At 50.8% G+C, this 57,671-nt stretch carries 41 protein-coding genes and 1 pseudogene (2 of these 42 running past the window's edge); 27 read left to right on the plus strand and 15 right to left on the minus strand.

Going from position 1 to position 57,671, the window contains the following annotated elements:
• From hda to upp, 3 genes are all read right to left on the minus strand, one after another.
• Nucleotides 1-25: the 5' portion of a DnaA inactivator Hda gene (gene hda / locus DSM2777_RS19090; RefSeq protein ID WP_046457172.1), read on the minus strand. The gene continues 683 nt to the left of window position 1, outside the view; 25 of the gene's 708 nt are visible here — the first part of the coding sequence; the start codon lies at nucleotides 23-25; the stop codon falls past the left edge of the window.
• An 81-nt stretch (nucleotides 26-106) separates the two neighbouring features.
• The gene (gene uraA, locus DSM2777_RS19095; RefSeq protein WP_040045458.1) at nucleotides 107-1,399 is read right to left on the minus strand and encodes a uracil permease; all 1,293 of its coding nucleotides are present in this window, start codon (nucleotides 1,397-1,399) and stop codon (nucleotides 107-109) included.
• 122 nt (nucleotides 1,400-1,521) lie between these two features.
• Complete coding sequence (gene upp, locus DSM2777_RS19100) at nucleotides 1,522-2,148, minus strand: uracil phosphoribosyltransferase (protein ID WP_035503097.1); 627 nt, start codon at nucleotides 2,146-2,148, stop codon at nucleotides 1,522-1,524.
• 315 nt (nucleotides 2,149-2,463) lie between these two features.
• Here upp and purM point away from each other — a divergent pair, with 315 nt between their 5' ends.
• The 3 genes from purM (at nucleotide 2,464) to speG (ending at nucleotide 5,003) form a co-directional block, all read left to right on the plus strand.
• Nucleotides 2,464-3,504, plus strand: a complete 1,041-nt coding sequence (gene purM, locus DSM2777_RS19105; RefSeq protein WP_061554878.1) for a phosphoribosylformylglycinamidine cyclo-ligase — start codon at nucleotides 2,464-2,466, stop codon at nucleotides 3,502-3,504.
• A 12-nt stretch (nucleotides 3,505-3,516) separates the two neighbouring features.
• Nucleotides 3,517-4,155 carry a phosphoribosylglycinamide formyltransferase gene (gene purN, locus DSM2777_RS19110; protein WP_061554879.1) on the plus strand — a complete coding sequence of 213 codons (639 nt, stop codon included), beginning with the start codon at nucleotides 3,517-3,519 and terminating at the stop codon, nucleotides 4,153-4,155.
• A gap of 290 nt (nucleotides 4,156-4,445) precedes the next feature.
• On the plus strand, nucleotides 4,446-5,003 hold the full coding sequence (speG, locus tag DSM2777_RS19115; RefSeq protein WP_025797434.1) for a spermidine N1-acetyltransferase: 558 nt from the start codon (nucleotides 4,446-4,448) through the stop codon (nucleotides 5,001-5,003).
• An 834-nt stretch (nucleotides 5,004-5,837) separates the two neighbouring features.
• Here the strand turns inward: speG and pstB are convergent.
• From pstB to DSM2777_RS19130, 3 genes are read right to left on the minus strand one after another with little or no spacing between them, the layout of a single operon-like run.
• Complete coding sequence (pstB, locus tag DSM2777_RS19120) at nucleotides 5,838-6,650, minus strand: phosphate ABC transporter ATP-binding protein PstB (protein ID WP_061554880.1); 813 nt, start codon at nucleotides 6,648-6,650, stop codon at nucleotides 5,838-5,840.
• A gap of 25 nt (nucleotides 6,651-6,675) precedes the next feature.
• Nucleotides 6,676-8,316: a phosphate ABC transporter permease PstA gene (gene pstA, locus DSM2777_RS19125; protein ID WP_061555440.1), complete on the minus strand. Its 1,641-nt coding sequence runs from the start codon at nucleotides 8,314-8,316 to the stop codon at nucleotides 6,676-6,678.
• A 41-nt stretch (nucleotides 8,317-8,357) separates the two neighbouring features.
• Nucleotides 8,358-10,547, minus strand: coding sequence for an ABC transporter permease subunit (locus DSM2777_RS19130; RefSeq protein WP_061554881.1), 2,190 nt, complete (start codon nucleotides 10,545-10,547; stop codon nucleotides 8,358-8,360).
• Nucleotides 10,548-10,764: 217 nt separating this feature from the next.
• Between DSM2777_RS19130 and ppk1 the strand changes: the two genes are divergently transcribed.
• Complete coding sequence (gene ppk1, locus DSM2777_RS19135; RefSeq protein WP_061554882.1) at nucleotides 10,765-12,831, plus strand: polyphosphate kinase 1; 2,067 nt, start codon at nucleotides 10,765-10,767, stop codon at nucleotides 12,829-12,831.
• 24 nt (nucleotides 12,832-12,855) lie between these two features.
• Nucleotides 12,856-14,379: an exopolyphosphatase gene (gene ppx / locus DSM2777_RS19140; protein ID WP_061554883.1), complete on the plus strand. Its 1,524-nt coding sequence runs from the start codon at nucleotides 12,856-12,858 to the stop codon at nucleotides 14,377-14,379.
• A gap of 40 nt (nucleotides 14,380-14,419) precedes the next feature.
• Here the strand turns inward: ppx and DSM2777_RS19145 are convergent, their stop codons facing one another.
• From DSM2777_RS19145 to phoB, 3 genes are all read right to left on the minus strand, one after another.
• On the minus strand, nucleotides 14,420-15,370 hold the full coding sequence (locus tag DSM2777_RS19145) for a PstS family phosphate ABC transporter substrate-binding protein (RefSeq protein WP_061554884.1): 951 nt from the start codon (nucleotides 15,368-15,370) through the stop codon (nucleotides 14,420-14,422).
• Nucleotides 15,370-16,719: a phosphate regulon sensor histidine kinase PhoR gene (gene phoR / locus DSM2777_RS19150; RefSeq protein ID WP_025799781.1), complete on the minus strand. Its 1,350-nt coding sequence runs from the start codon at nucleotides 16,717-16,719 to the stop codon at nucleotides 15,370-15,372. Before phoR ends, DSM2777_RS19145 begins: the two co-directional genes overlap by 1 nt.
• 232 nt (nucleotides 16,720-16,951) lie before the next feature.
• On the minus strand, nucleotides 16,952-17,641 hold the full coding sequence (gene phoB / locus DSM2777_RS19155; RefSeq protein ID WP_004091956.1) for a phosphate response regulator transcription factor PhoB: 690 nt from the start codon (nucleotides 17,639-17,641) through the stop codon (nucleotides 16,952-16,954).
• A 229-nt stretch (nucleotides 17,642-17,870) separates the two neighbouring features.
• On the opposite strand from phoB, the gene sbcD reads away from it, so the two are divergent.
• The 3 genes from sbcD to DSM2777_RS23920 all read left to right on the plus strand — a co-directional run bounded on the left by sbcD (nucleotide 17,871) and on the right by DSM2777_RS23920 (nucleotide 23,422).
• Nucleotides 17,871-19,139 carry an exonuclease subunit SbcD gene (sbcD, locus tag DSM2777_RS19160; RefSeq protein ID WP_061554885.1) on the plus strand — a complete coding sequence of 423 codons (1,269 nt, stop codon included), beginning with the start codon at nucleotides 17,871-17,873 and terminating at the stop codon, nucleotides 19,137-19,139.
• On the plus strand, nucleotides 19,136-22,828 hold the full coding sequence (locus tag DSM2777_RS19165) for an SbcC/MukB-like Walker B domain-containing protein (protein ID WP_061554886.1): 3,693 nt from the start codon (nucleotides 19,136-19,138) through the stop codon (nucleotides 22,826-22,828). The genes sbcD and DSM2777_RS19165 overlap by 4 nt, the downstream gene beginning before the upstream one ends.
• Before the next feature lie 240 nt (nucleotides 22,829-23,068).
• The gene (locus DSM2777_RS23920) at nucleotides 23,069-23,422 is read left to right on the plus strand and encodes a helix-turn-helix transcriptional regulator (protein WP_071889943.1); all 354 of its coding nucleotides are present in this window, start codon (nucleotides 23,069-23,071) and stop codon (nucleotides 23,420-23,422) included.
• 181 nt (nucleotides 23,423-23,603) lie between these two features.
• Here the strand turns inward: DSM2777_RS23920 and DSM2777_RS19170 are convergent, their stop codons facing one another.
• The gene (locus tag DSM2777_RS19170) at nucleotides 23,604-23,960 is read right to left on the minus strand and encodes a DUF1294 domain-containing protein (RefSeq protein ID WP_046457181.1); all 357 of its coding nucleotides are present in this window, start codon (nucleotides 23,958-23,960) and stop codon (nucleotides 23,604-23,606) included.
• Between the two features lie 269 nt (nucleotides 23,961-24,229).
• Between DSM2777_RS19170 and DSM2777_RS19175 the strand changes: the two genes are divergently transcribed.
• The 5 genes from DSM2777_RS19175 to ptsP all read left to right on the plus strand — a co-directional run bounded on the left by DSM2777_RS19175 (nucleotide 24,230) and on the right by ptsP (nucleotide 30,612).
• Nucleotides 24,230-24,556 carry a PTS fructose transporter subunit IIB gene (locus DSM2777_RS19175; RefSeq protein ID WP_061554887.1) on the plus strand — a complete coding sequence of 109 codons (327 nt, stop codon included), beginning with the start codon at nucleotides 24,230-24,232 and terminating at the stop codon, nucleotides 24,554-24,556.
• A gap of 44 nt (nucleotides 24,557-24,600) precedes the next feature.
• Complete coding sequence (locus DSM2777_RS19180) at nucleotides 24,601-25,857, plus strand: PTS fructose transporter subunit IIC (RefSeq protein ID WP_061554888.1); 1,257 nt, start codon at nucleotides 24,601-24,603, stop codon at nucleotides 25,855-25,857.
• Between the two features lie 83 nt (nucleotides 25,858-25,940).
• Nucleotides 25,941-27,050 (plus strand): aminopeptidase, encoded by a 1,110-nt coding sequence (ypdF, locus tag DSM2777_RS19185; RefSeq protein WP_061554889.1) that lies wholly within the window; start codon nucleotides 25,941-25,943, stop codon nucleotides 27,048-27,050.
• Nucleotides 27,047-28,090, plus strand: coding sequence for an aminopeptidase (gene ypdE / locus DSM2777_RS19190; RefSeq protein ID WP_061554890.1), 1,044 nt, complete (start codon nucleotides 27,047-27,049; stop codon nucleotides 28,088-28,090). The genes ypdF and ypdE overlap by 4 nt, the downstream gene beginning before the upstream one ends.
• Before the next feature lie 26 nt (nucleotides 28,091-28,116).
• On the plus strand, nucleotides 28,117-30,612 hold the full coding sequence (gene ptsP, locus DSM2777_RS19195; protein ID WP_061554891.1) for a phosphoenolpyruvate--protein phosphotransferase: 2,496 nt from the start codon (nucleotides 28,117-28,119) through the stop codon (nucleotides 30,610-30,612).
• Here the strand turns inward: ptsP and DSM2777_RS19200 are convergent.
• On the minus strand, nucleotides 30,609-31,475 hold the full coding sequence (locus tag DSM2777_RS19200; RefSeq protein ID WP_061554892.1) for a helix-turn-helix transcriptional regulator: 867 nt from the start codon (nucleotides 31,473-31,475) through the stop codon (nucleotides 30,609-30,611). The genes ptsP and DSM2777_RS19200 overlap by 4 nt on opposite strands.
• Nucleotides 31,476-31,571: 96 nt before the next feature.
• A complete protein-coding gene (gene sbmC, locus DSM2777_RS19205) occupies nucleotides 31,572-32,042 on the minus strand; it encodes a DNA gyrase inhibitor SbmC (protein ID WP_025799801.1) in 471 nt (156 codons plus the stop codon).
• A gap of 256 nt (nucleotides 32,043-32,298) precedes the next feature.
• Here sbmC and tcuC point away from each other — a divergent pair, with 256 nt between their 5' ends.
• Nucleotides 32,299-33,624 (plus strand): MFS transporter, encoded by a 1,326-nt coding sequence (gene tcuC / locus DSM2777_RS19210; protein WP_061554893.1) that lies wholly within the window; start codon nucleotides 32,299-32,301, stop codon nucleotides 33,622-33,624.
• A gap of 65 nt (nucleotides 33,625-33,689) precedes the next feature.
• Here tcuC and mak read toward each other — a convergent pair whose 3' ends face one another.
• The gene (mak, locus tag DSM2777_RS19215; protein ID WP_061554894.1) at nucleotides 33,690-34,595 is read right to left on the minus strand and encodes a fructokinase; all 906 of its coding nucleotides are present in this window, start codon (nucleotides 34,593-34,595) and stop codon (nucleotides 33,690-33,692) included.
• 237 nt (nucleotides 34,596-34,832) lie between these two features.
• On the opposite strand from mak, the gene rdgC reads away from it, so the two are divergent.
• Entirely contained in the window at nucleotides 34,833-35,744 is a 912-nt protein-coding gene (gene rdgC, locus DSM2777_RS19220) for a recombination-associated protein RdgC (protein ID WP_025799807.1), read from the plus strand.
• Nucleotides 35,745-35,832: 88 nt separating this feature from the next.
• Here the strand turns inward: rdgC and ppnP are convergent, their stop codons facing one another.
• Nucleotides 35,833-36,120, minus strand: a complete 288-nt coding sequence (ppnP, locus tag DSM2777_RS19225; protein WP_004091927.1) for a pyrimidine/purine nucleoside phosphorylase — start codon at nucleotides 36,118-36,120, stop codon at nucleotides 35,833-35,835.
• Nucleotides 36,121-36,251: 131 nt separating this feature from the next.
• Nucleotides 36,252-37,205, minus strand: a pseudogene (locus DSM2777_RS19230) (aldo/keto reductase).
• Between the two features lie 274 nt (nucleotides 37,206-37,479).
• On the opposite strand from DSM2777_RS19230, the gene DSM2777_RS19235 reads away from it, so the two are divergent.
• From DSM2777_RS19235 to DSM2777_RS19295, 12 genes are all read left to right on the plus strand, one after another.
• On the plus strand, nucleotides 37,480-38,775 hold the full coding sequence (locus DSM2777_RS19235; RefSeq protein ID WP_061554895.1) for an MdtA/MuxA family multidrug efflux RND transporter periplasmic adaptor subunit: 1,296 nt from the start codon (nucleotides 37,480-37,482) through the stop codon (nucleotides 38,773-38,775).
• Nucleotides 38,775-41,924 carry an MdtB/MuxB family multidrug efflux RND transporter permease subunit gene (locus DSM2777_RS19240; RefSeq protein WP_061554896.1) on the plus strand — a complete coding sequence of 1,050 codons (3,150 nt, stop codon included), beginning with the start codon at nucleotides 38,775-38,777 and terminating at the stop codon, nucleotides 41,922-41,924. Before DSM2777_RS19235 ends, DSM2777_RS19240 begins: the two co-directional genes overlap by 1 nt.
• A complete protein-coding gene (mdtC, locus tag DSM2777_RS19245; protein ID WP_025799815.1) occupies nucleotides 41,921-45,019 on the plus strand; it encodes a multidrug efflux RND transporter permease subunit MdtC in 3,099 nt (1,032 codons plus the stop codon). The genes DSM2777_RS19240 and mdtC overlap by 4 nt, the downstream gene beginning before the upstream one ends.
• A gap of 308 nt (nucleotides 45,020-45,327) precedes the next feature.
• Nucleotides 45,328-46,752, plus strand: coding sequence for an MFS transporter (gene mdtD / locus DSM2777_RS19250; RefSeq protein ID WP_061554897.1), 1,425 nt, complete (start codon nucleotides 45,328-45,330; stop codon nucleotides 46,750-46,752).
• Nucleotides 46,749-48,122 (plus strand): envelope stress sensor histidine kinase BaeS, encoded by a 1,374-nt coding sequence (gene baeS / locus DSM2777_RS19255; RefSeq protein ID WP_061554898.1) that lies wholly within the window; start codon nucleotides 46,749-46,751, stop codon nucleotides 48,120-48,122. The genes mdtD and baeS overlap by 4 nt, the downstream gene beginning before the upstream one ends.
• 37 nt (nucleotides 48,123-48,159) lie before the next feature.
• Nucleotides 48,160-48,864 carry an envelope stress response regulator BaeR gene (baeR, locus tag DSM2777_RS19260; protein ID WP_174521886.1) on the plus strand — a complete coding sequence of 235 codons (705 nt, stop codon included), beginning with the start codon at nucleotides 48,160-48,162 and terminating at the stop codon, nucleotides 48,862-48,864.
• Nucleotides 48,865-49,113: 249 nt separating this feature from the next.
• Complete coding sequence (locus DSM2777_RS19265) at nucleotides 49,114-49,455, plus strand: YegP family protein (RefSeq protein WP_040047225.1); 342 nt, start codon at nucleotides 49,114-49,116, stop codon at nucleotides 49,453-49,455.
• 381 nt (nucleotides 49,456-49,836) lie between these two features.
• The gene (locus tag DSM2777_RS19270; protein WP_061554899.1) at nucleotides 49,837-51,267 is read left to right on the plus strand and encodes a PAAR domain-containing protein; all 1,431 of its coding nucleotides are present in this window, start codon (nucleotides 49,837-49,839) and stop codon (nucleotides 51,265-51,267) included.
• Between the two features lie 1,162 nt (nucleotides 51,268-52,429).
• Entirely contained in the window at nucleotides 52,430-53,800 is a 1,371-nt protein-coding gene (trhP, locus tag DSM2777_RS19280; protein WP_025799825.1) for a prephenate-dependent tRNA uridine(34) hydroxylase TrhP, read from the plus strand.
• A 656-nt stretch (nucleotides 53,801-54,456) separates the two neighbouring features.
• Nucleotides 54,457-55,356 carry a lipid kinase YegS gene (gene yegS / locus DSM2777_RS19285; RefSeq protein ID WP_046457200.1) on the plus strand — a complete coding sequence of 300 codons (900 nt, stop codon included), beginning with the start codon at nucleotides 54,457-54,459 and terminating at the stop codon, nucleotides 55,354-55,356.
• A gap of 238 nt (nucleotides 55,357-55,594) precedes the next feature.
• Nucleotides 55,595-56,809 carry a starvation-sensing protein RspA gene (gene rspA / locus DSM2777_RS19290; RefSeq protein WP_061554901.1) on the plus strand — a complete coding sequence of 405 codons (1,215 nt, stop codon included), beginning with the start codon at nucleotides 55,595-55,597 and terminating at the stop codon, nucleotides 56,807-56,809.
• Between the two features lie 16 nt (nucleotides 56,810-56,825).
• Nucleotides 56,826-57,671, plus strand: the 5' portion of a protein-coding gene (locus tag DSM2777_RS19295; RefSeq protein WP_061554902.1) for a Zn-dependent oxidoreductase. Its footprint extends 174 nt past the window's final position; the window shows 846 of its 1,020 coding nt (coding positions 1-846); it begins with the start codon at nucleotides 56,826-56,828; its stop codon lies beyond the right edge, outside the window.

Raw genomic sequence — 57,671 nt, forward strand, 5'->3', positions numbered from 1 at the left:
GCTGTGCCGGCGTGTTCAGAAGCACCTCAAACCAAAACAGGCAAAAAAACGCCGCCAGTTTAACACAGAAACTGGCGGCTGTTGAGCGAGGATCTTCAGGATCAGATTAACGCGCAGGCGTTTGCTCTTCGTCCGCTTCGTCGAGGATCACTTCTTCACCGCGAACCATGCTGATCACTTTGAATAACAGACTCATGGCAATACCGACAATCGTCGCCAGCGCCATACCTTTCAATTCAGCAGCACCAATGTGGATGGTCGCGCCGCTCACGCCAATAATCAAAATAATTGACGTCAAAATCAGGTTCTGCGCTTTGTTGTAGTCCACTTTTGATTCGATCAGCACGCGAATACCCGATGCACCGATTACGCCGTACAACAGCAGAGAAACCCCGCCCATCACCGGCACGGGCACCATCTGAATCGCCGCCGCCAGCTTGCCAATACAAGAAAGCAGAATGGCCAGAACCGCCGCGCCGCCGATCACCCAGGTGCTATAAACTTTGGTAATCGCCATCACGCCGATATTTTCGCCGTAGGTGGTATTTGGCGTTGAACCGAAGAAACCCGAGAACATGGTTGATAGACCATTGGCAAACATCGAACGATGCAAACCCGGATCACGCAGCAAATCTTTCTTCACGATATTCGCCGTCACCACCAAATGGCCCACGTGCTCGGCAATGACCACCAGCGCAGCTGGCAGAATAGTCAAAATCGCAAACCACTCAAATTTTGGCGTATAGAACGTCGGTAACGCGAACCAATGTGCTTCACGGATAGGTGTTAAATCCACCACGCCCATGGCAAATGAAAGCGCATACCCTGCCAACACACCGATTAAGATAGGGATAATCGCTAAAAAGCCGCGGAACAGCACCGAGCCCAACACGGTCACCCCTAAAGTCACCATAGAAATGGTGATCGTGGTGGTGTCTACCGACGCTCCGCTGGCTGGCAATAAGCCCGCCATATTCGCGGCAACGCCCGCAAGCTCAAGTCCGATAACCGCAACAATCGCCCCCATCGCCGCCGGCGGGAACATCACATCCAGCCAGCCGGTACCGGCTTTCTTCACAATCAGCGCCACCAAACAAAACAGCGCGCCGCACACAATAAAGCCACCGAGCGCCAGCTCATAGCCCAAAGGCAACAGCAGCATAACCGGTGAAATAAAGGCAAAACTCGAACCCAAATAAGCCGGAATTTTTCCCTTACAGATAAATAAATACAGCAGCGTACCGACGCCGTTAAACAGCAAAACCGTCGCAGGGTTTATCTTGAATAGAATAGGCACCAGAACCGTTGCGCCAAACATGGCGAACAAATGCTGGAAGCTCAACGGAATCGTTTGCAAAAGCGGTGGGCGTTCGCTTACTCCGATGACGCGACGAGTCATGTTTTTTATCCTCTAAGTGATTTTATTGAATAGTCAGGTGTTGTGTTTTTAGCTTGGTCTACCCGCTTTAAGAAGGCAGGATATAGACCAAAAAAAAGCCGACTCTCAAGTCGGCTCAATCATTATTTCGTACCAAATATCTTATCGCCCGCATCGCCCAAGCCAGGAATGATGTATCCCTTCTCATTCAAGCCCTGATCGATAGACGCAGTGTACAGCTCAACGTCTGGATGCGCTTTTTCTAACGCCGCAATACCTTCTGGCGCAGCAACCAGTACTAATACCTTAATGCTGTGACAGCCTGCTTTTTTCAGCAGGTCGATAGTTGCAATCATAGAACCACCGGTTGCCAGCATTGGGTCAACCACCAGCGCCATACGCTCATCGATGTTTGAAACCAATTTCTGGAAGTAAGGCACTGGCTCCAGAGTTTCTTCGTCGCGGTAAACACCAACAACGCTGATACGTGCGCTTGGAACATGTTCCAACACACCTTCCATCATGCCCAAGCCTGCGCGCAGGATTGGAACCACGGTGATTTTTTTACCTTTGATTTGATCGACTTCGACAGGACCACACCAACCATCAATTGTTACTTTTTCTGTTTCAAGGTCTGCGGTCGCTTCATAGGTCAGTAAACTCCCGACCTCTGATGCCAGTTCACGAAAACGTTTGGTGCTAATATCGTTCTCGCGCATCAAGCCCAGTTTATGTCTTACGAGCGGGTGTTTTACTTCGACGATCTTCATCATTTCATCTCCCAGGTTGCGGTCAGCGCAAAAAAAAATCGCGAGATTATAACGCCTTTTAAATTCCACGCCACCGTTAAAATCATGATCCAGATCAGCTTAGATGAGATCTCCACTGTTTACAGGAAAAAATCAGATCCCCTTCACAAGCCGCTCGCAAACGTTTGCCTAGACTGTTAGAATTGCCGCGCTTTTGAATATTTCAGTGTGAGTTCTGTTATCCGATGCAAGTGCAAGCCGCACCGTTACTGAGTTAGCGGTTCCTCTTCACTCCTGATATCAGAACTCATCCTAACCGCCATGGGGATTTTCGCAGTGACCGACAAAACCGCTCTCAGTTACAAAGACGCAGGCGTAGACATTGATGCTGGCAATGCCTTAGTTGATCGCATTAAAGGTGTGGTAAAAGAAACTCGTCGCCCGGAAGTTATGGGTGGTTTGGGTGGATTTGGTGCACTTTGTGCCCTGCCGCAAAAGTATCGCGAGCCTATTCTGGTTTCGGGCACCGACGGTGTCGGCACCAAATTACGTCTGGCGATGGATTTAAAACGTCACGACACTATCGGTATTGATTTGGTTGCGATGTGCGTTAATGACTTGGTCGTTCAAGGCGCTGAACCACTGTTCTTCCTCGATTATTATGCGACCGGAAAATTAGACGTCGACACCGCTGCTAGCGTCATCACCGGCATTGCCGAAGGCTGTAAGCAGTCAGGCTGCGCACTGGTTGGTGGCGAAACCGCTGAAATGCCGGGTATGTATCACGGTGAAGATTACGACGTTGCAGGCTTCTGCGTTGGCGTAGTTGAAAAGTCCGAAATTATTGACGGCAGCAAGGTTCAAGCGGGCGACGTACTCATCGCGCTGGGCGCAAGCGGTCCACATTCCAACGGCTATTCACTGGTACGCAAGATTTTGGAAGTCAGCCATACCGATCCGCTCCAAGAAGAGCTGGACGGCAAACCGCTGGCAGACCATTTACTGGCACCAACCAAGATCTACGTAAAATCTATTCTTAAGCTGATTGAAGAGCACGATATTCACGCCATTGCCCACCTCACCGGCGGCGGCTTCTGGGAGAACATTCCACGCGTACTGCCAGAAGGCACGCAGGCCGTTATCGATGAATCCAGCTGGCAGTGGCCGTCAGTCTTTAACTGGCTGCAACAGGCAGGTAACGTTAGCCGACACGAAATGTATCGTACCTTCAACTGTGGCGTAGGCATGATCATCGCACTGCCTGCTTCAGAAGTGGATGCAGCGATTGCGCTAATGAATGCCCACGGCGAAAAAGCATGGAAAATTGGTGCAATCGCGGCGTCAAATACTGACGAACGCGTAGTGATCAACGCATAAGCGACTGAGCCAATGAAAAACATCGTCGTTTTAATTTCCGGCAACGGTAGCAATCTACAGGCGCTAATTAACGCCTGTAACGATGGACGCATCCGTGGACGCATCAGCGCCGTATTCAGCAATAAGGCAAACGCCTATGGCCTTGAACGTGCGGCTCAGGATGGAATTCCCGCGCACGGTCTAGATCCCAAATCCTATGCTGACCGCGATGCTTTTGATCTAGCGTTAATGCAAGAGATCGACGCCTACCAGCCAGACTTGTTGGTTCTAGCGGGCTACATGCGTATTTTATCTTCGCGTTTTGTTCAGCATTACCAAGGGCGGATGCTCAATATCCACCCATCTCTGTTGCCCAAATATCCGGGATTACATACGCACCAACAGGCGCTAAACAACGGCGATGAAGAGCATGGCACCTCGGTGCATTTTGTTACCGATGAGCTGGACGGCGGACCGGTTGTTTTACAGGCCAAAGTTCCAATTTTCGAGCATGACAGCGAAGATGAAATTATCGAGCGCGTTCAGGTGCAAGAGCATTCCATCTACCCGCTGGTGGTAAGCTGGTTCATTGATGGACGCCTAAAGGCTAAAGACGATGCTGCGTGGTTAGACGGCGTTCGTTTACCCCCGCAGGGATACGCGCCAGATTAAACGGCGCTTCACCGTCTAAATAAACAAAATCCCTAGCCTTGGCTGGGGATTTTTGTATTTGTCGCAGATCGGTTTTCTCAAGTATTAACTATCGCTATATACCCGTCATACTTCAAGCTGCTTACGCGTTGGCTGCACCCGCTCACCCCAGTCACTTACTCAAGTAAGCTCCTAGGGACTCACGGCTTTGCCGCCTTCAAGCAACTTGAATTATTTTGGGTATAATACAGTCTGTAGTATTCACTACATCGGCTATTTAGCTGAAACTTATGACAGTGAGAGGAATCAACATGTCCAGCGACAACAACGTCAGATTGCGCCCCCTGGAACGGGAAGACTTGACGTTCGTTCATCAACTCGACAATAACGCCAGCATCATGCGCTATTGGTTTGAAGAACCTTATATTGCCTTTGTAGAACTCTCTGAGCTGTATGACAAACACATTCACGATCAGAGCGAACGCCGCTTCGTGGTTGAACACGACGGGGTGAAAATTGGCCTAGTCGAATTGGTTGAGATTGACCATATTCACCGCCGCGCCGAATTCCAGATCATCATCGATCCGGCCCATCAAGGCCACGGTTACGCCAGCAAAGCGGCACAGCTGGCTTTGGATCATGGTTTTTCGGTGCTCAATCTCTACAAGCTATATTTAATCGTCGATAAAGAAAACCAAAAGGCGATTCATATTTATAGCAAGCTAGGATTCAAAATCGAAGGTGAACTAATCCACGAATTCTTCATCAACGGCGAATACCGCAACGCGATCCGTATGTGTATATTCCAGCCGGATTATTTGGCGAAATATAAATCCCCTACGCCGCCGGTGAATCCAAATTCAATGTAAGGTTGGGGCGCGGAGCCGTAGTGAAAGGTTTCGTACACCAAGCATTTATGCAGCCATAGCGTAAGGTTTCGTTCGCCAAGCATTTATGCAGCCATCGCGTAAGATTTCGTCCGCCTATCAATAACAGCTATCACATATAGCTCAATCGAAGGCGACCGATGAGGGGCGCCAGCGCGCGCCCCTTCAATCCTCGCGCTTTTATCCGAGACGCCATCTCCGCACCGGGTCGGCATGCGCCATCCCTGGCGCCTCCTCCCCTAACGCTAACATCCTGTTAGCGTTACTCTTTCTCCCAAAACTTAAACTAAATAACAGATGTTTTTTTGTCTTTTGGGTTTGATCTTTTCCGGCACGTTACCGTACAGCCGAGTGAATCATGCAGGTTAGGATTCGCCGACAGGGACGTCGGCGAAAGAACGGAGGAGCCAGGATGGCGATTGCCGTTCGTTCCGTTAAAACCGGAATGATGAAATGAGGGCACCCGCGTAGCGGGCTGGAAGGGGGTGCCAAGCCGGGTTGTTAGGGGGCGGCGATTGGCCCCCTAACACGGACGCCTGCACGATGCACAGGCAGAGTTCGGGATTTTAGGCGGACGTAACCCTTCACCTTACTTAAGCTATAACGGCGATTGAGCCGCTTGCTCGGACGTCTGCACGATGCACAGGTAGAATTCAGGATTTTAGACGGACGTAACCTTTCACCACGCTTAAACTATAACGGCGATTGAGCCGCCTTACTCAGACGACTGCACCATGCACAGGTAGAATCCGGAATTTTAGGCGGACGTAACCTTTCACCATGCCCTCATAGCCATAGCCATGGGCATACAAAAACTCACCCATATCTCCCCGTAATATAATCTTCCGTCTTCTTCTGCCTTGGCGACGTAAACAACGTATCAGTATCGGCGTACTCCACCACTTCCCCCTGATGGATAAACGCGGTGTAATCAGACACGCGAGCCGCCTGCTGCATATTATGGGTGACCAGCACCACGCTGTAATTTTCTTTAAGCCCAACGATCAGCTCTTCAATGGTCAACGTGGAAATAGGATCCAATGCAGACGTCGGCTCGTCGAGCAACAATACCTCTGGCTCAATCGCAATCGCGCGCGCGATCACCAAACGCTGTTGTTGGCCGCTGGATAATTTGAAGGCGTTATCGCTCAAGCGCCCTTTCACCTCATGCCAAAGCGCAGCCTGACGCAGCGCCCGCTCTACGGTTTCATCCAGTATCCGCCGATCGCGTATGCCGTTTAAACGCAGGCCATACACCACGTTTTCATAGATCGATTTCGGAAACGGATTGGGCCGTTGGAATACCATTCCCACGCGGCGGCGAAGGGAGGCAACATCAATATCGTCACCGCTCACACGGCTGCCATTGACGCTCACTTCCCCCTCCACGCGGCACTGTTCGACCAAATCGTTCATACGGTTAAAACAGCGCAACAGCGTTGATTTACCACAGCCGGAAGGCCCAATAAGCGCCGTAACACGATTCTTCGGCAACGACAGATTCACGTCAAACAGCACCTGCTTTGTGCCGTAATACAGATTTAAATTTTTGGTCGCTAATGCCGTTTGCTCTGGTGGCAAATGATGCACATCCAGCAGGGGCAATATTTCCGGTGCGGTTAAACCCACGGGCAGGACTCCTCAGAAAAAATAACTAGAGCGACAGCGCGCGATATTTCTCACGCAGGTAATGACGAATCGACATCGCGGCCAAATTTAGCCCCACCACCAGCGTCACCAGCAAAAATGCGGTCGCAAAGACCAACGGACGGGCGGCTTCCACGTTAGGGCTTTGCAACGCCCCGTCATAAACCTGAAAACCCAGATGCATGAATTTTCTATCCAGATGCAAATAAGGGAACACGGCATCAATCGGTAATTCAGGCACCGATTTCACCACGCCAACCAGCATCAACGGTGCAGTTTCACCCGCCGCACGCGCAATGGCCAAGATCAATCCGGTCAGCATGGCGGGTACCGCTAGCGGTAAAACCACACGCCGCAAAGTTTCCGCCTTGGTTGCGCCGAGTGCCAGCGAACCCTGCCGTAACGATGCCGGGATACGTGCTAACCCCTCTTCGGTGGAAACAATCACCACCGGCAACGTCAGCAGCGCGAGCGTTAGCGATGCCCAAAGCAGCCCCGGGGTTCCGAACGTTGGGTTAGGCAATGCTTCGCTGAAAAACAGCTGATCGATAGAGCCGCCCAGCACATAGACGAAGAAACCCAAACCGAAGATGCCATATACAATCGACGGCACGCCAGCCAAGTTCACCACGGCAATACGAATCAAGCGGGTAAACCAGTTTTTACGTGCGTATTCATGCAGATACACCGCTGCAATCACGCCTAATGGCATCACGATCACCGACATCAGTATCACCATCAGCATGGTGCCAAAAAGCGCCGGAAAAACACCGCCTTCCGTGTTGGATTCACGTGGGTTATCCACCATGAATTTTTTAATCTGTTTCGCCCAGTGTCGAACCTTATCACCGGTGCTCATCGCGTTAGGCATCCATGCGTCATGAATTTCATAAACGGGAATTTCTCGCTGAATGCCGTTCATATCACGCAGCAGCAAGCTATCGCTTTTTTGATCATGCTCAAGCGCATCCAAGCGAGTCATTAATTGCTGATGCTTGCGCTCCAACTCCAGCCGTTCGGCACGAACCTGAGCCTGTAAACGATCGTTCCACGTTCCATTCATCTCGGCCTGACGCTGACTTAAACGCATTTTTTCAAACTGGGCGCTGATCGCCGAAAGCTGATGCTGACGCAAATGCGCAATCTTCTGAGTTAACGCGCGCGTGCGCTCAATGCTGCTCTGAAGATCGCGTACCACTTGCCGTCCCACCAACGGCTGGCCGTTTTCCAGCAGACCGACCAAATAGCCATAGGCGTTTCCGTTATGCTCACGTTCAAGCACCAACAGATCTTTAGGTTTCTGCGTATGGCGAATATCCTGCGCCAATAGGGTAACAAAATCTTGGTTTTGCCATTCACGGTTACCCGTTTTGATGAGATAGCGCGACAGCGTTGTTGGTGCATCCGGCGCAAGCTTGATGCCAGCGTCCAGCAGTTGCTGGCGTGGGATCTGGTTTATCGCATAGCGCTCGCCAATAATTCGCTGGCCGTTGTTCAGGTCAAATTCATAAACCGAATGCGGCCAGAAATAACGCATTCCCTGCCCGGCCAGCAGCATAATCAGCCCCAATAACGCCAATAGGCTGATCGTGACCGCGCCCGCGCTGAGCCAAATCCAAGGCCGCCCGCTCTGGAACCATCGGCGCATACCTTGCTGCTGATTCGGCACTTGAGCAGTTTGCTGATGACTCATAATCCCTCTCGCTCAGCGCTATAGCGAGTACGCAGTTTTAAGCGCACCGTTTCAGCTAAGGTATTCACCACAAAGGTAAACATAAACAGCACCAGCGCCGTTAAAAACAGCACGCGATAGTGTGCGCTGCCCACCACCGCTTCCGGCATTTCAATCGCAATATTAGCGGCTAGCGCCCGCAATCCTTGGAACGGCGTGTTATCCAACAGCGGCGTATTCCCTGTCGCCATCAAGACAATCATGGTTTCACCCACGGCGCGCCCCAGCCCGATCATCAGCGCCGAGAAAATCCCCGCGCTGGCGCTCGGCAAAAGCACCCTCATCATGGTTTGCCACTGGGTCGCGCCGAGGGCCAGTGAGCCTTGCGCCAACGAAGCTGGCACGCTAAACAGCGCATCTTCTGCCAGCGAGAAAATGACCGGAACCAACGCAAAACCCAGCGCAATCGCCACCACTAGCGTATTCCGCTGATCGTAACCATCGCCTAAACGCTCATGCAGCGGCATTCCCCACAGCACAATCTCAAGATGCGGCGCCAGCATAAACCACAGCGTCAGCAGACCAGCGAGCACCGGCAACAAAAGACAAACATCGAGGCGATAGCCTGAACGCCGAGCCCACGTAGGAAAAACTCGCGTCCACAGCGCGGCGCTGGCCACAATAATCAGAGGAACCAGAATCGGTAACGCGAGCAATGCTAAAAGATGGTTTTCGATAATAGGCGCTAACCAAATCGCGGCGACTAAACCAATCACCACGGTGGGAAATGCGCCGATCATTTCAATCGCGGGTTTCACCACGCTTCGCTGGCGGGGTGACATAAAGCATGCGGTATACATAGCTCCGGCAACGGCCAACGGCGTCGCAAACAACAACGCATAAAATGCGGCTTTCAAGGTGCCAAAAATCACTGGCCACAGGCTATATTTGGCCTGATAGTTATCGCTGCCGGAAGTGCTTTGCCATACATAGTCTGGGGCTGGATGATTCTCAAACCACGTGGGCTTCAACAAGGTTTGCCAACTGATTTCAGGGTAGTCATTACTCAGAGGATACCAAAACGTTCCCTGAGCGGTTTCAGCCAAAAGCCCTTTCCCCTGCGGGTCAAACCATGCGGTTTTCACGCCAGGCTTGATCGATGCCCGCAATACCGCGTTCTCTCGCAGTGAAGAATAAATGGCAAGCTCCCCTGTGGGGGCGATCGCAGCAAACACGCGACGGTACGGTTCGTTAACCATCAGGCTATCGGCTAACGCAGGCTGATAACGACGGATTTGCGTCAGCTCACGCTCGCCATTGCGTTGCACATCAAACCACTGACTGATCTGCCCTTGGTCGTTTTGTAACAGCAGCGAACTTGCGCCGGGTAAAAGCCTCATCGCCACCATTTTTTGCTGATCAAACGTCAGCGTTTTCCCTACGCCTTCCAGCGCCGCATTCAGCGTGAACACGGTGAGGCTGGTTGGGCTCAACACAAACAGACGATGAGCGTCGGGAGAAAGCAGAACCTGAGTGACCGGCGTATTTACCACTACCGGATGCGCCTGCCAGCCCGTTGGCGTGGATTGCCCGAGCAGCAGTCGTCCATCCTGAACAATGGCGGCAATAACCGGCCGCTTTTGCATCATGCCAAGGCTGATTTGACGTAACGGTTGGCGTTGAGTATCGAAAACTTCTGCCGTCGCACCGCGCAGATAGAGCCAGTCAGGGGCAAAATGCCCGGTATCGCCCGTTTTTCCCACCGGATGAAACTGTGGGCTGACCAATAGGATTTTACCATCAGCGGTGGCGAGCGCCGTCGTAGGAAGATCGCCGCTCACCGATGCGGCCGCGCTCGGGGCTGACGAGGTGAATTGACGCGACTGTAACGGCTGAGGATCTTTTTCCTGCGGCTGCAAGGCAATAAACATGCCCTTGCCATCCGCATCAATACGCCATGCCAGTTGATGGGTGGCATCAACGCCAACGGCAAGCGCCGTCGTATTTTTGGGCCAAAGAAGCGCCTGAGGCTTACCGATGCTCGCAGGTTTAAACAACGGCCAGACCGCAACCAGCAAATACACAAAAATCAGCATCAGCATGGCTAAAACCACCATTCCACCCGCACTCACGACGTAGCGAGTCAGACGATCTCGCCAAGCTCGACGCTTATCACGCATTATTAACGCTGGAGTGGTGTGCTTCATGCATATTCCATTCAGAGGCCATCAAAAAGCAGGTAGCATAATATGGCAACATTGTTAACGCCACATTACTGTTTGGTCATTGGACTTTCTCGTCAACTTCTCGCCATAATAAAGGCAGACACTGGGTACTCCCACTTCTATACCCAAAATCATTGAATCGAGCGATACAGATTCAAGCGTGGCGGGTATATCGTCGCCGTTTAGTATTGGAGTCACAATGGGTCAGGAAAAGCTCTATATCGATAAAGAACTGAGTTGGTTGTCATTTAACGAACGTGTTCTACAGGAAGCCGCGGACAAGAGCAATCCGCTCATTGAGCGTATGCGTTTTCTCGGGATTTATTCCAGCAATCTGGATGAATTCTACAAGGTCCGCTTTGCCGATCTGAAACGCCGCATTCTGATCAGTGAAGAGCAAGGCTCGACGGGCGCCTCACGACACCTCCTCAAAAAGATTCAGGCCAAGGTGCTGAAAACCGATCAGGAGTTCGACTCTTTATATAACGAACTGCTGCTGGAGATGGCGCGTAATCAGATTTTCTTGATCAACGAACGCCAGCTTTCAGAAAACCAGCAAGTGTGGCTGCGCCAATATTTTAAAAATCACCTGCGCCAGCACATCACGCCGATCCTGATAAATAATGAAACCGACTTAGTTTCATTCTTAAAAGATGACTACACCTATTTAGCCGTCGAGATTATTCGTGGCCATCAGACAAGCTACGCGCTGTTGGAAATTCCATCGGATAAAGTCGAACGTTTCATCATTCTGCCGCCGGAAACTCCTCGCCGCCGCAAGCCAATGATTCTGGTTGATAACATTCTGCGATACTGTCTGGATGATATCTTCAAAGGCTTCTTTGATTACGATGCCTTGAATGCCTACTCCATGAAAATGACCCGCGATGCTGAATACGATCTGGTCACGGAGATGGAATCCAGCCTGATGGAACTCATGTCATCAAGCCTGAAACAGCGTCTGACCGCTGAGCCAGTGCGCTTCGTCTATCAGCGTGATATGCCTGATGAATTGGTCGAGCTGCTGCGTCAGAAACTCGGGATCTCCTCCTACGATTCCGTCATCGCGGGCGGTCGTTACCACAATTTCAAAGACTTCATCAAATTCCCTAACGTGGGCAACGCCAACTTAGTGAATAAGCCGCTACCGCGCCTGCGCCATATCTGGTTTGATAAATTCCGCAACGGTTTCGACGCCATCCGCGATCACGACGTGCTGCTCTATTATCCATACCATACGTTTGAGCACGTGCTGGAGCTGCTGCGTCAGGCGTCCTTCGACCCGAGCGTGCTGGCGATAAAAATTAATATCTACCGCGTAGCTAAAGATTCTCGCATCATCGAATCGATGATCCACACGGCGCACAACGGCAAAAAAGTCACCGTGGTGGTTGAGCTACAGGCGCGTTTCGACGAAGAAGCCAACATCCACTGGGCGAAGCGTTTAACCGAAGCCGGTGTGCACGTAATCTTCTCGGCTCCAGGTCTGAAAATTCACGCCAAACTGTTCCTGATTTCGCGTAAAGAAGGCGACAACATCGTGCGCTATGCGCATATCGGCACCGGCAACTTCAACGAAAAAACCGCGCGCGTCTATACCGACTACTCGCTGCTCACCGCCGATGCGCGTATCACCAACGAAGTGCGTCGGGTGTTCAACTTCATTGAAAACCCATACCGTCCGGTCAGCTTTGAACACCTGATGGTATCGCCGCAAAACTCACGCCGGATGTTGTATCAGCTTATCGATCAGGAAATTACCAGCGCACAGGCCGGACTCAGCGCAGGGATCACCCTGAAGCTGAATAACCTGGTAGATAAAGGCTTGGTTGATCGCTTATATACCGCGTCTTCGGCCGGAGTCAAAATCCGCCTGTTGGTGCGTGGCATGTGCTCGCTGGTGCCTAACATCCCGGGCGTTAGCGATAACATTCAGATCACCAGCATCGTCGATCGGTTCTTAGAGCATGCGCGCGTCTATGTATTTGAGAATCATGGCGATCCGCTGGTTTATCTCTCCTCCGCCGACTGGATGACCCGCAACATTGACTACCGTATCGAGGTTGCCGTTTCACTGCTCGATCCTACGCTGCGCCAGCGCGTGTTAGATCTGCTCGAACTGCAATTCTGCGACACCGTAAAGGCGCGTTATCTTGATAAAGATCTCAGCAACCGTTATGTTCCGCGCGGAAATCGCCGCAAGGTGCGATCTCAGTTAGCGATTTATGATTACCTCAAGGCCCTTGAACAGCCTGATAACCAATAACAATTACAGACTTATAGGCCGCTTATGCCGCTAAATCATTCCAATAACAAACCGCAGGAAATTGCTGCAATCGATCTGGGCTCTAACAGTTTCCATATGGTTATTGCCCGCATCGTTAACGGCGCGCTTCAGGTTCTGGGACGCCTGAAGCAACGAGTCCATCTGGCCGATGGCCTTGATAGCAACAATATGCTCAGCGAAGAAGCCATGGAACGCGGCATTGCCTGCCTCGCTCTGTTTGCTGAGCGTTTACAAGGGTTTCCTGAAGAAAACGTCTGTATTGTCGGCACGCATTCGCTGCGCCAAGCCGCCAACGCCGAAGAGTTTCTCAAACGGGCTGCGAAAGTAATTCCGTATCCGATTGAGATCATCTCAGGTCACGAAGAAGCGCGACTCATTTTTATGGGCGTGGCGCACACGCAGCCAGAAAAAGGCCGCAAGCTAGTGATCGACATCGGCGGCGGCTCCACTGAAATGGTTATCGGTGAAGACTTCGATCCGCTGCTGGTCGAAAGCCGCCGGATGGGCTGCGTGAGTTTCGCGCGCCAATTCTTCCCTAACGGTGAAATCAGCAAAGATAACTTCCAGCGTGCTCGTTTAGCGGCGGCGCAAAAACTGGAAAATATGGCGTGGCAGTATCGCATTCAAGGCTGGCAGGCCGCGCTCGGCGCGTCTGGCTCGATCAAAGCTGCCCATGAAGTGTTAATTGCATTGGGTGAAAAAGATGGCCTCATCACGGCGGAACGCCTTGAACTGCTGCGTAATGAAGTGCTTAAGTATAAGCGTTTCAGCGAATTAGCCCTACCGGGGCTTTCAGAAGATCGTCAGGCGGTGTTTGTACCAGGGCTATCGATTCTTTGCGGCGTATTTGATGCGCTGGCGATCAAACAGCTGCGGCTGTCGGATGGTGCGCTGCGTGAAGGCGTGCTTTACGAGATGGAAGGACGTTTCCGCCATCAGGATATTCGCAGCCGAACCGCACGTAGCCTTGCGGAACACTACAATATCGATCATGAACAAGCCTATCGCGTGCTCAGTACGGTACAACAGCTTTACGCACAGTGGATGGCCCAGAACAGTAAACTGGTTCACCCACAGCTAGAAGCACTGCTCAACTGGGCCGCTATGCTGCATGAGGTGGGTCTGAGCATCAACCACAGCGGCATGCACCGCCATTCAGCCTATATCCTGCAAAACACCAACCTACCGGGGTTTAATCAGGAGCAACAATTGTTGCTGGCAACGCTGGTACGCTTCCATCGTAAAGGTGTTAAGCTGGATGAACTGCCGCGTCTGACGTTGTTCAAGAAAAAGCAGTATATCCCGCTGATCCAAATCCTGCGCTTGGCGGCGTTGCTGAATAATCAACGCCAGTCCACCACTACGCCAGAATCGCTGGAGCTTGAAACCAACGGTTTTCATTGGATCCTGCGTTTCCCACAGGGTTATCTGCAACAAAATAACCTCGTGCAGCTCGACGTAGAAAAAGAGCAGTCATACTGGAAGGACGTTGAAGGCTGGAGTTTGCTGGTGGAAGAACAGCTTTAATCGTTACCAATGCCCCTCCTTCTATTGGGAGGGGCTATTATCAAATCCCCAACTCCGCCCTCGCCTGTGCAATATCTGCCGCAGATAACGGCATATAGCCGTCTTGTGACACCAGTTTTTGGCCCTGTGCCGATAGCACGCTGTCCATAAAGGCGGCGGTTAGCGGCGATAAAGGTTTCCCCGGCGCTTTGTTCACATAGATATACAGATGGCGCACTAGCGGGTAGCGGCCTTGCACAATGTTTTCCGCCGTCGGTTCAATCGCGGGGCCACCAAACTGGCTAACCGCCAGCATATGCACGCCGCTAGCACGAAAGCCAATGCTGGCATAGCCAATGCTATTAAGAGAACCCGCAACCGCCTGCACGACCGATGCCGAGCCTGGCAGCTCGTTGACTCGTGGGCTGAAATCACCGTTACACAACACCTGCTGTTTGAAATAACCATAGGTGCCCGACGCCGAGTTGCGTCCATAGAGAGAAATGGCTCGCGACTTCCACTCTCCGCCCAACCCCAGCGTTTTCCATTGGGTAATCGGCGTTGTATCACCACAGCGCAGCGTGCTGGAATAGATGCTGTCTAATTGATTAAAACTGGTTTCACGCAGCGGATTATCTTGATGAACCAACACAACCAAGGCATCTAAAGCCACCGGCACCGCTAGCGGAGGATAACCATAGTGCTGTTCGAAAGCCGCGATTTCCGCCGCTTTCATCGGGCGACTCATCGGGCCTAGCTGAGCAGCGCCCGCAGCCAACGCCGTGGGCGCGCTGGTCGAGCCCGCCGCCTGAAGTTGCACATTCACATTAGGGTTACTCTGCGAAAAGTTATTTGCCCATAGCGCCATCAGGTTCACCATCGTATCCGAACCCGCACTAGACAAATTCCCCGACAGCATCGATTGTCCGATGGCCAGCGCGGGTAACGAGATAAAACCACAAACGACGCCAATCAGCGCCGCTTTCCATTGTTTGATTTGACGTCCCTGCATCAGATTTCCTTGCTCGGTAGCCCTTTCTGGCCTTTGTTTTTCTGCGTCATGCTCTCACCTGCCAGTGGCACAATGAGATGCGGTGGCAGTGTAAACACAAAGCGCGTCCCCAAGCCAATTTCACTCATGATATTGAGCGTAGCTTCATGATGATTCAACGCATGTTTAACTATCGCCAGCCCTAAGCCGCTGCCGCCGGTTTGGCGCGAACGCGCTTTATCAACCCGATAAAAACGCTCAGTCAAACGCCCCAAATGCTCCGCCGCAATGCCGGGGCCATTATCGCTAACTTCGAACTGCGCGCCTTGAGTGGTTTGTTGCCAGCAGACTTCAATTTTGGTGCCGTCCGGCGTGTGGTTAACCGCGTTATATACCAGATTAGAAACCGCGCTACGCAGCTGATCGTCGTTGCCGAATACTTTGAGTTTATCGTTGATGCGGAAGGTGATTTCATGGCGACCGTTACTCAACGACAGCGCCTCACGTTCCAGCATATGCAGCATCACGGGGACATCAACAATTTCATTCAAGGCAATCGGCGGAGCCGCTTCGATTTTAGAGAGGGTCAATAGCTGCTTCACCAAGCTGTCCATACGCTTGGTCTGCTCTTGCATGGTCGCCAGCGCCTTCTGCCGCACCGGAGCCGCCATATCGTCATCGTTCATCATCTCGAGATAGCCCTGTAACACGGTCAGCGGCGTGCGCAGTTCGTGGCTAACGTTGGCAAAGAAGTTACGTCGCGTGCCCTCTAACTGCCGCGTTTGAGTCACATCACGAGCCACCATCAGCAGTTGGCCTTCGGCATACGGCATCACACGAAATTCAACGAAACGGCCATTATTGAGATGCAGCGTGAGCGGACGGGAAAAATCTTGCGATTGCAGATAATGCGTGAATTCGGGGTAGCGCAGAAGGTTAAGAATATGCTGGCCATTATCCTCTGGCCAACGAAAACCGAGCAGGTGTTGCGCCAAGCCATTACACCAGAAAATATTGCCTTCTTCGGTCGTCATAATCACCGCATCGGGCAATGACTCAGCACCGCTGCGAAAACGTTTAATCAGCAGTGCCAGCTCGCGACGACGGCGTCGATTACGCTGCTGCATCTGATATAAACCATAGAACAACGGCTCCCAGCTTCCTCGCCCAGCGGGTGGGGTCATACTACGGTCGACCCATAGCCAGTGCGAGAGGCGCAACTGGTTATAGAAATGCCAGCCCAATAGCGCAGACACCGCAGCCAGCAGAAACCACGGCAAATAGCCGATCAGCAGCCCAAGGATCACCGCCGGAATGCAGCAAAACAACAGCTCCAGCAGCAGTCTTTTCCACGATAGGCGTTCAAGCACGATGTTGGCTCTTTGTTCTTAACAACATAGAAATAATAGACATAGTGATACCCAAAATCAGTGAGGCCCGATTAAGGGTCCCAATGCATAATCATACCGTTTACTTAAGCTCGATTTTAGGGGGAGTACACCGATGGGGTCGTAGCGGCGCAAGCCGCCGGAGCGCCCCGCGGTGTGCTAGACCCGTGTATCTCGATCTTTCAAACAAGCGTCACGGAATATGCATAGCGGGTTAGAAACGCGCCGAAAAACGATAACCCGTCCCACGAACGGTTTGCACCATTTTATCATGCCCGCTCAGCTCCAGCGCTTTGCGCAGTCGGCGAATATGAACATCCACGGTGCGGTCTTCTACATAAACGTTAGTGCCCCAGACATGATTTAGCAACTGCTCGCGGCTATAAACGCGCTCGGGATGAGTCATGAAAAAATGCAGCAACTTAAACTCAGTCGGTCCCATATCCAGCGGGGCTTCGTTGGCCATCACACGATGTGACGTCGGATCGAGACTCAGCCCCTGCACTTCAATCACCTCTTCCACCGCCATCGGCGAAATACGGCGCATCACGGCTTTAATTCTGGCCACCAGCTCTTTGGGCGAAAAAGGCTTGGTGATGTAATCGTCTGCGCCCACTTCCAAACCGCGCACGCGATCTTCTTCTTCACCGCGAGCGGTCAGCATCATCACAGGAATTTCACGCGTTAACGCTTCGCGCTTCATATGCTTGATGAACTGGATCCCAGAACCGCCCGGCAGCATCCAATCCAGCAGCACTAAATCAGGATAAGGCTCAGAAAGCGAGTTCACCGCGCTGTCATAATCTTCGGCTTCAACCGGTTGGTAGCCGTTTTGCTCTAAAACAAAACACACCATTTCACGAATTGGCGCTTCATCTTCTACTACCAATATGCGTCTGGCCATTGTTAATCCTGCTTAAGTTTGGTTGCGGGCGCCATTATGCGTCAGATTTATGACAGATTTATGAAAAAAAACAATATGCCAAGCATCACTGTAATAAATGGTTTTGTAAACCCAGATTGATTATGGCCTCAGTGCCGGACATGGGTTCACCTCCCTCATAGATTGCGTATAATCGATTTCATTCTCCGTCGTGGCTCACGCTACGCTCAGCAAGGACAGCAGGACTCGCATGCGTCTTATCCATACTTCAGACTGGCACCTTGGTCAGCATTTTTATACCAAAAGCCGTAGCGCTGAACATCAGGCCTTTCTGCGCTGGCTCATTGAACAAGCATCGGCGCATCAGGTCGATGCCATTATTGTGGCGGGTGACGTCTTTGATACCGGTTCGCCGCCGAGCTACGCGCGCGAACTGTATAACCGCTTCGTCGTGGAGTTGCAGGCAACGGGCTGCCAGTTAGTGGTGTTAGGTGGCAACCATGACTCCGTCGCCACGCTGAATGAATCTCGCGCTTTACTCGCCTGCTTGAACACGCAGGTTATCGCCAGCAGCGCAGGCGATTTACAGCATCAGGTATTGCAGCTCAAACAGCGCGACGGTTCCGTCGGCGCGATTCTGTGCGCGGTGCCTTATCTGCGCCCACGAGATATCCAAACCAGCTTAGCGGGGCAATCTGCCGCAGAAAAACAAAACGCCCTACAGCAGGCTATCGCCGCACATTACCAGTCGTTGTACGATCTGGCCGTTGCCGAACGAGATGCCTTAGGCGGAAACCTGCCGATTATTGCCACCGGACATCTCACCACTATCGGTGCCAGCACGTCTGACTCAGTGCGTGATATCTATATTGGTTCACTCGATGCGTTCCCGGCCTCCGCGTTTCCTCCTGCCGATTACATTGCGTTGGGCCATATCCATCGTCCGCAGCGAGTGACCAGCAGCGAGCATATTCGCTACAGTGGCTCGCCAATCCCTCTTAGCTTTGACGAACTGGGCAGCGAGAAAAGCATCTGCTTAGTGGATTTCTCAGGTGCTGCGCTGGAAAAAGTGACGCTCTTGCCGGTTCCCCAATTTCAGCCAATGCAGCTCATCAAAGGCAGCATTGAACAAATCGAACAACAGCTCGCCGCATTTAAAGCCACCACAGCGGATCATAGTGAGAGTGAAAAACCGGTCTGGCTAGATATTGAAATCAGCAGCAGCGCCTATTTGAACGATCTCCAACGTCGAATTCAGCAGCAGGCCGAAACCCTTCCCGTTGAGGTTATTTTGCTACGCCGCAGCAAAGAACAACGCCTAAGCGCCCTCACGCGCCAAGACAAAGAAACGCTGAGCGAGCTAAGCGTCAGCGACGTATTTGAACGCCGCTTGGCGCAGGAAGAAACCGACGATGAAGCGCTGATCGCACAACAATCACGCATTCGAAATCAATTCCATCAGGTGCTGGATGAACTGGTGTTAGAGCAAGACGAAACTCGCGAGGAGCATGACGCATGAAAATCCTCAGCCTACGGTTAAAAAATATCAACTCGCTCAAGGGCGAATGGAAGATCGATTTCACCCGTGAAGACTTTGCCAATAACGGCTTATTTGCCATCACCGGCCCAACCGGCGCGGGGAAAACAACGCTGCTCGACGCACTCTGTTTGGCGCTGTATCACCAAACGCCGCGCTTGAAGGTGTCACCCACGCAAAATGAACTGATGACACGCGGCACCGCTGAATCGTTGGCCGAGGTTGAATTCGAAGTGAAAGGCGTCGGCTATCGCGCTTTCTGGAGCCAGCGTCGCGCCAATAACAAACCAGATGGCAATTTACAAACGCCAAAAGTAGAGCTCGCGCACATTGCCGATGGTGAAATCATCACCGATAAAATCCAAACCAAGCTGCATAAAATTGCCGATATTACCGGTTTGGACTTTGGCCGTTTCACCAAGTCGATGATGCTGTCACAGGGCCAGTTCGCCGCCTTCCTCAACGCCGATCCAGCCGAACGGGCTGAGTTACTGGAAGAACTCACCGGCACCGAAATTTATGGGCAACTATCGGAGCAAATATTCCAGCGTTTCAAACAGGCAAAAATCGATCTTGATACGCTACATGAACGCGCCGCAGGCGTAGAGCTGCTCAGCGAAGAAGCACTTAACCAGCTTTCCGAACGTTTGTCTGAATTGCAACGTGAAGAACAGCAGCAAACGTCTTTGCGCCAAACGCTGATGACCGATCTCCAGTGGCTGCAAAAAAGCCAAGAGCTCAGCCAAAACCGAGAACAGTGCACTCAGCGCGTTACCGCGGCATCGCAACAGTGGCAAACCGCCCAGCCGGAAGTTTTACGCTTGGAACGCAGTGAACCAGCGGAGAAACTACGCCCGCTGTTGTTAACGCTACGCCAGACACGTGCTGATTTAGCATCAACGGCTCAAAGCCAGCAACAGCGCGAACAGCAGCACCAGCAGCTAACTTCGCAGCTAGCGTCACTGCAAACCGCGTCAGCGCAAGCGCTGCATGCCAAACAGCAACACCAGCAGCAACGTGCCGCCACGGAAACGTTGATCAACCAACAGGTGGTGCCGCTTGATTCAAGGCTGACGCAGATCCGCGAAGACCTGTTGGCTCAGCAGCAAAAACTCACGCAAATCAGTGAAGAAAAGCAGAAACAAGAAGCGGCGCTGAAGCAAAATCGAGAAAAGCTGCAAGCCCAGCAGCAGGAAATCAACCAGCTTCAGCAACAGTTGGCCGATACTGCACAGCACGCGGAATGGAATAACCATTTAGGCCGCTGGAAAAGCCAGTTCGAGCAATCTGCCGAACACCGCCAAAGCTTAAACGAACTGCGTAAACGCATTGCCGATGCAGAAAAAAATATCGCAGCCGAAACCGAAAAACTCACGACGCTGCAACAGGCTGGCTCCCTGCTCAATCAGCGTTTAGCTCAACAGCAAAAAATCTGCGCCGAAACGGAATTACAGCATCAGCAGCTGGAGCAGAAACACAGTTCAGCGCAGTTAGAAACACAGCGTGAAAAATTGCACCGCGGGCAACCTGCGCGCCAGATTTTGATACAAACCAGCCCGTTATTTGGAAAAGCCTCACAGCGACAAAAACAATTGCAGGCGCAAAATACGCAACGCACGCAGGAACTGCTCGCGCTGGAGCAACTTTTAGCCACCAAACGCTTGGCTTATAAAGAGAAACGTCAGCATCTGAACGATCTGGAAAAGCAGATCGATCTACAGCGTCGGGTGATCGGACTAGAGCAAGAGCGAGCGCGTTTAATCGCTGGCGATCCCTGCCCACTTTGCGGATCGCTGGAGCATCCGGCGGTTAAAACCTACCAAACACCGGCGCTTTCAGACAGCGAGCAGCGCCGTGATGCGCTACGCATTGAAGTCGAAAACCTCGGTCGCGAAGGCAGCGAGCTGGGAGAGCGACACAAGCTGATGCTGCAAACTCAAAATCAGCAGCAGCAAGAAATCCAAGCCGTTGAAGATGAAATTATGCAGTATCAGCAGCGCTGGGCTCAGGCCACGGCGGCGCTTGAACTGAGCTTAGCGATTGACGACCGTGAGGGGCTGGAAAACTATCTCACCGAAATCAATCAGCAAGAAGAAACGCTGCAAAATACGCTGCGCCAGCGAGAGAATTTGAGCAAGAACTGGCAGCAGGCTAAAGATGCGCTGAACAACATACAGCAAGAAGCAAACCAAACGCTACAGCAAATCAGCCTGTTGGAATTGAGCACTCAAACTCAGAGCAAACAGCTCAACGAGTGGCGCGAAGACTACGGTAAACAGTTAGCACAGCAGCAGCAACGTGACACCACCTTTGCCGATGAACTGCACAAACTGCAACTAACCGCGCCTGTTTCAGGAAACGAAGCCGAATGGCTGGAACAGCGCAGCAACGAGTTTTCGCTATGGCAACAGCGTCAAAACCACAGTCAGCAATTGGCGCTAGAAAATACACGCCTGATGGCGGAAGAGCACAGCCTAAGCCAAACCTGTACCGCACTGGAAACACAGTGGCAAACGCAACGTCAGCTTTGTTCTGAGCTTGAAAATCGTTTGAAACAGATGCAGGTCGAACGCCAGAGTCTGTTGAATGGGCGCAGCGTAGACGAGGTGCGCCAGTCATTAATTGAAACTGAGCAACAGGTTGAAAATCAGCTTCAGCAAGCGCAACAGGCTGAAAACCAGATACGACAACAGCTCGACAAACTGAGCGGTGAGCTCGAAAGCGCTCAGCAACAGCGTCTACTGTTGGAAAAACGGCTCAGCCAGCAGCAAACTGAATTCGAACAGGCACTCGCAAACAGCCAATTCGCTGATGAAAACACGTTGATTGCCGCGTTGTTAGACGAAAGCGAGCTTAAACGACTGATTGCGCTGCGCGAACAATGTAAAAATCAGCTCTCGCAGGCGCAAGCCTTCTTGCAGCAGGCTGAAAACGAACTCGTCCAGTGGATGGCGCAACGCCCTGAAAATCTAGAAATCGATACCACGCTGGAAAAGCTTAATCAGCAGCTGGCTACGCTGGCTGAGCAGCTACGCGAAAACAGCGTGCAGCAGGGGCAAATTCAGCAGCAGATCCGCAGCGATGCCGAACGAAAACAGGGACAGCAAAGTCTCTTTGCGCGTATTGAACAGAGCAGACAAGAGTATGAAGACTGGAGCTATCTCAACCAGTTAATTGGCTCAAGCAGCGGCGATAAATTCAGAAAATTTGCGCAGGGTTTAACGTTAGATCATCTGGTCTATTTGGCCAACCAGCAGCTTGCCCGCCTTCATGGTCGCTATTTGCTGCAACGTAAAACCAGCGACGCGCTGGAGTTAGAGGTCGTTGATACATGGCAAGCCGATGCGGTACGCGATACTCGCACCTTATCCGGTGGTGAAAGCTTCTTGGTGAGTTTGGCGCTGGCGCTGGCGTTATCCGATCTGGTCAGTCATAAAACCAGTATTGATTCGCTGTTCCTTGACGAAGGCTTCGGCACGCTGGACGCGGAAACCCTTGATACCGCGCTTGATGCCCTCGATACGCTCAACGCAACCGGCAAAATGATTGGCGTCATCAGCCACGTTGAAGCCATGAAAGAACGCATACCGGTGCAGATAAAAGTGAAGAAGGTCAATGGGCTGGGCATCAGCCGCTTGGAAACGCAGTATGCGGTGGGGAGCGGGGAATAAAATATTCCCTCGTCCTTATATTTTAATCAGCTCCGCTTTTGCGAGCAGGAAAATGTTCTATTGTTCTATAGAACATCACCCTCTCGGAATGTTAGTCGGAGCGGTATCTCATGCCACTTTGTTTAATTTATCTAAACACACCGTTATTAATAACTTGATTATTTTAACAGTTTCGCATTGGTACAATCCCTTAGGTCTTTTAGGTGGAGCAACTTAAATTGAGCCAATTGGGATGAGAATATGAAAAGAGAAAAATGTGTTATTCAAAGTTTTCCAGCTGTAATTTGTTGGATTAATGAAAATATCCACCAGGGAATCAATGCTGCCGATGTAATAAGAATATCGGGATATTCACGTTCTTATTTTTTACGCGAATTTCAATTACACCACGGCGTTAGTGTTTCATCCTTCATCAAAGCGACACGGCTAAAAGCATCGGCACAAAAGCTCGTATCCACAGAGTTAAAAATTTTCGAAATTGCACGGGACATGGGATTCCCGAGCCAGAGCACTTTCTGCCAGATATTTAAAGGCTATTTCAATATGTCTCCCACAGAATTCCGCTACCGCTCCATGCGGCCAGTAATACAATAAAATAAGCTGCCAAATTTTTCGGATATAATTATTTATATTTTCACGTCGAGGTAAACCGTGCTTAAAAATCTATTCGCATGACTAGATTTGGAAGATGATTTTTATTACGGCTTAAAAATAGGAAGGGGATAACTTTACTCAACCAAAACACGAATCGTTATCCCCATTGGGTAGAAGTCTTCTACCACTGAACCCCTATGCCATACTGATAAACCCAGTACATTGCCCCAATCGATATGGCTAAATTCACAATCACCGTGATAATAAAATAGGTTTTAAACGGTTGTTTTTGCGTCTTATGGCGGAAAATTTGCTGACCTAAAATCGCGCCGACCCAGCCGCCGATCAGGCCAAAGAATAACAATGTTATCTCAGGAACTCGCTGCCACGATTTCACGGCGGCTAATTTATCAATGCCGTAGATAATCAACGTTAACGCATTGAGTAACAGGCACCACATCACAAACGGATGCAGAGAAAACAGGCTACCGACGGCCGCCAGTGCGAGAAACAGATAACAAAAGCGATTAAGATTCATGCAATAAACCGATTAAATAGAATGAAGAAAGCGTGCGTATAGTGGCCCTCGACGCAGCATGATGCAATGTTACGCCTTCCGAAAAATCCCCCAACACAATGCGAGAGAGCTCACATTTCATTATTAGCGTTACAAATATCCAGTAAATGCATTTTTTATCCCATAACATCCCCTCATTTTTAAACGCCATACTCCCTTCAAGATTTCAGCCTACTTAAAAGAACCGCAACGTAGTGCGATTGGTTTCCCTTTCAGACTCAGAGGTAGTTATGGTTAAAAAATTTATCGCTGTTTGTGCATGTCCAATGGGGTTAGCTCATACGTTTATGGCCGCTCAGGCGCTAGAAGATGCCGCAAAAGCGGCAGGTTATGACCAGATAAAAATTGAGACTCAGGGCGCAGACGGCATCGAAAATCGCTTAACCGTGCAGGACATTGCGGAGGCCGACATCATTATTCATTCGGTTGCCATCACGCCTGAAGATAACGAACGCTTTGAAAGCCGCGACGTATATGAAATCACCCTGCAAGACGCCATTAAAAATGCGGATGGGATCCTACGTGAAATTGAAGAAATGATTCAATCCGAACAATAAGAAACGCGGTTATTTTTCAATCAATTCATCAGGGAGATATACCTATGGCTATTAAGAAAAGGAGCGCAGTGAACCCTTCATCTGGCGGCGAAGCGACGCTGGCTAAAAATCCCAATGCGATGCCCGCGGCAAAACCCAGTATGTGGGGCGATCTACCGCAGCATGTGATGTCTGGTATTTCACGCATGGTGCCGACGCTTATCATGGGCGGCGTCATCTTGGCCTTCTCCCAGCTTATTGCCTATGCGTGGCTGAAAGTGCCTCCTGAGATGGGCATTATGGAGGCCATCAACACGGGGAAATACGTTGGCTTCAATCTCTCCTTGATGAAGTTTGCTTATTTATCGCAGTCGTTTGGCGGAATTCTATTTAGCTTCGCCATCCCGATGTTTGCCGCATTTGTCGCCAATTCAATCGGTGGAAAGCTGGCGTTCCCTGCGGGGTTTATTGGCGGATTAATCGCAACTCAGCCAACCCCTGAATTAACGTGGGACTTAAGTAAACTGCAATGGGTCACCAACTCACCGGTTCCCTCAACGTTTATTGGTGCGCTCATTATCGCCATTGCCGCCGGTTATTTAGTGAAATGGATGAATGCCAAAATCCAATTACCTGCTTATTTACTGGCATTTAAAACCACCTTTTTGTTGCCTATTCTATCGGCCGTTTTTGTCATGCTGGCCATGTATTATGTCATTACGCCGTTTGGCGGTTGGGTGAATGCCGGTATTCGCGTCATGCTGCAAGCTGCCGGTGATAAAGGCGTTTTGATGTATGCCGTGGGGATTTCCGCCACCACCGCTATTGACCTCGGTGGGCCTATTAATAAAGCAGCAGGTTTTATCGCTTTTAGCTTCACCAGCGATCACGTTCTGCCTATCACCGCTCGCGCTATCGCAATTGTGATCCCCCCTATCGGTTTAGGGCTGGCAACGCTCATTGATCATCGCCTGACTGGCCGCCGCTTATTTAGCAGCCAGCTGTATCCTCAGGGAAAAACCGCGATGTTCCTCGCTTTTATGGGGATTAGTGAGGGTGCCATTCCATTCCTGCTCGAAAGTCCGCTAGCCTCAATTCCGGCCTATATGACGGGCGCCATCGTCGGTTCCACCACCGCCGTCGCATTAGGCGCAGTGCAGTGGTTCCCTGAGTCAGCTATTTGGGCGTGGCCTTTAGTGACCAACTTGGGGGCTTATATGTTTGGCATTGCGTTAGGTGCCGTTGTGACCGCGCTGATTACCGTATTTATTCGCAATATCCTGTTCAAAAAAGGCAAATTGCACATTGAGGTGATGTCTTAATGGATAACGGTGCTGCCATCGCCACAAACGATGGCAGCAAGTATAGCCCGTCGGTCTTATCATGATATTTAAGCGAGTGTCTCATGTATAAATCGCCCTCTTCAGCGCTCACCGCCTGTCAAATATGGCTAGCCAAGCGCAATTTAGACGCCGTTATTATTAACGCCAAGCAGAATAAATTTAGCCATACAGGGCTACTTAGCACCTCGGGATACCTCTTTATTACCCGCACCAGCCAGCATATTTTGGCCGACTCTCGTTATTATCATGAGCTATCCGCTAAGGCTGATAGCTATCAGTTGCACATGACGGATACGCAACACCCTGCATCGGCCATCATCAATCAAATCATTGCGCAGGAAAAACTCGCTTGCGTTGGGTTTGAAGCCGAGCATCTGAGCTACAGCCAAAGTCTGTCTCTCATCGAAAAAATTAACGCGGAGATGAGCCCAATTTGTCTCGATGAACTGCGCCAAATAAAAACGCCGCCCGAGATCGATACCATCAAATCGGCATGTTTAATTGCTGACTGCGCCTGCGCGCACATTCGCCAATATATTCGCCCCGGTATGACGGAACATCAGATCGCCAACGAGCTTGAGTGGTTCATGAAAAACGAAGGCGCGGAGAAGACGTCATTCGATACCATCGTGGCCAGCGGAGTACGCGGAGCCATGCCTCATGCCAAAGCCTCACAGAAAGTCGTTGAGGCCGGAGAGTTCATCACGATCGATTTCGGTGCTCAATATCAGGGGTATTGTTCGGATATGACCCGCACTTTTTTAGTTGAGGGTAACGGCGATAACTCCCTGCAAGAGCACCCACTTTATGCCATTTATCAGGTGGTGTTGCAGGCTCAACTCGCTGCCATCGCCGCTATTCGACCGGGTGTGCGCTGCTGCGATATCGACAGCGTGGCGCGTTCCATCATTTCAGCCGCAGGTTATGGCGATTTCTTTGGCCATAATACCGGCCATGCCATAGGCATTGATGTACACGAAAACCCTCGATTCTCCCCAACAGATACCACGGTTCTGCAGGCAGGTATGCAGCTAACCGTCGAGCCAGGTATTTACCTGCCAGAACTGGGCGGTGTGCGTATTGAAGACGTGGTATTAGTCACCGAAAACGGCTGCGAAGTTTTATACCAAATGCCCAAACAATTGCTGACTACCGGCGAGGATATCCAATGAATATCGACCTATTACAGGCTCTCTGCGAAGCAGATGCCATCGCATCCTCAGAACAGGAAGTTCGAGATATTCTCATACAGCACGCCAACCTATGCGGCAAAAAGGTTTCTTTTGACGGGCTAGGCTCAACGCTGATTCAGCTCAACCAGTCCTCAGGGCCTACGATTATGATTTGCGCCCATATGGATGAAGTGGGTTTTATGGTGCGAAACATCACTCGCGAAGGTGCCGTTGAGGTTATCCCCATTGGTAATGTGCGTATGCTAGCCCGTTTCATGCAGCCAGTTCGCATTACCACGCAGCACGGCAAGAAAATCCACGGGTTGCTGGACGCTGAGCTACATGGATCTGAAGCGCATAATTTGTGCGTAGATATTGGTGCTACATCGGCGGAAGAAGTGAATCAGTGCGGAGTTCGCATTGGCGATCGCGTTACCTACGCCAGCGACTTCAAGGTCCTCTCTCCTGAATCGCGCATCATGGGAAAAGCCTTTGATGACAGGCTCGGCTGTTTCTTGCTGATTGAATTAATGTACGCCCTGCGCAACGTTGAATTGGATGCCGAAATTTGGCTAGTCGCCTCTTCCAGCGAAGAGGTGGGGATGCGCGGGGGTAAAACCGCAGCACACATGATTCAACCTGATTTAGCCTTAATCCTCGATACCGCGTGTTGGTCAAAAAACTTTGATTACGGTGCTGCTAATCATCGACAGATTGGGCAAGGACCGATGCTGGTGATGTACGACAAAACGCTCATTCCGTCCCCTCGCCTGCTGAACTTTATTCAAGACACAGCGCAGCAAAATGCCATTCCATTGCAAACCGATATGTTCAGCAACGGCGGTACCGATGGCGGCAGCGTACATCTTTGCGGCAAAGGCATTCCAACTGCGGTACTGGGCGCACCAACGCGGCATGGCCATTGCGCCGCATCGATTGCGGATTTGCGGGATGTCGAACAGACCAAGCAGCTTCTCGTTGCGGTCATCCAGCAACTGAATGCCGACACACTCCATCATTTAACGGACTTTTCGCAGTAGCGCGAGTTTAGAAAAGGATTCATGCCATGCTAAAGATAGAATTTCTCTGCCCTCTGCCAAACGGCTTACATGCCCGCCCCGCCTATGAACTCAAAGGCCAGTGCGGTCTGTTTGACAGTGAGATTATCTTTATTAACCAGCGCTCCAATCACCGCGCCGACGCGAAAAGTTCACTCGCGCTTATCAGCACCGGAACATTGTTTAACGACGCTTGCCTGCTCGAAATCCACGGGCACGATGAAGAAAAAGCCTACCGCGCGTTAGACACCTATATTAAACAGAGCTTTGCCGACAGCGACAGTGAAATTGAACCTCTGCCCGTAGCCACCACGCGCCCTATCCCACGCTCGCTATCTCACTTTCAACCAAGCCTAATCCATGGCTGCGGTCTATCCAGCGGCATCGGACATGGCGCGCTGTTGATCTACCGCCATACCAATATCGACATCTATAAATCACAACCGGCCAACGTGCAGGACCCACTTCTGCTTGAACATAGCTTGATTGCGCTTGCCGAACAGCTTAACCACCAGCTGACCAGCCTAAAAGGGCAAAGCAAAACTATTATTAATGCCCATCTCTCGCTGATTCAGGACAAAGAATTTAGCCAAAATATTTTGCGCCATCTGAACCAGAGAAAGTGCAGTCTGGCGACCGCGGCCATTGAAAGCATGGAAGAAGTGTGCGGCAAATTAGCCATGTCAGCGAGTGAATACCTGCGCGAGCGCGTGCAAGATATCAGAGACATTACCGCGCAGCTGCTGCAAGTTGCCTATCCCAACGTCAATTTGGGCGCTCCGCTGGTTTTACATAAACCAACGATTATTGCCGCCGAAGATATCACGCCGAGTCAGTTTTTAAGCTTAGACAAACAACTGCTGGCAGGAATGGTGTTAGCGCAAACCGGACGCACCTCGCATACGCTCATTTTAGCGCGCTCATTGGGCATCCCCGTGCTGTCGGGGATCGAACTGTCGGCCTTACAGCATTTGGATGATAAAACCGTCTTTATCGACGCGCAGGCCGGTATTCTGGTGATTGAGCCTAATGAAGACGTCAGTGGCTATTTCTCCGTGGCTCTCGGGCTGGAACAGCAAAACCGTGCACGTCAGCTGAAAATGGCGGATCTTCCGGCGGTGACGCAGGATGGGCGCTGCATTGAAATTGGTGCCAACATCGGTACGGCGCAAGAAGCCCCCGCCGCGTTTAGCCAAGGGGCTGAAGGTATTGGCCTATTTCGCACCGAAATGCTGTTTATGGATCGCGACAAAGCGCCCGATGAGCAAGAACAGTTTGAAGCCTATCAGCAGGTGCTGATGAATGCTGGCAACCATCCCGTGATTTTTCGCACCATGGATATCGGCGGCGACAAAAAAATCAGCTATCTGAATATCCCTCAAGAAGAAAATCCGTTTCTTGGCTATCGTGCGGTACGCATTTATCCCGAGTTTACCGAGCTATTTACCCTTCAACTGCGCGCTATACTTCGAGCGGCCACCACGGGATATGCACGTTTAATGATCCCAATGGTTCACACGCTCGATGAAATTCTGTGGGTGAAACAGCAAATCGCCTCGGCTCAGCTTTCGCTGAAAGCGGAAGGTTTACGCTATGCCGAAACGCTAGAGCTCGGCATTATGGTTGAAGTCCCCTCGGTGTGTTTTATCATCGATCACTTCTGCGATGAGGTTGATTTCTTTAGCATTGGTTCCAACGATATAACGCAATATCTGTATGCCGTCGATCGCAATAACCAACGCGTCGCCCACCTTTATAATCCGATTACCCCTTCGTTTTTGCGTATGCTGCGCCAGATAATCGACGTAGCACATCGACGTGAACGCTGGGTGGGGCTGTGCGGTGAACTCGGAGGGGAGCCAAGATATTTGCCACTGCTGATCGGTCTAGGTCTGGACGAACTGAGCATGAGCGGTGCACGCATTCCAGCCATTAAAGAGCTGGCGCGTAAGCTCAGCGCCGAAGAGTGCGTTGCACTGGCCAATCGCGCCTGTGAGTGTAAATCGGCGAACGATATTGAAGCGTTACTGGATACGCAGGCAATTCCTGCTGAACAGAAACCGTTATTGGCTCTAGAGAATATTATCGTTCCCGCCCCCCTAACCAATAAAGAGCAGGTGATTCAATATTTATGCGGCAATTTAGCCATTCAGGATCGCACCGATCATCCAACCGAGCTGGAAGAGGATGTTTGGCAGCGTGAGGATATTGTTACCACCGGTGTGGGTTTTGGTTTTGCAATTCCGCACACCAAATCGACTCATATTAAGCACTCCAGTATCAGTATTGCTCGCCTTGAAAAGGTTATTGATTGGCAATCCGAAATGGGGGAAGTCGATTTCGTTATTATGCTAACCCTCGGCGCGCAAGACAGCGTTAGCCACGTTAAAGTCTTTTCGCAGCTCGCGCGTAAATTAGTGAAGAAAGAGTTTCGTGAGGCGATGCGTTCAGCGCCGGATGCAGAGGCTATCCTCTCGTTGCTACAAAGCGAATTAACCTTTTAACTCGATAAGAAACGCTCTCGGTATTCCGAGGGCGTTACCTCAAATTGCCGCTTAAACAAGCGGCAAAAATAGCTCGCATCGCTATAACCACAGCGGTGGGCGACTTCATTCACGTTCAAATGGTATTTCTGTAAGATCATCTTGGCTTTGCCCAACCGCACCCAATGCAGATAATCAATAAAGCTCATACTTCCCTCTTGCTGAAAAATACGAGACAGATGATTAGCGCTGATATTGAACATAGCGGCGGTATTTTCGCGGGTAAGCCCACTGGAAAAATTATCCTGAACGTAAGTACAGATGCTTTTATATAAAAAAGCACCGCGCTGCATTTTATTTGCCAGCGGTAAGGCCAGTTGATTGCGGCAAACATGCAGCAGACTCAGCACTAAATAACGGCCAATATCAGGATCTGCCGTTCTTGCCGCTAACGCATTTAGCGCCTGTAAAATATGCTCGATCTCTTCGGCATTTTGTTGGGTTATTTCCAGCGTTCTTAAACGATGAAAGCCCGCTGTTGCAGCGCGTTTATCAAAGAAATGAAAACCAATATAGGACGGCGCAAACAGCACGCTGAGCAATAACACATCTTTGTCCCACGTCGGCTGACTGCTCGCCAACGCAGGAATAAACAGCGCATCGCCGTGAGCCAGCGTAATGCTCGTACCCGCTGGCTTTTCTGCCGTATAGCTGCCACGTAAAACAATTTCAAGGCGCGGAAATTTAACACCAAGGCCATTCCCTAACGCATGGCCTTGGTTATCATGGGAACGCTGAGCAAAATAAGTGTGTTTAAGCTGCTGAGGATTCAAAACCAGCCCGCTTAATAACTCGGTGAAAAACGGATGATCCGTCAGCGACATATCACTTCACATATCACTTCACACATGCACATCATCCCGTATTCCCTCACCCATATTTCCCCCGTCGTCATGAGGTCAATATACCACGCCCTCTACTTACGCTTTCTGAACAGGCACACACATTTCAAAATCCCATATGCCGCTTTCGGTGCCATCGTTGTGGTATTTTTCAAAACACGGCGCGTTAATGGGTACATAGCCGCTTCTTGGCAGGACTTCGTTGAAAAACTCCATCCACGGGCGACCAAAATCACCGTCCTCAACGTGCGCCTGCGCCACCGCGTATAAGCCGCCTTTCAAGGTATCAATGCGAACCCCTTCGCTATTGGCCGGTAAAACAAAATCAGGCTCGACGGTAATCGCGGTATCAACGCGCATCTCTTCCGGTGGAACTTCTTCTGGGTTGTCGTAATAGATCGCAATCCAGTCACCGTTTTCATCCACCTTATTATTATCAATCCATTGATATAGCTTCTGAAAACCGACACCCACATTTTGGTCTAACGGCCCAACCATGCGAATACCCGCGAAAATGCGCTCGGCGCGCTGCTCTACAATCATTTCCATTGTAACGCCCTCTCTCATTGCCAAGTGAAATACTGTATCCATAAACAGTATTGTCAAAATAAACCAAATTGCCAACTGCCGATTTTCACTTCTGTGATTCGCGCCGCGTTACGGATCTTGGTGAAAAAATAAGCGCCCTATTTTACAGATCGTTACATTGGTTTTTATGCACAAAAAAGAAACACCCACCAACATCACACTTTCAGTTGTCATTAACTTGTAAAAAAAATACAAACAAAAACATAGGAAGTAACATATGACTTCATCTGCCTCAAAGCCCTCTCAGGCTAACGCCCGAACCGTGTTCCGCGTCACAAGCGGTAACTTTCTCGAAATGTATGATTTTATGGTGTTTGGCTATTACGCCAGCGCGATAGCTGAAACATTTTTCCCCACGCAAAGCCCCTTTGCATCACTCATGCTAACGTTGATGACGTTCGGCGCGGGCTTCTTAATGCGGCCATTAGGCGCGATTGTGTTGGGTGCCTATATTGACCATCACGGTCGCCGCCGAGGTTTATTGATTACCTTAGGCCTGATGGCGCTGGGAACATTAACCATCGCCTGTACGCCGTCGTACCACAGCATTGGCATGGCGGCACCGCTACTGATTCTGGCCGGTCGTCTGCTACAAGGTTTTTCAGCCGGTGTGGAGCTGGGCGGAGTATCCGTCTACCTGTCTGAGATTGCCCCGAAAGATCGCAAAGGGTTTTACGTTAGCTGGCAATCCGGCAGCCAACAAATTGCCGTTATCTTTGCGGCGCTGCTGGGCGTGGGGTTGAATCAGTATCTTGGCAAGAGCGTGATGACGGATTGGGGTTGGCGCATTCCGTTTATCGTGGGCTGCCTGATTGTGCCTTTCTTGTTTTATATCCGCCGTATGTTGGAAGAAACTGAGGCGTTTAACCAACGCAAACATCGTCCAAGCATGAGCGAAATTACCCGTTCGGTTGCCAGTAACTGGCAGTTGGTTCTGGTGGGTATGTTTATGGTGGTGACCACCACGGTGTCGTTCTATCTCATCACGGCGTTCACGCCAACCTATGGCAAAACGGTGCTGCAATTCACCGCTCAGCAAAGCTTTTTGGTCACGCTGTTAGTGGGGATTTCAAACCTATTCTGGCTACCGGTGATGGGTTCTCTGTCAGACAAAGTCGGCCGCCGGCCACTGTTGTTACTGTTTAGCGCGTTGATGCTGCTGACGTCTTATCCATCCTTGAACTGGCTGGTAGCACATCCCAGCTTTGCGCATTTGATTGAGGTGGAGCTGTGGCTGTCGTTTATGTATGCCAGCTATAACGGTGCGATGGTGGTATGCCTAACCGAAATCATGCCAGCAGAAGTGCGCGCTTCGGGCTTTTCCATGGCTTATAGTTTGGCAACGGCGATTTTTGGCGGATTTACACCGGCCATCTCCAGCTATCTGATCCACGCCACCGGTGATAAAGCGATGCCGGGGATGTGGCTTTCGGCTGCCGCGGCCTGTGGCTTAATCGCCGCGCTGGCGCTACCGGCAATCCAACGTTTGAATAGCAATCGAGCCGTCACGGTGCCTAGCGGCAGCGCGATAGAGCCAAAGTAAGTTTCTCGCGCCAGAAATGAATCTTCCCGACTTTTTCATCCAGAGAAAGTCGGGATTTTTTGGCCTTAAAGCGGCCACAGCCACGCAGCACCGCGCACGCCGCTGGAGTCACCGTGTTTAGCTTTACGCACCGGCGTTTCGCATTCCCGTCCGAATACCCACGTTGAGATCAGCGGCGGCACCGTGGTATATAACCGGTCCACATTACTCATCCCACCACCAAGCACCACCACGTCAGGATCGATGATGTTAATTACGTGGGCTAACGATTTTGCTAGTCGCTGTTCATAGTGAGTAATCGCACGCTCAGCCAACGCATCGCCTTGACGAGATAACGCCATGATTTCAGCGCCCGCCAGCGGCTGGCCGCCTAAACGCTGGTAGTCTGTTTCAAAACCGGTACCAGAGATAAAGGTTTCAATACAGCCTGATTTCCCACAGTAGCAAGGCACCTCTTTCTGATACTGCCACTCGTCGTCAGTAAGCCAAGGCAAAGGGTTATGTCCCCACTCGCCTGCAATACCGTTGCCACCCGCATGCACCCGCCCATCGATGGCAATACCTGAGCCACAGCCGGTGCCGATAATCACCGCAAACACCAAATGTGCTCCAGTCGCTGCACCGTCGGTTGCTTCTGAAACGGCGAGACAGTTGGCATCATTGGCTAAACGAACGTCGCGCGACAGACGCTTGGCAAGATCTTTGTCTAATGGCTGGCCGTTCAGCCAGGTGGAGTTCGCATTTTTTACCAGTCCGGTAAAGGGCGATAATGTGCCGGGGATCCCCACGCCAACGCTTCCTCGCTGACCAGTTTGCTTTTCGGCTAGCTCCACCAGCCCCGCAATCGCCTCAACGGTTTTTGCGTAGTCATCACGAGGGGTCGCAATGCGATGCCGAAACAGCTCCTGACCGTTGTTTTCCAAGGCGATAACTTCAATTTTGGTACCGCCCAAATCTATACCAATACGCACATAGCCCCCTAAACAGACGAATACTGAGTCGAGCTAGTGTGCAAAATTTCTCGGGCAATTAATACTACAGTCGCCCTTCTTTATTCGTTATCATGCGCCCTGTTTAACACATTGCCATACCCCAAATAATGGGAGTTGCATCAAGGCGGCAAGAGAGCGCAGCCAACATAGATACAACTTCAAGTATGAAGGGTATAAAACATGGCGCGCGATGCGTCACGATCAGGGACAACGCTAATGCTATGGTTTAAGAATTTATTGGTTTACCGTCTGAGCCGCGATGTTCATCTGGTGCCAGATGAAGTTGAAAAAATGCTGGGCTCTATGGCCTTTACGCCGTGCGGTAGTCAGGATATGGCGAAAACGGGCTGGGTCTCTCCGATGGGTTCCCACAGCGACGCGCTGACTCACTACGTCAACGACCAAATCCTGTTGTGCGCACGTAAAGAAGAAAAAATCTTGCCATCGCCGGTATTAAAACAGGCGTTACAGGCAAAAATTGAAAAGCTGGAAGGCGAGCAAGGCCGCAAGCTTAAGAAAACCGAAAAAGATTCGTTAAAAGACGAAGTCCTGCACACGTTACTACCGCGTGCTTTCAGCCGTTTCAGCCAAACTTGGCTGTGGATTGATATGGCGAACGGCCTAATCATGGTCGATGCTGCCAGCCCGAAAAAAGCAGAAGACACCTTAGCGCTGTTGCGTAAAAGCATTGGCTCACTGCCGGTGGTGCCATTAACCATGGAAAGCCCAATTGAGCTGACGATGACCGAATGGGTGCGCTCAGGCGAAGTTCCTGCGGGCTTTGCTCTGCAAGACGAAGCGGAGCTGAAAGCAATTCTGGAAGAAGGCGGCGTGATCCGCTGTAAAAAACAGGATCTGGTTTCTGACGAAATTGCCGTTCACATTGAAGCGGGCAAACTGGTGACCAAGCTGGCGCTGGACTGGCAGGAGCGCATTCAGTTGGTGCTGTCCGACGATGGTTCACTGAAGCGTTTGAAGTTCTCTGAAACGATTCGCGATCAGAACGAAGACATCGACCGCGATGATTATGCACAACGCTTCGATGCCGATTTCATTTTGATGACCAGCGAACTGGCTGCGTTAATCAAAAATATTATTGAAGCGCTCGGCGGCGAATCAGAAAAATAAGCCGTACCCATAGGCAGTACCAATAAATAGCACCTACAAAAACGGGCTGAAGTTAAACTTCAGCCCGTTTGTTTGAGACTAAGAAAACTTAGCTCAGATATTTACACAGATACGAAGTGGGTTCCGCAACCTGCAAGTTAAACTCGCTATGCCCCGGAACAAAGAACGTTTCACCTGATGAGAACACCTGCCAATCAGGCGCACCCGGAATTAACACACGCAATGCACCTGTAATCACCGTCATCTCTTCCGGCTTATCGGTTGAGAAGGTGTATTCCCCTGCGTCCATTACGCCAATGCTCTGACGCCCAATGCTGCCACTGTCAAAACCAATCGACTTCACTTTACCAGCAAAATACTCATTTACATTCAACATACTATGGCACCTGTATTGAGAAGGGGTTACTGCATCTTGTATGAAAAAAACAGTGCTGTCACTGACTTAGTTCACACTGTGAGAGAACCACGCCGGTTATGGCTTCAAGCGCTCATTAACTGAACGTTTGTTTAGTAGGCGCTGGCATCGGTAATCACCCTAATCTGTTCCGTGCTCAAGCTGAGATTAGCCGCCACCGCGAGCTCGTTCAGCTGTTTTAACGACGTTGCGCTCGCAATCGGTGAGGTAATCCCCGGCTGTGCGATTTGCCAAGCTAATGCCACCGCCACCGGCGAGGCATTGACCTCATGAGCCACCTGCTCAAGCGCATCAAGGATCCCCAACCCACGGCTATTGAGGTATTTCTCCACAATCCCGTTACCCCGTGCGCTTTTGTGAGCATCTTCGGCGCTGCGGTATTTTCCTGAAAGGAACCCGCTGGCCAACGCGTAATAGTTAATTACGCCCAGACCTTCTTTTGTACCAGCGGTGCCAGCCCGACTTCGAAATCATGGCGGTCGTATAAATTGTATTCGGGTTGAATGGTTTCATAGCGCGCTAAGCCCAGCTTAGCACTCACGTCTAACGCCTTAGCCAAGCGCTCCGCGCTGTAGTTTGACGCCCCAATCGCGCGCACCTTGCCCTCTTTGATCAACGCGTCAAAGGCATTCATCGTCTCTGCCAACGGCGTGTTTTGGTCATCATCATGCGCCTGATAAAGATCGATATAATCCGTTTTCAAGCGGCGCAAAGAGGCTTCCACCGCCTCGCGGATATAACGTGCCGATAGCCCTTTCAGCTGTGGCCCCATCGGTTTACCCACTTTGGTAGCCAGAATAATTTGGTCACGCTTGCCGCTTTTTTGTAGCCAGTTGCCGATAATAGTTTCGGACTCGCCGCCGAAATTCCCCGGCACCCACGCAGAGTAAACGTCGGCGGTATCAATGAAGTTCAGTTTGTGGTCTAGCAGTGCGTCAAGCAGGCTAAACGAAGTTGCCTGATCCACGGTCCAACCAAATACGTTCCCCCCCGAAGGTAATGGTTGGAACTCGAATACCAGAACGTCCTAGCTCACGTAAATTCATTATTGGCTCCTGTATTGAGATTTGAGAAAACAACGCTGATAACGAATACTATTAGCACTAATTATTCGTATAGGTGATAGACAATTTAGGCTAAATCCAGAAAGGTCTTACCCTATCTGACTTATCTTCCACATTTCCTTCATTTTTAGATAAAGCTGACGGCCTAGAATAGTAAACTGACACGAGTCACTAATTTGTTTGTGATTGGGCCACTAAGTCCAATTTTTATATTCCCGCTGCGGCGGGGATATTTCTCTGGAGAATTCAGTCTGCAATGAGCGCTTTCAATAAACCGACCTCCCGTAAACGCCTTTGGTGGGCTATCGCCGTTCTTGTTGTGGCTGGCGTCATTGTTTGGCGTTATACCAGCAGCGGCACCGAAGCGCCCGCGGCTGGCGCAGAACAGGCACAGAAAGGGAAAGCAGGTGGCAAAGCTGGCGGTCGTCGTGGCGGCAGCGGCATATTGGCTCCGGTTCAGGCGGCAGAAACACGCATATCTAACGTGCCTAACTACCTCACCGGTTTGGGAACGGTCACGGCAGCCAATACGGTCACCGTGCGCAGCCGCGTCGACGGTCAACTGATGAAAATTCACTTCACCGAAGGCCAACAGGTCAAAGCCGGTGATTTGCTGGCCGAGATCGACCCACGTCCTTTCCAAGTTCAACTGGCGCAAGCCCAAGGGCAACTGGCCAAAGATCAGGCCATTTTAGCCAATGCGCGTCGCGACTTAGCGCGTTATCAACAGCTCAGCAAAACCAATATGGTTTCGAAGCAAGAGCTGGATACACAGGCCTCTCTGGTGACGCAAACTCAGGGCAGCATCGTGGCCGATCAAGGTGCCGTTGACAGCGCCAAGCTTCAGTTGACCTACAGCCGTATCACCGCGCCTATTGATGGCCGCGTGGGGTTGAAGCTGGTTGATGAGGGCAACTACATCACCAGCGGCGATACCACCGGTTTAGTGGTGTTAACGCAAACCCATCCGATTGACGTGGTCTTCACCCTACCAGAAGCAAATATTGCCAGCATTCAGCAGGCACAAAAAGAAAACGGCAAGTTAGAGGTGGAAGCGTGGGATCGCTCCAATCAGCACTTACTCACCACCGGCACCTTGCTGAGCATGGATAACCAGATCGATACCAGTACCGGCACCATCAAAATTAAGGCGCGTTTTGATAACCAAGACGACACCTTATTCCCTAATCAGTTTGTTAACGTGCGCCTGAAAGTCTCCACCCAAAGCGACGCCGTGGTAGCGCCTGCGGCCGCGGTTCAGATGGGGAACGAAGGCAACTTCGTCTGGGTATTGAATGATAAAAATCAGGTGAGTAAGCACGCCGTATCCGTGGGAACCCGTGATGCCTCTGACGTGGTGATTACCGGTGGGCTCTCAGCGGGCGAGCGCGTGGTGACTGACGGTATCGATCAGTTGACCGAAGGCGCAACCGTCGAAGTGATTGCCCCGCATAGTGAAAATACCGCACAGACTCAGGCACAAGCAGGCAAAGATATTCCTGCTAAACCAAACACGGATAAGCAGAACGCTGGTAAACAGGACAAGTCATAATGCAACACACGCCTGTCGGTTCTGAAGAGCCTAAAAACGAAACGCCCGCCGCCGGTGGGCCTTCTCGCCTGTTTATTCTGCGTCCGGTAGCCACCACGCTGCTGATGGTGGCTATTCTGCTGGCGGGGATCGTCGGTTATCGTTCACTGTCGGTTTCCGCGTTGCCAGAGGTGGATTACCCAACGATTCAGGTGGTGACGCTTTATCCGGGCGCGAGCCCAGACGTCACCACGTCTGCCATTACCGCACCGCTGGAACGTCAGTTCGGCCAGATGTCGGGCTTAAAACAGATGTCGTCGCAAAGCTCCGGCGGCGCGTCGGTGATTACCTTACAATTTCAGCTAACGCTGCCGCTCGACGTCGCGGAGCAAGAGGTTCAGGCTGCGATTAACGCCGCCACCAATTTGCTGCCGACCGACCTGCCCTATCCGCCGATTTACAGCAAGGTTAACCCTGCCGATCCACCGATCATGACCATCGCCGTCACCTCGGATGCCGTGGCGATGACGCAGGTTGAAGATATGGTGGAAACCCGCATTTCGCAGAAAATCTCGCAGGTTAGCGGCGTGGGTCTGGTGACGATTTCAGGCGGTCAGCGTCCTGCGGTGCGCGTGCGTTTGAACGCACCGGCGGTTGCTGCCTACGGTTTAGACAGTGAAACCATCCGCACCGCTATCGTTAACGCCAACGTTAACTCGGCGAAGGGGAGCTTTGACGGCCCAACGCGCTCGGTTACGCTGTCTGCCAACGACCAAATGAAGTCGGCAGAAGACTATCGCGATCTGATCGTGGCCTATGCCAACGGTGCGCCGGTTCGTTTAAGCGATGTAGCAACTATCGAACAGGCGGCAGAAAATACTAAACTGGCCGCGTGGGCTAACACCAAACCCGCCATCATTTTAAACGTTCAGCGCCAGCCGGGTGCGAACGTTATTACCACGGCCGACAGCATTCAGTCATTGCTGCCACAGCTGACAGAAAGCCTGCCAAAATCAGTAAAAATGACGGTGCTAACTGACCGCACCGAAACCATTCGTGCCTCGGTCAGCGATGTTCAGACCGAACTGCTGCTGGCGATTGCGCTGGTGGTGATGGTGATTTATCTGTTCTTGCGCAATGTTCCTGCCACAATCATTCCTAGCGTGGCGGTGCCGTTGTCGCTGGTGGGTACATTCGCCGTCATGTATTTCCTCGATTTTTCAATAAACAACCTCACCTTGATGGCCTTGACTATCGCCACCGGTTTCGTGGTCGATGACGCCATCGTGGTGATCGAAAACATCTCGCGCTATATCGAAAAAGGCGAAAAGCCGCTGGATGCCGCATTGAAAGGCGCGGGAGAAATTGGGTTCACCATTATTTCTCTGACATTCTCCCTGATTGCGGTGCTAATCCCACTGCTGTTTATGGGCGATATTATCGGGCGACTGTTCCGCGAATTTGCGGTTACCTTGGCGGTGGCGATCCTGATTTCGGCCGTGGTGTCGTTAACCCTAACGCCAATGATGTGCGCACGTATGCTCAGCCATGAATCACTGCGCAAACAAAACCGCTTCTCGCGTGCCAGCGAGCGTTTCTTCGAACGCGTCATTGCCAAATATGGCGAATGGCTCAAGGTCGTGTTGAATCACCCGATGCTCACGCTAAGCGTGGCGCTGAGCACGCTGGTGCTGACCGTTCTGCTGTATATTTTCATTCCTAAGGGCTTCTTCCCGATTCAGGATAACGGCCTGATTCAAGGCACCGTTCAGGCACCGCAGTCGGTTTCCTTTAGCGAAATGGCGCAGCGTCAGCAAACGCTGGCGGCTGAAATTCTCAAAGACCCTGACGTCGCGAGTCTGAGCTCATTTATCGGCGTGGATGGCACCAACGCCACGCTAAACAGCGGGCGTTTACAGATCAACCTCAAGCCGCTGGATGAACGTAAAGATCGCGTTCAGCAGATCATCCCGCGCCTGCAAAAAATGGCCGACAAGATCCCCGGTATTCAGCTTTATCTGCAACCGGTTCAGGATCTGACCATTGATACGCAGGTGAGCCGTACACAGTACCAGTTCACTTTACAGGCCATGTCGCTGGACGAACTGAGCACGTGGGTACCGAAGCTGGTGGGTGAACTGCAAAAATCACCGATGCTGAAAGACGTGAGCAGTGACTGGCAGGATCAGGGATTAGTGGCCTTTGTGAACGTTAACCGCGACACCGCCAGCCGCTTAGGCATTACCATGGCCGACGTGGATAACGCGCTGTATAACGCCTTCGGCCAGCGGTTGATCTCCACGATTTATACCCAAGCTAATCAGTATCGCGTGGTGATGGAGCATAATCAGGATCACAGCAATGGTTTAGCCGCGTTTAACGACGTGTATCTCACCAGCAGCGACGGCAAAAATGTACCGTTGAATGCGATTGCGACTATTGAAGAGCGTTTTGGGCCGCTGTCGATTAATCATCTCGATCAGTTCCCATCAACCACGGTGTCGTTCAACGTTACCGACGGCTACTCACTCGAGCAGGCGATGAAAACCATCACCAGCACCGAGCAGCAGCTGAATATGCCCGTTGATATCACCACGAATTTCCAAGGTGCAACGCTCGCGTTTGAATCAGCGCTGGGCAACACGCTGTGGCTTATCGTGGCGGCGATTGTCGCGATGTATATCGTTCTGGGCGTGCTGTATGAAAGTTTTATTCATCCAGTCACCATCCTGTCAACGCTGCCGACCGCTGGGGTGGGTGCACTATTGGCGCTCATTATGGCGGGCAGCGAGCTCGACGTGATTGCCATTATCGGCATCATTTTGCTGATTGGTATCGTGAAGAAAAACGCCATCATGATGATCGACTTCGCCCTTGCCGCCGAACGTGAGCAAGGAATGGCGCCGTATGACGCCATTTATCAAGCCTGTTTGCTGCGTTTCCGCCCAATTCTTATGACCACGCTGGCGGCGCTGTTGGGTGCTCTGCCGCTGATGCTCAGCACCGGCGTTGGGGCCGAACTGCGCCAGCCGCTGGGGATTTGCATGGTCGGCGGTTTGATCATGAGCCAAATTCTGACGCTGTTCACCACGCCGGTGATTTACCTGCTGTTTGATAAGGTTTCGCGAAACACGCATCCGGCTAAAGATCCGCAGGAGAACATCCAGTGAAGTTCTCTCCGTCGAAAGGCTTCTTCGCCCTGTTCATCAACCGGCCGGTCGCCACCACGCTGCTGACGCTGGCCATTACGCTGTGCGGCATTTTGGGCTTCAGATTATTGCCCGTTGCGCCGCTGCCGCAGGTGGATTATCCGGTCATTATGGTGAGCGCCTCCCTACCGGGCGCTTCGCCTGAAACCATGGCGTCATCGGTGGCGACACCGTTGGAGCGTGCGTTAGGGCGTATTGCCGGAATCAGCGAGATGACCTCATCCAGCTCGCTCGGCAGTACGCGTATCATCATTCAGTTTGATTTTAACCGTGATATCAACGGCGCCGCGCGCGACGTGCAGGCCGCGATTAATGCGGCACAAAGCCTGCTGCCGTCTGGCATGCCGAGTCGCCCAAGCTATCGCAAAGCCAACCCGTCTGATGCGCCGATCATGATCATGACGCTGACGTCAGACACCTATGACCAAGCGAAGCTTTACGACATCGCCTCCACTCAGCTGGCGCAAAAAATCGCGCAGGTAGACGGCGTGGGCGACGTTTCGGTTGGCGGAAGCTCTTTGCCCGCGGTACGCGTTGAGCTCAATCCTGAAGCGCTGTTTAATCAGGGCGTTTCGCTCGATAGCGTGCGCACGTCCATTGCCAACGCGAACGTGCGTCGCCCTCAAGGGGCCGTTGACGCACAAAATCAACGCTGGCAGGTGCAGACCAACGATGAAATCAAAACCGCGCAGGACTATCAGCCCTTAATCATTCATTACAACAACGGTTCTGCGGTGCGACTCAGCGACGTCGCCAACGTTAAAGATTCGGTGGAAGACGTGCGTAACGCGGGGATGACCGACGCCAAGCCCGCCATTTTGATCATGATCCGCCGCAGCGCTGACGCCAACATTATCGAAACCGTCGATCGTATTCGCGCTGAGATCCCCGAGTTTAAAGCGCTGATCCCGGCCTCTATCGATTTACAGGTGGCTCAGGATCGATCACCGACCATTCGTGCTTCGCTCGACGAAGTAGAAAGCTCGCTGTCTATCGCCGTGGGCTTGGTGATCATGGTGGTATTCCTGTTCTTGCGCTCTGGCCGAGCCACGCTGATCCCCGCCGTCGCCGTGCCGGTTTCGCTCATCGGCACCTTTGCCGCTATGTATCTGTGCGATTTTAGTCTGAATAACCTTTCGCTGATGGCGCTGACGATCGCGACCGGATTTGTGGTCGATGACGCCATTGTGGTACTGGAGAATATTTCACGCCACGTGGAAGCGGGCATGGAGCCGAAAAAAGCGGCGCTGATTGGTGCACGTGAAGTCGGTTTCACCGTGCTATCCATGAGTCTATCGCTGGTGGCGGTGTTTATCCCGCTGCTGTTGATGAGCGGTTTGCCGGGGCGTTTGTTCCGTGAGTTTTCGGTTACGCTCTCGGTGGCTATCGGCATATCGCTGGTGATTTCACTCACCCTCACGCCAATGATGTGCGCGCACCTGCTTAAAAAGCGCCCGTCACGCCATCAGGAACGGATCCGCGGCTTTGGTAAGCTGTTGCTGAAAATGCAGCAAGGCTACGGCAAGAGTTTGGGCTGGGTATTAAACCATGCGCGCTGGGTGTTGCTGGTCCTAATCGCCACCATCGGTCTGAATATCTGGCTGTATATCTCTATTCCTAAAACCTTCTTCCCTGAGCAGGATACCGGCCGTCTGATGGGCTTTATTCAAGCCGACCAGAGCATCTCGTTTCAGGCGATGCGGGGCAAACTGCAAGACTTCATGAAAATTGTGCGCAGCGATCCCGATGTGGATAACGTGACCGGTTTCACCGGTGGCTCGAACGTTAACAGCGGCATGATGTTTATCTCGTTGAAACCGTTGGGTGAGCGAAAAGACGATGCTCAGCACGTGATTGCGCGTCTGCGCGGCAAGCTGGCCAAAGAGCCTGGTGCGAATTTGTTCCTGATGGCGGTGCAAGATATTCGCGTGGGCGGTCGTCAAGGCAACGCTAGCTATCAGTACACGCTGCTCTCCGACGATCTTTCCGAGCTGCGTAAATGGGAACCTAAAATTCGCGCGGCCTTTGCCAAGCTTCCTGAACTGGCCGATGTGAGTTCCGATCAGCAAGATAAAGGCTCGGAGCTGGCGCTGACCTATGACCGCGAAAGTATGGCGCGTTTGGGCATTAACGTGGCTGATGCCAACGCCTTGCTCAATAACGCCTTCGGTCAACGACAGATTTCAACTATCTATCAGCCGCTGAATCAATATCACGTGGTGATGGAAGTGGCGCCGGAGTATACGCAGGACGAAAGTTCGCTGGATAAAATGTTTGTGATTAACAGCGACGGCAAAGCTATTCCGCTTTCCTATTTTGCAAAATGGCAGCCTGCCAACGCGCCGCTGTCGGTTAACCATCAGGGCTTAACCGCCGCATCAACTATCTCCTTCAACCTTCCGGAGGGAGGTGCGCTGTCAGATGCCTCTGCCGCGATTGAACGCACCATGACCGCACTGGGCGTACCGAATACGGTACGTGGTAGCTTCGCGGGTACTGCGCAGGTTTTCCAAGATACCCAAAACTCGCAGATCATTTTGATTCTGGCCGCCATTGCGACGGTGTATATCGTGCTGGGTGTTTTATATGAAAGCTATGTGCATCCGCTGACGATTCTGTCTACCCTGCCCTCGGCAGGCGTGGGCGCGCTGTTGGCGCTAGAAATGTTTGGCGCACCTTTCAGCCTGATTGCGCTAATCGGCATCATGCTGCTAATCGGGATCGTGAAGAAGAACGCCATCATGATGGTCGATTTTGCGCTAGAGGCCGAACGCAACGGCGGTATGAGCCCGCGCGATGCGATATTCCAAGCCTGTCTGCTGCGTTTCCGCCCGATCATGATGACCACCATGGCGGCGCTGTTTGGCGCATTGCCTCTGGCGTTTAGCAGCGGCGATGGAGCAGAACTGCGTCAGCCTTTAGGTATCACGATTGCCGGTGGTTTGGTGATGAGCCAGTTACTCACGCTCTACACTACGCCGGTGGTGTATCTCTATTTTGACCGACTACGCAGCCGCTTTAGCAAAGTAAAAACGCTGAAACCGCTACCAAGATAGACCTTGTACAACGGCACATTACCGGACAGCTGAGCGGAAAACGGCGGGCAAGCACGAGCGGCATGGACGCCGCGAGAATCGTAGGGAGTCGGGAACGACTCTACGATGGTGCGATTAAGCCCAGAGTTTGCAGCGAAGGAACCTGCGCAGCAGGCTGGTAGGTGGTGCCGAGCCGGGTCACTAGGGGGCGGCGGCGAGCCCCCTAGTCCGGACGCTTGCTGGTTCACACAGTAAAACAACAATGCCTGTTAGCGTTCGGAATAACTCACTGAACCTAAATAATGACTTAACTTACCGGAGCTTTATCCATGCCTGAACAATCCGCCTCGGTCCGCTGGCAGCTATGGATTGTCGCTTTTGGCTTCTTCATGCAAACGTTGGATACCACCATCGTCAACACGGCGCTGCCTGCCATGGCGGCAAGCCTTGGAGAAAGCCCGCTGCGCATGCAGTCGGTGGTGGTGGCCTACGTGCTCACCGTGGCGGTAATGTTACCTGCCAGCGGCTGGCTGGCCGACCGTGTGGGCGTGAAACGTGTTTTCTTCAGCGCAATTGTGTTGTTTACGCTGGGATCGCTGTTTTGTGCTCAGGCTGAAACCCTAAATCAGCTGCTGATGGCTCGTGTGCTGCAAGGCATTGGTGGCGCAATGATGGTGCCGGTTGGGCGTTTAACCGTGATGAAAATAGTGCCACGTAGCCAATATATGGCGGCGATGACCTTCGTTACGCTTCCCGGCCAAATTGGCCCATTGGTTGGCCCTGCACTCGGTGGATTTCTAGTGCAATACGCCAGTTGGCACTGGATCTTTTTAATCAATTTACCCGTCGGTATTATCGGTGCCATCGCGACGCTGTGGCTGATGCCTAATTACAGTATGCAAACGCGGCGTTTTGATATCAGCGGATTTGTGATGCTCGCCGTTGGGATGGCAACGCTGACGCTGGCGCTCGATGGCCATAAAGGGCTCGGGCTTAATACCAACATGATTTATGGCCTGATACTGTCCGGCGGCATCGCGTTAACCAGCTATTATTGGCACGCTAAGCGCAGCGATGCACCGCTGTTTAGCCTCGATCTGCTAAAAACTAAAACGTTCTCTCTCGGGCTGAGCGGCAGTTTTCTCGGGCGGATCGGCAGCGGAATGCTGCCATTCATGACGCCCATTTTCCTGCAAATCGGAATGGGATTCTCACCGTTTCACGCCGGACTGATGATGATCCCAATGATTATCGGCAGTATGGGCATGAAACGCATCGTGGTGCGGGTCGTGAATCAGTTTGGCTATCGTCGGGTATTGGTCGGAGCCACGTTGGCGTTAGCGGTTGTCAGTTTGGCGCTGCCGTTTACCGCAATGTATATCAGCCTTTGGGCTATTCCGCTGGTGCTGTTCTTTCAAGGGATGATTAACGCCATGCGTTTCTCATCGATGAATACGCTCACGTTGAAAGATTTACCCGATGAACTGGCCAGCAGCGGCAACAGTTTACTGTCGATGATCATGCAACTTTCCATGAGCTTGGGTGTGAGCGTAGCGGGTATCCTGCTCGGCAGGTTCTCACACCATCAAATCACGGCGAATAGCCTAGAGATCCATCAGGCATTTTTATTCACCTATGTCTGTATTGCTCTGATTATTGCTCTACCCGCGCTGGTATTTTTACGCGTACCGGACGACACGCTGGAAAACAGCACTCTTGAACGCACAGCGCGCCGTCGCAAGGAGGAACCATGAAGCTCGGTATCACAGGCAAGCTGTTTCTTGCCATTTTCTCCACCTGCATTCTGGTGTTGATCACGATGCACTGGGGCGTGCGCGTGAGTTTCGAGCGCGGCTTTATTGACTACATCAAGCACGGCAATGAGCAGCGGGTGCGGTTGTTAGCCTCTGAGCTGGAAGAGCGCTACGCGCAGGCCGGAAGCTGGCGCTTTCTTCGCCATAACGACCGCGTCATTTTCCAGATCATGCATAACATTGAGCAAAGCAACGAAGGCAACGATACGCTGCCTCCGCACGGCTGGCGCACGCCGTTTTGGGTGATTGATAGCAATAATCGTAAAATGGTTGGGCCACCGGGCGAAATCCCCACCGAAGGCACTCGCCAACCGGTCACGTACCAAGGGAACACGGTGGGATGGGTGGTCACCACGCCGCCGGAGCGTTTAACGCGGAATACCGATATCAACTTCGATTTGCAGCAACGGCGAACCAGCTGGCTGATTGTGGCGCTGGCGACGCTGCTGGCGGCGGGCGTTACCTGGGCACTATCACGCAGTATGCTGGCTCCGGTTAAGCGCTTGGTCGACGCCATGCATCGACTCGCCGCCGGTAATTTTTCTACCCGCGTTGAAGTGGAATCACGCGACGAATTGGGCAAGCTGGCGCAAGACTTCAACCAGCTCGCCATCACGCTGGAAAAAAATGAGCATATTCGCCGCGCGCTCATGGCCGACGTTTCCCATGAGCTACGCACGCCGCTGGCGGTGCTGCGCGGTGAATTAGAAGCGATGCAAGACGGCGTTCGCCAAATGACGCAGGATTCATTGGCATCGTTGCAGGCCGAAGTGAGTACGTTAACCAAGCTGGTTAATGACCTGCATCAGCTCTCAATGTCTGACGCAGGTGCCCTTGCCTATCGCAAAGAGCACATTGACGTCATTCATCTGGTGCAAATCGCCGCTAGCGCATTCCACGACCGTTTCTCAATGAAAAACATCGCGCTTTCGCTCGACCTGCCCGAAAAAGCCGGTGTGTTTGGCGATCCCGATCGCTTACTCCAGCTGTTCAATAATTTATTCGAAAATAGCCTGCGGTATACTGATGGCAATGGGCAACTTAAGGTACAAGGTCAAATCCGTGATACCTATTTGCAGCTTTATTGGCAAGACAGCGCCCCCGGCGTGACCGATGAGCAGCTTCAGAAAATATTTGAACGTTTTTATCGAGCCGAAGGTTCGCGCAACCGCGCCAGCGGCGGCTCCGGTTTAGGATTATCTATCTGCCAAAATATAGTCGAAGCGCACGGCGGACAAATGACCGCAGAGCATTCGCCGCTGGGAGGCTTAACCATCAGCCTGCAACTGCCGCTTGATACAGAAAGCTAAGAGGAAGGTAATGGGTATGAACAGTATTGCTGGAAGCATGGACGTTGATCCCGCAGGACAACGGGTGTTGATCGTTGAAGACGAACCTAAGCTAGGACAACTGCTGATCGACTATCTGACCGCTGGCGGCTATCAGCCCCATCTGCTGGCGGATGGAAATCAGGTATTGCCCTATGTTCATCAAACACCACCGGATTTAATTCTGCTGGACCTAATGCTGCCCGGCACCGATGGTTTAACGCTGTGCCGCGAGATCCGCCGCTTCTCTGACGTTCCGATTGTGATGGTAACGGCGAAAATTGAAGAAATAGACCGCCTGCTGGGGCTGGAAATTGGTGCCGATGACTATATCTGCAAGCCTTACAGCCCGCGAGAAGTCGTGGCGCGCGTCAAAACCATTTTGCGTCGCTGCGTGCGCCAAAATGAAACAAACGCCGAACCGGTTCTGATCATCGATGAAAACCGCTATCAAGCCAGTTTTAAAGAGCAGCTGCTAGATTTAACGCCTGCCGAATTTCGTCTCTTGAAAACATTGGCAACGCAGCCCGGCACCGTGCTATCACGCGAGCAACTGCTCAATCATCTGTACGATGATTACCGCGTCGTCACCGACCGTACCGTGGATAGCCACATTAAAAACTTACGGCGTAAATTGGAGCAGCTCGAAAACGGCGAGCCGTTTATTCGCTCGGTTTACGGCATCGGTTACCGCTGGGAAGGCGCACCGTGTAAAGTGCTGTAAAACCGTCATCATCGCTCTCGCGCCTGTCGCGGGAGCGCCCTTTCTTATCCCTCCTCCAATCCGGTAAATGCCTGCAAATATCCAGCCATTGTCTATACTTATCCTGATTTATTCAGCGTAAACGGCATCCATCTCACTCTCATTGACGCAGTTAATCACTGCAAAACTTATCCGTCATTATTCACGTTGCTAGCGCGGCTAACGCTGACGCGGCATCAAGTATGACGGGGATAGATTAAGGAGATACCCATGGCAATCGGCTACTACGAAATCAAAAAAGCGAAGAACGGACAGTTCCACTTCAATCTAAAAGCCAGCAATGGAGAGATTATTCTTTCCAGCGAAATGTATGCCAGTAAGGCATCTGCTGACAACGGTATTGCATCGGTACAGTCAAACTCCCCCGATGAAGCGCAATTTGAGATCAAAAACAGCAGCAGCGATCAGCCGTATTTCATTCTCAAAGCGAAGAATCATCAGGTGATTGGCACCAGTGAAATGTATAGCTCTGAGAGTGCAGCACGCAAAGGCGTGCAGTCGGTGGTGAAAAACGGTGCAACGACGGATATCAGAGATTTGACGCACGGATAGCCGCCCTCTTAGCGTCTATTCAGTCCTAAAATAGAATGAGTGCTCTCCCTTAACGGGGGAGCATTGATTTTTTAAGCCTATCGAATATATATCCCAAGTCAGACATTTAACTATTGAATATATATAAAACTTCTTACACCTTTCTCATTGCCTGATAAAGAATCAAGCGTAACGTTATGTTTTATCATTAGCTCTACCCATGAAACATGAGAGTACTTAATGCGTTATTAAATAAACAACTAATAAATATTCCATTTTTAATTAGCTTCATAGAAAAAGCTAACGATTACATATCTTTTAATATTTAAAATGTCTATCGCTATCCAGATAAATAATAAATAGATAGCCTCTAGAACTCTTAATAGTTGAAGGAATAATACAATGAGCATAGGACGCTTTATCGTTATGGGCGACAAAACAACATGTGGCGGTGTTGTTCTTGAAGGCGACCCTAATCAAACCATCATGGGTAAACCAACGGCATGTGAAGGGCATAAAGTCACATGTGGTAAAGATGGTAAGGTTTATGTCATCAAAGGTGGGATTAGCGGTTACTGGATTATGTCTCCGAGAGCCGCCGGAGATTTAGACAGCTATTCTACCTGTAGCTGCCGTGCTAGGCTGATACCATCAAGCTCGGCGATGACCTATGAACATGTATCATCAACGCTTGGAGCCTCGCATAGCGCTATAGAGCCAGAAGAGCCTATGCAATATGCTCAATCAGCCAAAAAAGCTAACCATTCTGAGTTTGTCCCGAAAGACCCTGAACCGCAAGTAGAGCCACAACCAGAACCTCGTCAGACGGTAGATGCAGGGTTTTGTGTTGTGGAGATCCCATCTAATCCCAAAGAGTACGGCGATGAAAAAATATTTCGTGATCCACCAGCGGGAACACGTGAGCTGTATGATTCATTAAACGGTAGCGGTCGGCTTAAAACGGGTTCAATTTTGTTGGTTGTTGATCCCCTCAAACAAGATCCGCACCAAATCGCCACGCTGCAAAAAGCAAAAGCCAGAGTTGACGCAGCACTTGCGCCACTCACAGATGAAGAAGCTGATTTCTTGTATAAATATCGAGGGCCGATTGATATCTTTACTTCGTTTGGCAACGGAACATTAGGTATGTTGTCCGAAGTTGGTAAAGCCTATTTTGTAGAGATAAATAAAACACTCATGAGAATTCAGGAAACCTATAAAAACGCATACATAACTCGTGGCGCTTTAATAGGACAACAATTTTATGCTGAACGAGAAGTGCATTTTAAGCAGTTAGATATTCTTTTAAACCGTTTTATTAAGACACAACTTAATATGCCCCAATACGAAAGTATTAAAAGAACGTTAGGTTTATCGAGCCGCTCAATCATGCATCAATGGAACCAAAGCGGCGTAAGCGGTATCGAAGGATATGCCACCTTTATTGAAAATTCAGCAAAATTAATCAAGGGGATGAAGACGCTAGGCTATATCGGTATTGCGCTAGATTTCGGCAATACCAGCAATACCGTTTATGACTCCTGTAGCGTTGGACGAAAGGATAAATGTACTAAGGCTGCATTTGTGGAGTATTCAAGATTTGCTGGGAGCACTGGTTTTGGAGCCGTAGGAGGACAGGCTGTAGGCTTCGGATCAATGTCTTTGTGTATGTGGGGGTTAGGTTTGGCTACGGCAGAAGTCGGAGGGGCTGGTGCTTTACTCTGTACTGCTGTTGGCGTAGTAGGTGGAATAGCTGGAGGAACAAAAGTGGGGCAATATGGAGGAGATATAGGGGAAACAATCGGATATAAACTATATGAAATTACATACTGACTTACCTTTTATCGTAGTTTTGCTAAGTTTCTTCATTACGCTATTAGCGGTAATTATATATGTTATATTCTCATACCTAAATGATAAAAGGTTTAAAATGGTATGTGATTTATATGAAAAAGAGGTAGGAGTGCTACCATTAGCGACCCTTCTTTTAAAGGATAGTAATACATTGTGGTTCATTTCTGGATATACTCAAAAGATGATGTTTATTGTGCTCCCATTAATTTTCAAAAAAAATTCTTTTCTTAATAGTCAGTACAGTAGCAAACACTATGATTTCATAAATAGTTTGCCAAAAGAAATTAAAATTTGGTTCTATTCAGAACAGATAATTGTAGCCATCGGGATTGTGTCCGCTTGTATATGTATGTTTGTCTATTATATATACTGGACACACAATTAATCTAATGCATATAATTAAATGATGACGATTGATAGTTCACAAAGCATGAGGCATAAATTAGAAAATAAAACGATCGTTGATTTTTGATTAATTAATTTATTATTTATATTTATGCCTGTAATCGACTTTAATGATGCATATTCAGTGTTAAATAAAAAATAATCATAATTGATAAAAATTCAATTTCGTGACTTTGTGATATAAGTCGCTTTATAAAAAACAATAATAACAAAGTCGACGCATTGCAGTACTTAATACATTTTTTATAAAAACCCATTCTAATCAAAGCCCTCAAATATACGTATATTAGCAATAGCGTTTCAGTCTAATATAAAATGAAAGCATACCTCAGCGTTTTAATAAAAACTCAAAAAGATGTTTAAGTTCACAATTTAACGAAAATAATGCTGATGTAATTATCTCTCAAACAAGGAGATATTATGAAGCAGCCAAACATTTGGTTAACTCGAATTGATAACAGATTAGTTCATGGGAAAATTCAATCAGTGCCAATCTGATTATATTGATACACAAGGAGAAAAGTTGATCAAATTCTTATGCACACCAATACGCTCTTCGGCTCTCTCTGACCTAAGCAGCTACAGGCTATCACGGGGCTAACCAAGCCATAAGATCAACCCAAATGCCCCCACATTCATTGTGCTCCCTCGCCGAACCCTCTATAATGCCCGCCTTCACTGTACCTACAGGTACAGACTGACTTGTGATCAGACCTTTAAAGAGAAATACAAACCTATGTTTACTCCGGAATTACTCTCTCCGGCCGGTACGCTGAAAAACATGCGTTATGCGTTCGCCTATGGCGCAGATGCTGTTTATGCCGGTCAACCTCGTTATAGCCTGCGTGTCCGCAACAACGAATTCAACCATGAGAATCTTGCCCTCGGCATCAACGAAGCGCATGCGCTGGGTAAAAAATTCTACGTGGTGGTGAATATCGCACCGCACAACGCCAAACTGAAAACCTTCCTACGTGACCTCAAACCGGTCATCGAAATGGGGCCGGACGCGCTGATTATGTCCGATCCAGGGTTGATTTCCATGGTGCGCGAAGCCTTCCCTGAGATGGCAATTCATCTTTCCGTACAGGCAAACGCGGTTAACTGGGCGACGGTAAAATTCTGGAAGCAAATGGGGCTAACCCGCGTGATCCTGTCGCGCGAGCTTTCTCTGGAAGAAATTGAAGAAATTCGCCAGCAGGTTCCTGATATGGAGCTTGAAATCTTTGTGCATGGCGCACTGTGCATGGCCTATTCTGGCCGCTGCCTGCTTTCCGGCTATATCAACAAGCGTGACCCTAATCAGGGTACCTGCACCAACGCCTGCCGTTGGGAATATAAAGTTCAGGAAGGCAAAGAAGATACCGTTGGCAATATCGTTCACGTTCATGAACCGATCCCTGTCACCGAAGTGCCTGCCGAGCCAACGCTGGGTATCGGCGCGCCGACCGATAAAGTCTTTATGTTAGAAGAAGCGATGCGTCCAGGTGAATACATGAGCGCATTCGAAGACGAACACGGCACCTACATCATGAACTCCAAGGACCTGCGCGCCATCCAGCACGTTGAGCGCCTGACCCAAATGGGCGTTCATTCATTGAAAATTGAAGGCCGTACTAAGTCTTTCTACTACGTCGCTCGTACCGCTCAAGTATACCGTCGCGCAATTGATGACGCCGTAGCGGGTAAACCATTCGACCCAACGTTGCTCACCACGCTGGAAGCGTTGGCGCACCGTGGCTACACCGAAGGTTTCCTACGTCGCCACGTGCATGAAGATCAGCAAAACTACGACTACGGCTATTCTGTATCCGATCGCCAGCAGTTTGTTGGTGAACTGACAGGCGCACGCCGTGATGGATATGCCGAAGTCCTCGTGAAGAATAAGTTCACCCTAGGCGACAGCGTTGAAATGATGACGCCAAAAGGCAACGTTCAGTTCACGCTTGAAGCGATGCAAAATAAGAAAGGCGAGCCAACCCAAGTTGCACCTGGAGACGGGCATATTGTCTATATCCCAGTTCCTGATGATTTGGATCTTGAATTCGCGTTATTGATGCGTAATTTGGCGGGCACTGATACGCGCAATCCGCATACCGCAGCGTAATTCGACCCACGAAACGCCAAGGCGTAGCTTATTTCTTATAAGCTGCGCTTTTTTTTATCTCTTTTTGTACTTAATATTTCGAATACAAGATTAAGATCACACTTAAACTTATCGTATATAGATATTATTGAGTCGCAAAAAGATATAACGAAAAAGCAATACTAGGAACCACCTCCTTGCCAGCCCAATCTCCCTTGGGCTGGTTTTCTTTTTTCTTCCACATTCTATAATCCCCTCGATAAACTATTTAAATCTTTTAATATTTCTATTTTCCGCTCGTCAACCTCTGGCTTGGTTAAATATTTTATCCAATAAAATCATTGCATTAGAAAGATAATTACTTTAGTGAAGTAATTTATTTTTCAGATTTTCGCTCTCAGAACTTGGCTAAATTTAAATAATAATGAAAGCAGAAAATCGCCTATTACGTTTTTAATTACGCGTTTTACTTAATTAAAGTTTATTTTATATTTAATCAATTCATTTATTCCTTTCAACTGAAACCATTCAGCGCCAGTTATTGCATTATATTTCCCGATGAGAGCGGTTTCATTAATATTCATTGATGAATGCAATTTATGTGGGTAAAACAGAATGAATATCTATGTTATAACAATGTAAGAATTGACGTTTTTACCTCTTTCAGGAGATCACACATGCACCAGTTACACTCCGCGTTAGTTATCCTAAATGGCAAAGGTGCCGGTAATCAGGACGTGCGTGAAGCGATTGACGGGTTACGCACCGCGGGAAATACCCTGCATGTTCGCGTGACGTGGGAACATGGTGATGCTAAGCGCTATGTCGCGGAAGCCGTAGAGCTCGGCGTCGAAACGATCGTGGCCGGCGGCGGCGATGGCACCATTAACGAAGTGTCTGATGCGCTGAGCCAGCACAGCGAATCCTCCCGTCCGGTATTGGCGGTATTACCGCTTGGCACAGCCAACGATTTTGCGACCGCCTGTTTAATCCCTGAAGAACCTCAGGCGGCGCTTCAACTCGCTTTGCAGGGGCGTGCGGTGGCGATCGACTTTGCCCGCATCAACGATAAACGCGTTTTTATTAATATGGCGACCGGCGGATTCGGCACCAAAATCACCACCGAAACGCCAGAGAAACTGAAATCCATTCTCGGCGGTGCCTCTTATTTCCTGCATGGGATTTTGCGTATGGATACGCTAAAGGCTGATTTTTGCCAGATTTCCGGCCCTGATTTCCATTGGGAAGGCAATGCGCTGGTGGTCGCTATCGGCAATGGCCGTCAAGCCGGTGGTGGACAGCCGTTGTGCCCCGAGGCCTTAATCAATGATGGGAAACTGGATCTGCGCGTTTTAACCTCTGATGAGTTGCTGCCCGCGCTGCTAGAAAGCCTGCTCAAAGGCGAAAGCAATAAAAACGTCATCGAAGCCTCATTGCCATGGTTAGAAATTACCTCACCTCATGAAATGACGCTCAATTTGGACGGCGAGCCCTTGAGCGCCAAGCATTTCCGCATTGAAATCGAACCTGACGCCATCAGCCTACGCCTGCCGCCAAACTGCCCGCTGATTGGTTAAATGAGCTCGCGATAAGCCCTAATCCGCTCTAATTTTCATTCTGCCCTTCCCCATTTGGGAGGGGCGCTATCTACACACCTCTCATTTTCTTCCCCATTCTTCCCCCAACTAAAACCGTGATCTCATCGGGCAAATTTCGATCATTATACTTGTATGGTAGTTATGTCAGGTTTATGTTTCCGTCATCATTAAGGTCACATTCCCAGCAGAGAAAAGTCCGCGCTAAGGAAATTCAAAAATGAAGATTGTTAAAGCTGAAGTATTTGTTACCTGTCCAGGGCGTAATTTTGTCACGCTGAAGATCACTACCGACGATGGGCTAACCGGCATCGGTGACGCAACGCTCAACGGGCGTGAACTGCCGGTGGCGTCCTATTTACAAGATCACGTTTGCCCACAGTTGATCGGACGCGACGCGCATAGGATCGAAGATATTTGGCAGTTTTTCTATAAGGGCGCTTATTGGCGTCGCGGCCCGGTCACCATGTCGGCAATTTCTGCCGTGGATATGGCGCTGTGGGACATCAAAGCCAAAGCCGCCAATATGCCGTTATATCAGCTGCTCGGCGGCGCATCTCGCGAAGGCGTCATGGTGTACTGCCACACCACCGGACACTCGCTTGATGACGTATTGGAAGATTACGCCAAACACAAAGAACTCGGTTTTAAAGCCATTCGCGTGCAGTGCGGCGTGCCGGGTATGAAAACCACCTATGGGATGTCCAAAGGTAAAGGTTTGGCCTATGAGCCTGCCACTAAAGGGAATTGGCCAGAAGAGCAGCTATGGTCAACGGAAAAATATCTCGATTTCACCCCGAAGCTATTTGCCGCCGTCCGTGACCGTTTTGGCTTTGATGAACATCTGCTGCACGACATGCATCACCGCCTAACGCCTATCGAAGCTGCGCGTTTTGGCAAGAGTATCGAAGACTATCGTCTGTTCTGGATGGAAGATCCAACCCCCGCAGAAAATCAGGAATGCTTCCGTTTGATCCGTCAGCACACCGTCACCCCTATCGCCGTGGGTGAAGCCTTCAACAGTATCTGGGACTGCAAGCAGCTGATTGAAGAGCAGCTCATTGATTATATCCGCACCACCATCACCCACGCGGGCGGCATCACCGGTATGCGCCGTATTGCCGACTTCGCCGCGTTATATCAGGTGCGTACCGGCTCTCACGGCCCATCCGATCTCTCGCCAATTTGCATGGCTGCCGCGCTGCATTTTGATTTGTGGGTGCCTAATTTTGGCGTTCAGGAATACATGGGCTATTCCGAGCAAATGCTGGAAGTGTTCCCGCACAGCTGGACCTTCGATAACGGCTACATGCATCCGGGTGACAAACCAGGACTCGGTATCGAATTCGATGAAAAACTCGCTGCTAAATATCCGTATGAGCCAGCCTATTTGCCCGTTGCGCGCCTTGAAGATGGCACGTTGTGGAATTGGTAACTAAGAGGAATTTCCAATGAAAAGCGTCGTTATTCAACAGCCAGAAAAGTTGGTCATTGAGGATCGTCCGATCCCGCAGCCACAAACGGGTGAAGTCAGAGTTCGCGTGCGTCGTGCGGGGATCTGCGGCTCAGACGTGCATATTTTCCGCGGGCATAATCCTTTCGCCAAGTATCCACGGGTTATTGGGCATGAGTTTTTCGGCATTATTGATGCCGTAGGTGAAGGCGTAGACACCAGCCGACAGGGAGAACGCGTGGTTATCGATCCCGTTGTCAGCTGCGGTCATTGTTATCCTTGCTCTATTGGGCGGCCAAATGTCTGCACCGAGTTACAGGTTATCGGTGTACATCGCGATGGGGGATTCAGTGAATATGCCTGTGCGCCTACGCGCAATGCTTATGTCGTTCCCGACAGCATTCCTGAAGCAGAAGCGACCATGATTGAGCCCTTTACCATTGCCGCGAATATTTGTGCTCAGCTCAAACCACAACCCAACGATGTGGCCTTGGTATACGGTGCGGGGCCAATGGGCTTAACCGTTATTCAGGCGTTACGCGGTGTGTATGGCGTCGCTACGATTATTGTCGCCGATCGTATTCCTGAGCGCTTGCAGATGGCACAGGCGAACGGTGCCGATCGCATCATCGACAATACCCATCTCGATTTAGCAGAAGTATTAAAGCAGGAAGGCATTCGCCCGACGCTGATCGTTGATGCCGCCTGCCACCCTTCAATTTTGCCTCAGGCTATTGCGCTGGCCTCTCCCGCCGCGCGTATTGGCATTATGGGATTCTCTTCCGAACCTTGCGTTCTTAATCAGCAAAGCATCACCAGTAAGGAAATCTCAATCTTCAGCTCA

The sequence above is a fragment of the Obesumbacterium proteus genome (assembly GCF_001586165.1).
Taxonomy (GTDB): Bacteria; Pseudomonadota; Gammaproteobacteria; order Enterobacterales; family Enterobacteriaceae; genus Hafnia; species Hafnia protea.

Excerpts from the sequence above, each read along its gene's own strand:
- DSM2777_RS19165 (WP_061554886.1), top strand. The coding sequence starts at position 19,136 with ATGAAAATCCTCAGCCTACGGTTAAAAAATATCAACTCGCTCAAGGGC.
- ppnP (WP_004091927.1), bottom strand. The coding sequence starts at position 36,120 with ATGTTGAATGTAAATGAGTATTTTGCTGGTAAAGTGAAGTCGATTGGT.
- mdtD (WP_061554897.1), top strand. The coding sequence starts at position 45,328 with ATGCCTGAACAATCCGCCTCGGTCCGCTGGCAGCTATGGATTGTCGCT.
- ypdE (WP_061554890.1), top strand. The coding sequence starts at position 27,047 with ATGAATATCGACCTATTACAGGCTCTCTGCGAAGCAGATGCCATCGCA.
- DSM2777_RS19170 (WP_046457181.1), bottom strand. The coding sequence starts at position 23,960 with ATGAATCTTAATCGCTTTTGTTATCTGTTTCTCGCACTGGCGGCCGTC.
- uraA (WP_040045458.1), bottom strand. The coding sequence starts at position 1,399 with ATGACTCGTCGCGTCATCGGAGTAAGCGAACGCCCACCGCTTTTGCAA.
- DSM2777_RS19265 (WP_040047225.1), top strand. The coding sequence starts at position 49,114 with ATGGCAATCGGCTACTACGAAATCAAAAAAGCGAAGAACGGACAGTTC.
- ypdF (WP_061554889.1), top strand. The coding sequence starts at position 25,941 with ATGTATAAATCGCCCTCTTCAGCGCTCACCGCCTGTCAAATATGGCTA.
- ppx (WP_061554883.1), top strand. The coding sequence starts at position 12,856 with ATGCCGCTAAATCATTCCAATAACAAACCGCAGGAAATTGCTGCAATC.
- purN (WP_061554879.1), top strand. The coding sequence starts at position 3,517 with ATGAAAAACATCGTCGTTTTAATTTCCGGCAACGGTAGCAATCTACAG.
- pstA (WP_061555440.1), bottom strand. The coding sequence starts at position 8,316 with ATGCGCCGATGGTTCCAGAGCGGGCGGCCTTGGATTTGGCTCAGCGCG.
- DSM2777_RS19175 (WP_061554887.1), top strand. The coding sequence starts at position 24,230 with ATGGTTAAAAAATTTATCGCTGTTTGTGCATGTCCAATGGGGTTAGCT.
- DSM2777_RS19180 (WP_061554888.1), top strand. The coding sequence starts at position 24,601 with ATGGCTATTAAGAAAAGGAGCGCAGTGAACCCTTCATCTGGCGGCGAA.
- trhP (WP_025799825.1), top strand. The coding sequence starts at position 52,430 with ATGTTTACTCCGGAATTACTCTCTCCGGCCGGTACGCTGAAAAACATG.
- sbmC (WP_025799801.1), bottom strand. The coding sequence starts at position 32,042 with ATGGAAATGATTGTAGAGCAGCGCGCCGAGCGCATTTTCGCGGGTATT.
- phoB (WP_004091956.1), bottom strand. The coding sequence starts at position 17,641 with ATGGCCAGACGCATATTGGTAGTAGAAGATGAAGCGCCAATTCGTGAA.
- rdgC (WP_025799807.1), top strand. The coding sequence starts at position 34,833 with ATGCTATGGTTTAAGAATTTATTGGTTTACCGTCTGAGCCGCGATGTT.
- baeR (WP_174521886.1), top strand. The coding sequence starts at position 48,160 with ATGGACGTTGATCCCGCAGGACAACGGGTGTTGATCGTTGAAGACGAA.
- speG (WP_025797434.1), top strand. The coding sequence starts at position 4,446 with ATGTCCAGCGACAACAACGTCAGATTGCGCCCCCTGGAACGGGAAGAC.
- ptsP (WP_061554891.1), top strand. The coding sequence starts at position 28,117 with ATGCTAAAGATAGAATTTCTCTGCCCTCTGCCAAACGGCTTACATGCC.
- DSM2777_RS19200 (WP_061554892.1), bottom strand. The coding sequence starts at position 31,475 with ATGTCGCTGACGGATCATCCGTTTTTCACCGAGTTATTAAGCGGGCTG.
- DSM2777_RS19145 (WP_061554884.1), bottom strand. The coding sequence starts at position 15,370 with ATGCAGGGACGTCAAATCAAACAATGGAAAGCGGCGCTGATTGGCGTC.
- upp (WP_035503097.1), bottom strand. The coding sequence starts at position 2,148 with ATGAAGATCGTCGAAGTAAAACACCCGCTCGTAAGACATAAACTGGGC.
- DSM2777_RS19240 (WP_061554896.1), top strand. The coding sequence starts at position 38,775 with ATGCAACACACGCCTGTCGGTTCTGAAGAGCCTAAAAACGAAACGCCC.
- yegS (WP_046457200.1), top strand. The coding sequence starts at position 54,457 with ATGCACCAGTTACACTCCGCGTTAGTTATCCTAAATGGCAAAGGTGCC.
- DSM2777_RS19235 (WP_061554895.1), top strand. The coding sequence starts at position 37,480 with ATGAGCGCTTTCAATAAACCGACCTCCCGTAAACGCCTTTGGTGGGCT.
- DSM2777_RS19130 (WP_061554881.1), bottom strand. The coding sequence starts at position 10,547 with ATGAAGCACACCACTCCAGCGTTAATAATGCGTGATAAGCGTCGAGCT.
- DSM2777_RS19270 (WP_061554899.1), top strand. The coding sequence starts at position 49,837 with ATGAGCATAGGACGCTTTATCGTTATGGGCGACAAAACAACATGTGGC.
- rspA (WP_061554901.1), top strand. The coding sequence starts at position 55,595 with ATGAAGATTGTTAAAGCTGAAGTATTTGTTACCTGTCCAGGGCGTAAT.
- tcuC (WP_061554893.1), top strand. The coding sequence starts at position 32,299 with ATGACTTCATCTGCCTCAAAGCCCTCTCAGGCTAACGCCCGAACCGTG.
- sbcD (WP_061554885.1), top strand. The coding sequence starts at position 17,871 with ATGCGTCTTATCCATACTTCAGACTGGCACCTTGGTCAGCATTTTTAT.
- baeS (WP_061554898.1), top strand. The coding sequence starts at position 46,749 with ATGAAGCTCGGTATCACAGGCAAGCTGTTTCTTGCCATTTTCTCCACC.
- DSM2777_RS23920 (WP_071889943.1), top strand. The coding sequence starts at position 23,069 with ATGAAAAGAGAAAAATGTGTTATTCAAAGTTTTCCAGCTGTAATTTGT.
- ppk1 (WP_061554882.1), top strand. The coding sequence starts at position 10,765 with ATGGGTCAGGAAAAGCTCTATATCGATAAAGAACTGAGTTGGTTGTCA.